Here is a 49,600-nt window from a genome sequence, read left to right as displayed (position 1 = left end):
AAAGAAAATCGTGTTTTCTGACTCTATGATTTGACGTGTATGTTCAAATGTGTTTCTCGATCTGCAATACCTAACAAGTTAAGCATTGCGCGATTCACCATTCTGTCACAGTTTTTCAAAGAACTTGTACAGTGCTCGTTTGCACTATAGTGAGATTCAAAACCAGAATCTTAACTTATATTTTTTAACTTCTTCGTTTCAGAAGCGGATGCAAAGGTAAGAAAACTTCTAGTTACAATCCAAATTAATTTTGAAGTTTTTTTTTCAGTGAGATTTCTTAAAAACCTACACTCTCGATAGCGAGAAGTGCAATTTCAACACCTTCTCAAAACTTCTTTTTCTTACTTTCCTTCCGAAAGCGGATGCAAAGGTAAGAAAACTTTTAACTAACTTCCAAAACAAATTTTCAAAAACTTTTCAGGAGCAAAATCAGATGATTTTGTGGATAACAAATTACTCTAAAGAGCGTCTCCCATTACCTGAATTGTTGTGGCCTTCCGTTTGAAGGGGATGCAAAAGTGTAGGTATTTTTTGGATTATGCAAATGGAATAGTTCAATTATTTACAGAAATAATCCTAAAGTAATCTAACAATCTCATTTCATGTTACTTCAATAAGTGTTAATAATTAAAACTTAGATGTTTCACCATAGTGAGTTAACCAATAACCATCGCTTAGAGTTCTTATTACACCTTAATGTAGCCATTATCACAGATGATTTCTTAGTATGAACACTTATCTTTGCATTCGTAGAATTATTAGCTATAAGGCTTCCGGCCTAATAAATACATAGATTACATTGACAAAATCATAATATGAAAAACTATCTAACAACATTTGACAAACCATTGGACTTCTTAAATAAACTAAGAGTCATATTTTACAGTATGGTGGGGATCACCCCTCCTATCTTTTTATATATTTATCTAGAAAGTCGCAACGGAGAGTTTTCACCTATTTATCCTGAGCTATCTTCTATATTCTATTATATAGTACCTATTGTATGTGTAGTTTTAACTATACTGGCTTATTGGTACTATGAAAAACAAATAAGAGCTGCACGTACATTACCTTCTTTACGAGCAAAGTTGGATGTCATTATTCTTAGTAGCTTCAATAAGTTCCTTATCTTAGAAATAGCAACCTTATTTAATATTCTGATTTACTACCTTTCTGGACAAATTTTCTATGCAGGTGTCTATATCGCTATGATCATCTTCTTTGGTATGAGTAATCCTAGTATATATAGTGTTCTATCAGACTTAAGGCTTCCTAAGCGTGAGGCAGATGTTATGAGAAATAATGGAAACATTTAACACAAAAAAGGCTGGCAAGTTGCCAGCCTTTTTTGTTTACCTATAGTTCTTTTACAATATATAGTGACTTAAATCTCTATTTTTCACCAAACCAGAAAGTCTTTCTCCTACCATTTCCTTAGTCACAACTACCTGAGCATTTGGTCCGATCACATCCGGAATATCAAATAATAAATCATTCAATAAATGGCTCATTACCGTATGCAACCTTCTTGCTCCTATATTTTCCACTTCCTCATTAATCTCAAATGCAATTGAAGCTAACTCATCCAGTGCATCCTCATTGAAAGTAAGATCGACTTCCTCCGCCTTGAAAAGAGCTTCATATTGTTTTGTCAAAGCATTTTTAGGTGCTTTCAATATTCTTCTGAAATCCTCTCTTGTTAAACTGTTCAGTTCAACTCTAATTGGAAAACGCCCTTGTAATTCCGGAATTAAATCCGACGGCTTAGATACATGGAATGCCCCTGCCGCAACAAATAAAATATGATCCGTATGTACTACTCCATACTTTGTAGTCACTGCACTACCTTCTACTACTGGTAGTAAGTCTCTCTGTACACCCTCTCTACTAACATCCGGTCCTTGCTTACTTCCTCCAGCTGCTACTTTATCTATTTCATCAATAAAGATAATTCCAGAGTTCTCTGCCTTATGTACAGCCAACTCTTTCACTTCATCCATATCAATAAGCTTAGAGCTTTCTTCTTCAAGTAGCAATTTACGAGCCTCTGCAATACTTACCTTACGCTTTTTAGTCTTTTTAGGCAGCATACCACTAATCATCTCTTGAATATTCATCATAGAGACTTCATCCATAGCACCTCCGACCATACCAACTCCAGAGTTATTATTTTCTACCGTAATATCAATTTTTCGGTCTTCCAACTCTCCATTACGAAGCTTTTCTCTAAACCTTTCTCTTGTTTTCTCATTTAGCTCATGATCCGGCGAAAGGTACTCTCCTTCTTTCACGGAAGCAGCTCCTTTTAAAGGAGGAATCAAGGCATCTAGAATAACGTCTTCAACAATTTTTTCAGCACGCTCTTTTACATCCTTTTGCTTCGCCTCCTTTACCATGGCTACGGCTTGCTCTACCAAATCTCTCACCATACTCTCTACATCACGTCCCACGTATCCAACTTCCGTAAACTTGGATGCTTCCACTTTAATGAATGGTGCATTAGCGATATTAGCCAATCTTCTGGCTATTTCTGTTTTACCAACCCCTGTTGAACCTATCATCAGAATATTATTTGGCATAATTTCCTGCTGCATATCAGCGTCTGCATTCATTCTACGCCAACGGTTTCTCAAAGCTATTGCTACATTCTTCTTAGCATCTTCTTGTCCGACAATATATTTATCCAGTTCTGCAACAATCTGTCTCGGTGTCAAATAGTTTTCCTTCTCTAGCATTAGTATTATGTTTTAAAGGTGACGTTCTTATTAAATGTATTCATCATAGGTTCATGCTATACCACCTTCATTTAATTTAGTCAATCACTCGTTTTTTCTTTACTAAAAGTGATTTTGTATCGAAAATAATCGAGAAACTATTCGTCCCTCCTACTGAATGATTCCATCCTCTCGCATAGGCTAGATTGAAGCTTTTCACTTTAAGCTTTGTTCCAAAAGCGAATCCGCTTACGCCTCCGAAGTTCTGTAAAACCATCTCTCTGCGGTGTTGTATATTATAGCTTACCCAGACATTGAATATCTTCCCTACTACAAACTCACCACCAAACACCAAATGTCGCGACAATTTGTCAGCAAAACTCGATTCTTCCTGAATTGGATTACCTAATGCGTCAATTTGTCCACTTTCAATCTCTTGTACTTGGTCAAATTGTTGCAAACCCTGATAAGTCAAAGAAACCCTCAATGGAAAACCCTCCGGCTTAAACGTTGTTCCCAATCGAGCATCAAATGGCAACGACACTCCGTCTCCAGGAGTATACCCTGATAGAATAAAACCCGCATTTTCAACCGTTAACCCTACAGTCCAATCATACTCTGGATGGTAGTATACTCCCCCGAAATCTAGTACTAATGCCGAAGCCGAGTATTCAAAAAAGTTATCCTGAGCAAATGTAAGGTTTGCTCCCAAAGCAAACATTCTTATGCTGTGTGCCGAAGAAAGTGTAATTGCATAACTACTCGGCTTATACCCTACCGTAGTGTTGCCTTGAGAAGAGGTTCCCATGATATCCCCATATCCCCAATACTGAAAACCAGCACTCCAAAATCCACTTTTGCCAAAAGATTGGCCATATGCTAAGGTTGTCTGTCCGATATCTGCATAATAATCATAATAATTGAGCGATACTTGTCCCCCACTTTCCTTAGAGAAAAGTGCTGGGTTCATCCAAAACATTTCTCCCCCTCCATTTTGAGAAGATACATTTACTCCTCCTAATGCTTGTTGTCTTGCTGACGCAGGCAGCTCTAAAAAAGTGAATGATTGCTGTCCCGCTGATTGCCCCCAAACTCCTTCCATGAATAAGCCGCTCAACAAAAAAGAAAAAAATAGCGTAAGCTTAGCGTTCATCTGATTTAGTTTTTTGCCTTATATATCAATGTGGAGCTATTCTCCTTATTAACGACATCTCTAAAAACTCTAGCAATGTCTTCCTTTTCTATTCTTTTAATAAGTCCTTCCTCTTCGTTTACCAAGTTGGTATTTCCCAGTACCGCACCATAAGCTAACCCCAAGGCCCTTGGTAAAAGCTCACTCTTACCTGCATTTAATCCAAATGTAACCTGATTCTTCACTTTTTCCATCTGCATATCCGTAAAGGTCGCATCATTTATTTCATTGAGCAGTTCTTCCAATCGAGTATTCGCTTCCTCTGCTTCGACCCCATGTTGCACCCTACCTCCAATACACAACAAGCCAGGATCAAAAGACCCTGTAATATATGCGCTCAATGCACTGAATACCTTCTCCTCTTTCACGAGTTTCTTATACAGTAAAGAAGACTTCCCTCTACCAAGTATATCACTCAACAAGTCCGTTGGATAGTAATCCCTTCCCAAACGGGCATCCATATGCCACACCTTATACAATGCATCTAAAGGTACATCTGCTTCTACTGAAAGTATCTTCGCCTCTTTTTGCTTGGGTTCTTGCGGTAATGAGCGGTTATTTGCCACTCCTGAAGGGATACTTCCAAACCACTTTTCACTTAATCGCTTCACCTGCTCCAAGGTAACATTCCCTGCCACTACCAATACGGCATTAGCAGGACAATAATACTTAAAGAAAAAGGCTTTGACTTCTTCCATTACCGCCTGTTCTACATGCGATATTTCCTTTCCTATAGTAGGCCAACGATAAGGATGCTTTTCGTAAGCCATCTCCCTGATCTTATGCCATGTATCTCCATAAGGTTGGTTAAGGTATCGCTGTTTAAACTCCTCAATCACCACTTTTCTTTGCACCTCCAAAACATTAGGATCAAAAGAAAGGCTTAACATACGATCCGACTCCAGCCAAAAAGCTGTTTCTATATTTACTGAAGGAAGGGAAACATAGTAATTGGTAATATCGGGAGAGGTAAAAGCATTATTTGTTCCTCCTACTTTTTGCAATGGCTCATCATAAGAAGGAATATTCTTAGAGCCACCAAACATCAAATGCTCAAAAAGGTGTGCAAAACCTGTTCGTGTTTCTTCTTCATCCCTGGACCCTACGTCATACATAATGTTTACAACTGCTGAGGGAAAGTTATGGTCTTCATGCACGACTACTCTCAACCCATTATCCAAATAAAACTCCTCAAATCCGATCATATGTTTATAGCTATTTTGTGTAAAGAGTCTGGTGTTGGCAGTCTCTGTTTGTTTTCAAAGTATGGATCAATAATATTAAGTAACAAAATAATATCTTTTCTAATAAAATTTAAGAAGAAAGATGCAGGCTGTTATTGATATTGGCACAAATACTTTTCAACTCCTTATTGGAGAAGTTACCCCTCAGGGAATTCTGGTATATTATAAAGAAGACCGTTTCGTTCGTTTAGGAAAAGGAGGGATTAGCAAAGGAGAAATCACCTCAGAAGCTATTGATAGAGCTATTGATACCCTCCTCTATTTTAGAGGTATTTGCTTAGAAAAAGGAATACACCAAATCACTGCGATTGCCACTAGTGCCTTGAGAAGTGCCGAAAATCAAGTAGAGGTACTTCAGCTTATACAAGAAGCTACCCATATATCCATTGAAGTAATTAATGGAGAGCAAGAGGCCGAGTATATCTATGAAGGTGTAAAGAGTGAAGTCACGATCACTACTCCAACCCTTATCATGGATATAGGGGGTGGGAGTATTGAGTTCATTCACTGCGATCAACAAAAGGTTTTGTGGAAACAAAGCTTTGAAATTGGTGCCCAACGATTATATGACCAGTTTATGCTGGAAGACCCTATTTCCAATGAGCATATTTCTGCTATGAATGATTATTTGAAAGAGCGGCTCAATCCTTTATTACAATACCTAAAAGACGGAAAGCATACTACTTCCTCTCTTATTGGTTCTGCAGGGACTTTTGATACGCTACAGCTGATACAAGAAAAGAAAAGTGGTACACAAGCGTCTACTCCTTTTATTCTTTCTATGGAGGACTATACTTCCTTACACGAACGTTTGATCACCTCACCTAGAAATAAAAGACTGGAAATACCAGGGCTTATTCCTGAGCGGGTAGATATGATTGTTCCTGCCTCTTGCGCCCTTCACTTTATTATGAAAGCACTATCTATTCAAGAAATCGTAATTTCTACAGCTGCATTGAGGGAAGGTATTCTCGTCAAGACATCAAGGCATCTTTAAATTTTAACCTTAATATAAATTGGAAAATGCCCGGAAGGGTATTTTTCATTCTGATGATATAGTATCCTCTGACTTTTAAGAATCTCTACAGTAGGTTGTACAAAAATATAATCTCCCCACTTTAGCTGCTCGCTCCGCTCTGGTTGCCCCTGATGAAAAGTAGGTGGATAGTTATTGACTGGAAATACTGGCTTGAAATTCACAAATCCATTTTTCAGCATATACTTCATGGATTTATTTTCGAGATTCACTCCAAAGTATCCTGTCATAATCAACGGGCGATGCCCTTTATCCACAGACTCCATCACCATTTGTCTTGTACTTAAATAACGGGTCATTGGTGATACACCTCTCATATCCGTATTATATACGACCACTTCTTTTGTTCCATTTTTCTTTTTGAGACGAGCCCAAGTATAAATACGTGAGACAGAATCTTTATACGCTTTGGCTCCCTCCTGCTTGGGATATTCTGATAGCCAAATGGTTTTTCCTTTCACTAATTCCCATTTATTCTTATTGTAAAGAATAGGGGTTGCCATACCTTTTGATGGGTTGGCTTCTTCTGATCGATAAACTAATCCGTAAACATTGAGTAAATTAGCTTCTATAAAAGCCATCTGCTCTACATCTATTCCCTGTAAAGTAATAATATCTAATACCTCTTTTTGCAGCACACTTAAAATCAAATTCTTACGTTCATCCCACCGTCCTATTTCAGGTTGAGCCGCAAGATTGAAATCCATCAATTCCAATACCACTAAATCTTTTTCCTCTTTTTGCTCTGTACAAGCAAAAATACCCAACAAAAGTATCAATAATAGTGTTCTACTTATCATAGCACAGAAACGTAAATGAAGTTTAATGCAGCAACTTGAGGAAAAAAACTTTATTTTCAATAAAATATAAGCATGACTTTTTCTCAATTCATCATTGAAAAAAATAGTCGCATCACCCGAAACATTTATTATGTACAATTAGTTAGCGGAAAAATCACAAAATGTTAGACCAAGGGTAAATCTCCTCGCTTGATTTTTGGGCGATTTACAGCATTACAATCTACCTGAATGTTATTTTTTTGACACTTCTACCCTGATTATTACTATGGAGAATAAAGTTATCATTATCGGAGCGGGATTTTCATCCTTAGCCTCTGCTTGTTTTCTAGCGCAGGCAGGTATGTCCGTTACGGTATTAGAAAAGAACAATACAGCTGGAGGAAGAGCAAGAAGATTAGAAGAACAAGGGTTTACTTTCGATATCGGCCCTACGTTTTATTGGATGCCTGATGTTTTCGAACGTTTTTTCGCCTACTTCGACAAGAAGCCTTCTGACTATTATCAATTGGAACGGTTAGACCCGGGATATGAGGTGTATTTTGACAAAAAGACTTCCTTTAAAGTGAGTGGAGAAGTCGATAAAATTTATGAGTTATTTGAGGAAGTAGAAGCTGGTAGTGCAAAACATTTACAGCAATTTCTGAAGGATGCAAGAAGCAACTACGAGATTGCGATTAATGACTTAGTCTATAAGCCAGGTTTTTCCCTTTCTGAGTTAGTTACTTGGCAGACCGTTACCCGTGTTAATAAATTCTTTGATAACATTTCTAGTAGTATTAAGAGAAAAATCAAGAACAAGCGTCTAGTACAGCTTCTTGAGTTTCCTGTTCTATTTTTGGGAGCAAAGCCTTCTACCACTCCTGCCTTTTATAATTTCATGAATTATGCAGATTTTGAGTTAGGCACCTGGCATCCTAAAGGAGGTATGTATGAAGTCGTGGAGGGCATGAAAAAATTAGCGGAAGACTTAGGCGTTCAATTTTACTTCGATCAGAATGTCGAAAAAATAATTACTGAAAAGGGTAAAGCCAAGGGAGTTGTTGCCAATGGCATCACCTTTGATGCTGATGTTGTACTGAGTGGCGCTGATTATGCTCATACTGAAAGTCTTCTTCCAGTATCGGAACGTATGTATTCCGAGTCTTATTGGAAAAAGAAAACTTTTGCACCTTCCGCTTTATTGTTTTATATAGGATTTAATAAGAAGCTGGAAAATGTTTCTCACCATACGCTTTTCTTTGATACTGATTTCGAAAAGCATGCAGAGTATATCTATGACTTAAAACAATGGCCTGAGTCTCCTCTTTTCTACGGTAGTTTCCCAAGTATTACAGATGATCACTTTGCTCCAGAAGGAAAAGAAGCTGCTACAATTCTCATTCCTATTGCCCCTGGATTAGAAGACAGCGAAGCCCTAAGGGAGAAATATTTCAAAGAGATTATCGAACGTATGGAGAAGTTGACGGGGCAATCTTTACAAGATGACATTGTCTTCCATAAATCTTATTGTATTAACGACTTTGTGGAAGACTATAATGCTTATAAAGGAAATGCCTACGGCTTAGCCAATACATTATTCCAAACGGCTTATTTCCGTCCTAAGATCAAGAGTAAAAAAGTAGACAACTTATACTTCACAGGACAACTTACTGTTCCTGGTCCTGGAGTTCCACCATCCTTGATCTCGGGTAAAATTGTATCAGATCAAATTATCTCAAAACTAAAACCTACTAAACAACATGAAAAAACTGTTTGATGAAGTATCACTCAAAAGCAGTGAGATTGTTACTCGATCTTACAGTACCTCTTTTTCTTTAGCTGTTCGGATGCTTGCTCCTTCCATTAGAGGTGCTATTTATGGTATTTATGGTTTTGTACGGTTTGCTGACGAAATCGTCGATACTTTTCATGACTATCCCAAAGAGCAACTTCTGGATGAGTTTACGGAAGATTACTACACAGCCCTGGAGAGAGGTATTAGTATGAACCCTATTCTTAACTCCTTTATCGCTGTAGTAAAAGAATATAATATACAAGATGAATTGGTCCGTGCCTTCCTAAAAAGTATGCGCATGGACTTACATAAATCAGAGTATAATACACAAAAAGAATACGAAGAGTATATCTATGGTTCTGCAGATGTTGTAGGCTTGATGTGTCTCAAGGTGTTTGTAAACGGTGATGAGCAACGTTACGAAGCTTTAAAGGACTCTGCCATGCGCTTAGGATCTGCCTTCCAAAAAGTCAATTTCCTAAGAGATCTCAAAAATGATGTAGATGTACTCGACCGTACTTATTTTCCTGGAATTGATCTAAAAAACCTTACTCCAGAAAATAAGGCAAAAATTATTCAGGAAATTGAAGAAGACTTCAACGAAGCTCTAAAAGGTATACAGCAGCTCCCTTTAAATGCAAAATTTGGTGTATATACTGCCTATGTCTATTACCGAAGACTTCTAACAAAATTAAGAAACACTCCATCCGAAAAAATCATTACTACTCGGGTGCGCGTATCCAATCCGATGAAACTTGGATTAATTGCCCGATGCTACTGTCAAATTAAATTAAACATGATTTAGTATTTTATTGAATAGGGAAGTTATCGTAAAGATACTTCCTTATTTTTTTGGACAATCTTTGAATAGCCCTTACTTTTTGATCGTGTTCAATCATTTTTAATAGCTGCATTGCTTATGAGTTTTCTTACTGCTGAATGGAAAAAGTTAGCCTTTGCTAATTATATAGTCCCTCCGGAAACCCTTCAAGATCTCGTCCCAGAGGGTACAGAACTTGATTTTTGGGAAGGAAACTGTTACGTAAGTCTTGTGGGATTCATGTTTCAAAACACAAAATTACTTGGCCTGAAAATCCCATTCCATACTAATTTTGAAGAAGTGAACCTCCGCTTTTACGTCAAACGTAAAGAAGGAAATGAATGGAAAAGAGGGGTCGTTTTTATCAAAGAAATTGTTCCTAAAAGAGCCATTACTTTTGTAGCCAATCAAGTCTATAAGGAAAACTATGAGACCATGAAGATGAGTCACCACTGGGAAGCTTCTTCCTCAAAAAGGGAAATCGTCTATCGATGGAAATGTAAGAATCAATGGCAATCCTTTCAGATTATCTCTTCTATAGCTTCTCACGTTATTGAGAAAGGAAGTGAAGAGGAGTTTATTACGGAACATTATTGGGGATATGCACACGCAGGAAAGCAAAAAACAAATGAGTATGAAGTAAAACACCCTCAGTGGGAGCTATACGAAGTACATTCCTGTGATATCAATGTGAATTTTGGATTGGTTTATGGGGAGGCTTTTTCTTTTCTGAATAACGCCCTGCCATCTTCTGTGATGCTTGCGGAAGGCTCAGAGATTAGTGTAGAGTCTAAGAGGAAGATTAAGGAAATAACCAACAGTTGAGGCGGCTCTCGCCGCTGGTTGAGCGCTTCACTGTTGAGTGGAGCTTCGCTCCGTTGAGATTTTATAGTACTGCCTTTTCTCAACAGCCCGAAGGGCTACTCAACAGCGAAGCGCTCAACCAGCGGCGAAAGTCGCCTCAACCCTAGTTCACAGTATTATTCATTATATAATACCTGAAGTACTGTTTGTCCTACAGCCTTCAATGAAGCTTTGTCAATTGTCTCTAGGTTATCCTCATGGGTATGCCAATGCTCAAAAAAGGTATCTGTTCCCGTAGGATCAAGGTGAATAATGTCTGCCATTGGTATTCTTGCTTTTGTATTGACATAATAATGGTCATCAAAAATACCTCCTACTTCCTGATCGATAAAGTACTGTCCGTAGCCTAGCTTCTGTCCTGTTGTCCATATTTTCTTCACTACCTTCGATGCTAACTCCATAGAAGTTCCTTCTTTAGGAAAAACTGCTCCTTTTGCTCCCACCATATCTAATAGAATTCCGTAGTAAGCATGATAGCCTCTTTTATGCTTATTACTAGCCCAATATTCTGAACCCAAGCAATACCTACTATCTCCATCCGTATATTCTTTCTCAAACTCTGGGCGTCCATAGTCTTCAGAGTCAAATAAGATAAAGTCAACACCTACATTCGGCTTCAAGGAATCCGTGTGCATAACCCTTGCTAACTCCAGAATTACACCAACACCACTACCACCATCATTAGCTCCGTCTATAGGCTCTTGTTGTCTTTCCTCTCCCTGGTCAGCGTAAGGGCGCGTATCCCAGTGTGCTGCAACAATAATACGTTTCTTTGCTTCTGGATTAATGGCTCCAATAATATTTCGGGAAGGCAAAACTGCTCCATTATAAGCTGTCGCTTCAAACGCTTGAACCGTCACTTCAGCCCCATACTCTTTCAGTTGCTCAATCAAATAATCTCCACACTCCTGATGTGCCTTGGTATTGGGAACTCTTGGGCCAAACGCCACTTGTTTTTCAATAAAATAGTAAGCAGAATCTTCATTAAAAGATGGTGCTTCAGCCATCTTAACTTCTGCTTTTTTTGATGTATTAGAAGACTCTCCTCCACCATTACATGAGGTAAATAATAATGTAAAAGTGGTTGATAATATCAAAGATGTCAGAAATAGGTGTTTCATAAGAGAAAAGTCAGTCAGATATTCTAAAAAATATAATGGTTCAAAGAAAAAAGTCTTGCCATAGATAGGCAAGACTTTTTATGTTTTATTCTTTTCGAAGAAAGAAATTATAGTTCATCGTAAGCCCAGTCTACTCCTTCTTTCATATCCTTCAATACCACCCCTACTTTTTTCAACTCAGCACGAATTTCGTCTACCTTCTCATAGTTTCTTACTTCTTTGGCTTGCTTGTACTCCTTAATCAAGTACTGCAGCATCACCTCAAAACCATCAGGACGTTCTTCCACCAATCCTAGTACCTCTACGACCATAGTGATAAATAGATTCACCATCTTATTGAATAGCTCCTCTCCTATCGCTGAAGCGGAAAGGTTTCCATTGTGTATAAGGTTGATCTTTTTCAGTAGATTGAACAAAGAGGCAATTGTCACCGCCGTATTGAAATCATCATTCATTCCTCTGAAGATACTATTGATGATGCTTTCAATCTGCTTGATCTGCTTTTCATCTTGCTCTACACCTTCCTCTGGTACATAAGTAAGATGTTTCGCGACCTTCAGTCCATTCATCATTTTGCGGTATCCTTTACGAGCAGCCTTCAATCCCTCATTAGAGAAATCCAAGGTGCTTCTATATTGCGCCTGCAAAATAAAGAAACGCATAGTCATTGGACTATAAGCTGATTCTAACAAATCATGCTTTCCATCAAATAACTCTTCCAACGTAATAAAGTTACCCAACGATTTTCCCATCTTTTGTCCATTGATGGTAATCATATTGTTGTGCATCCAGTATTTTGCCGGAATCTTATGATGACAAGCTGTCGACTGAGCAATTTCTGCCTCATGGTGCGGGAACTTCAAATCCATTCCTCCTCCATGAATATCAAACTGCTCTCCAAGGTACTTGGCGCTCATAGCAGAACACTCCAAGTGCCACCCTGGGAAACCTTCTGACCAAGGTGATGGCCAACGCATAATATGCTGCTCATCGGCCTTCTTCCAAAGTGCAAAGTCTACTCCATTCTTTTTATCTGACTGACCGTCCAATGATCTACTCCCCTCCATCATCTCATCAATTTTTCTACCTGACAAGATACCGTAAGGTTTATCCTCATTGTATTTAAGCACATCAAAGTAAACGGAACCATTCGACTCATAAGCATACCCCTCATCCAATATCTTCTTGATCATTTCTACCTGCTCCACGATATGTCCTGTTGCTCTTGGCTCAATGCTAGGAGGACGCACATTTAGGCGCTTCATATCCTTATGGTAGCGATCAGTATAATATTGAACGACCTCCATAGGTTCCAACTGCTCCAATCGAGCTTTTTTGGCAATTTTATCTTCACCTTCATCGGCGTCATTCACCAAGTGCCCTACATCGGTAATGTTCCTAACATATCTGACTTTGTATCCCAGGTACTCCAAATACCTACAAATTACATCAAACGTAACGGCAGGTCTTGCATGCCCTAAGTGTGCATCACCATAGACCGTCGGTCCACATAAATAAAGTCCCACAAAGGGAGGGTTCAATGGCTCGAAATTCTCCTTCTTTCCCGATAGGGAGTTGTAAACTCTGATTTTCTGTTCCTGCATCATACAGTCATATATATTTAATTAGGAATATTCTCAATCTATAGTCTCTTGCTATACTACTCTTGTGGCGGACGATACCCGGATTGATAAAGAAGTTCCTTGGCATCATCGATCTCCAAGACCTCTTGTAACGATTTTTCTGGGTATTTTTCCATATACTGTTGGATAATTCTCCATCCCAACCATCGCCCTATCCTACCCGGGCATTCAGGACTTATTTCTGGGACAGTAGGAGCCTCTCCACAAAATTTCTTTGAAGTTATCGCTTTCGTATCAAACAACAACTCATTTTCTATAAAATAGGACCATATCAGTTGTTCATTGGCATAAGCTCCCTCTAACTCTTCCGCTGACCACCCCCAAAGTGTCGTATCGGCTACATGAGGTAGTGTTCGTCTTCTAATCTCATGCGCCTTTCCATAAGCCAGCATTTCATTAACTAGCGTACGGTCCTTAAGGTTATAATTAATATACTCCCTACTCAATAAGGTCAACAAAGCTGCCGAGATATAAGAAGGTTGGTAACGCTTATACATGTACAAAGGCAAATGAGGCGGCTGGTAAGAGACACTATCCGAAAAATAATCAATCCCAAGCACGACAAAGTCTCTTCCGTCCACAAAGTCCCCTCCAAACCCAGACATTCCAAAGCCTGAAATCATGGTATAAAGCTCAGGTTCTTTAAAGTCTGGAAAATAGTACTTCATCAACTTAAAGCCCTCTTCTAGTTCCTTTACAATAGGAGTCATATCCTCCAAATCTTTATAGGACTCCTCCAATAGTTTTTCAGTATGCTCATTATTAATAAAGCGCCAGATCATCTCTATCTCCTGCTCTCTCGTAATAGGTCTATGTTGAAAAGCCTGTAGAAAATACAGAGAGTCTACTCTTGGATTCTCTGATAAAAACTGAGCTATCTCCTCCTTACTTTTCAAGGCCATTACCTCTTGTTCCATTCTCCTTACCTTCACCTCCACCTCAATTCCTGATGTATCCGGAACCTGAGGTCCTTCCTTGCACGATTGCAACATCACTAAAGCAGTCAATACCGACAAAATATATCGCATCATAGGTCTATTTTCTAAGCGTCTACTATGGTTTTTATATTTTTCTAAGAGAATATTGATCCAAAGTAAATGAAAAAAGAGACTGTCTCATAACTCTTCCAAAAAGTAAAATCATTCAAGGATATATGCTTATAATGTTGAAGGAGAAAGGATGAAGGAATGAAAACCTTGTCATAAGGTATTTTTTCCTTTATCCTTTCTCCTTTATCCATTTGAAAAATGATTTCACCTATCCGTTATAAGATAGTCTCCTCCTTTTACTATTTATATGTTCTTAAATCTTATCCTATAAGCGCATTCCAAGCTTGAGTCAATCCTTCATTAAGGAAGAATAGTGCCCAAACCGCCACCAATACTCCTAACAGAATAGGAAGAGAGTAACGCAAGATGTATCCGAAGAAAGACGGCATCTCAATACCAGTCTGCTCTGCGATGGACTTTACCATAAAGTTTGGTCCATTACCAATATACGTCATTGCTCCAAAGAATACTGCTGCGATAGATATTGCCTGTAGTTCCAGTACCGAGTTGGCATATCCGCCATTTGCAAAAGATACTACCTCAGCAACACTATTAATATCTGCAGACTTGGAAGCCATGGCCGCTGTCAGGAAGTTCAGGTAAGTAGGTGCATTATCCAGAATCCCTGAAAGTACCCCTGTTCCCCAATACAAAGTATTATGGTTAATCAAGGCAGCTCCTTCTGGAGAAGCAGCAAAGCCTGCTACCAACTCCAATGCTGGCATCATAGTACCAAAGATTCCAATAAAGATAAAGGCTACTTCCCTAATTGGCTCGAAGTTAAAATCATTGCCTTTGATTGCTTTTTCATCCGCTAACTTGAATGACAGGTAAGCTACGGCAAACATGATCAGCTCTCTTACGAAAGAGAATATCGTAGCCCCTTCTGGCATATTACTCGCAAAACCAATAGAGAAATGCTCATGCTCCTGAATAATACCCGGTACCCAATTTAGCTTGGCAGGATCGATAAATACAGCTATGATAACTACAACTAACCAAGCAAAGTTCTTTGCGCCCACAATCTCTATCTTTCCACTACGCTCTTTTGGTTTCTCCATACCAAAAATTGGGTTCTTCTTCGTCAATCCTTTTTTATCATAAAAGTAGAAGATCACCGCAAGCATAGCTATAGCAAATATCCACATTGGCAAACTATGTGATAGGGTCCATTCAAACGGCACCCCTTTCAAGAATCCCAAGAACAATGGAGGATCACCAATCGGTGTCAATGCACCACCTAAGTTACTGACCATAAAGATGAAGAACACAATATGGTAAGGCTGAATACGTTCCTTATTCAAACGAATAAACGGACGAATCAATAGCATAGAGGCCCCTGTTGTACCAATGATATTTGATATTACAGCACCAATCACCAAGATAATCACATTCAACATAGGAGCACTTTTCTTGTCAATCTTAATCATAATCCCCCCAGAGGCGATATACAAAGAAGAGAGCAGTGCTATAAACTGAAAGTACTCAAAGAATGCGTGAATCGGACCATGAGTATTATGCAGGCCAAAAATATAATATCCTACCACTACCGTCGCTAAGATGATCGCTACCTTAGGGTAATGGTGATGCCAGAACTTCTCGTAAAAAAGTGGTCCTGTGGCAATCATGATCAAAAGAGTGGCAAATGGGATAACTAACCAGCTTGGTACGCTACCGTGCCCTCCTGCGACTTCCGTTACTGAGGTAATGGCACTTGTTGCTGCCCAAGAGGCTCCTGTACTGACCATTAAAGCACCTAAGACCATAGTCAGTATGATAAGTTGTTTTTTCATGTCTAGCTTATAATTTGCATTCCAGATTCAGAATGGCTGCGTTAACTTTATGTTAACTTTTTATCAGTAACACAGTTAACCTATAATTCTTTTATCGTCAACACTTGGCTATTATTTGGTAAACACCACAAAATCCCTTAATAAGTCAATTTTTAAGTGTCATGCTCGCAATTATAACACAAAATATAGACTTTCTAAAATAGGTCTCCACCCCCCACACTTATATTCTATTTCAGAAAAAAAAGCCCTCGTAATAGAATCGAAAACCTTTTAGTAAATACGGCCAAATAAAAATAAAGTTATACTTTATATGAAAAAATCAACATAAAGTATAACCCTAAATTATATACTATTAACATTCGTTTGCGAAACACCTCTCTTTAACGCATGTTTAAAAGAAACCTCTGATAATCCTATTTTCGAAACCCTATCTAAAGGTAGCCTACTATAAATGAGTACACTATTCCACACAAGAGATCTGTTGATAAAGCTTTTCCCGAAGAATATCTTCCCTTAAAAGTTCTCCATTACGATCAAAGTAAAGCAGAACATATAATCCCACTTGATTGATAGCTCTCTCAACAAAAAATATAGGGTTGTCTTCACTTCCCATGATCATGATATCTGAAAACTCTTCCAGAATTAATCGTCCTTGTTGATTACTAAGAACCCCATAGCCAGAATTTCGATATGTGATCAATAGTTTTTCTTTAGAAGACGTAACGACCTCTTCATAAGATTCAAACGATTCCGTCAAAAAGTAATGCTTATGAATATGATACAACTTCCAGTATTGATCTGCCTTCACCAAAGCGACTGAGTCATTCCAATAGGTCAATTCCTCAAACTCAAAAGGCACTATGGTCTTACCTTGCTGATCAATAATCCCAAACTTATCTTGTTTAGCGATGTAATAAGGCTCTTTCTCTCCGAAAGGCTGTAATAATACATCGTACTCTGCCGAAATATTCAATGTTCCTTTAACATCAAATAATCCAAACTTCTTATTATTCAATAATGCGTAAGTTCCTTTTTTAGAAGCGGCTACAATGCCATCATAACTAGATGGAATTAGCTTTTTCCCCTGAAGGTTGAAAGCCTCATATTCCCCTCTCATATTTTTGGCTACCACTACTGTTTCATTCAGTATTTTTATTTCCTGATAAATAGGTTTTAATAATACATTCCCATCTTGGTCAGATAGCATAAACCTCTTTTTTCTATTTTTACTAATAATAAAAGGTTGTCGTAGCAATTGATCTTCTGCTTGTCTATATCCAAACACCAGTTGCATTCCTTCATATTGGGTTAATGAAAGTAGTTCCTGTTCTCCAAAGTACCCCCACTTCTCTTTTCCTTTCAAAAGCATCACACCTTCCGCTCCCCAAAAAAAGGCCGAGTCATAAGTTAAAGGAATAAGCTCTTCTGCCTGATCATTCAATAATCCCCACTGTGTTCCCTGCTTAACAACTGTACCTATTGCCCCCACAGAAACCTTTTCATATCGTTTCTCTGATAATAGGTTGCCCTCTTCGTTAAATAATTGGAATACCGTATCCTTTTGAACAAACCAGCCTGCCGAAGTGTATGCTACCTCATTAACCTCTGAAAAGAGTAGCTCACCAGTAGCCTTTAATAAATTGATTTTATCTTCCTTGTAAGCTAAAATGTATTTCTCATCAACCCATTCTATCTCATCATACTCAAAGAAAGGCTCCCATTCTGAAGAATTGAACAGGTCAAAAATACTCAGTAATGCATACTTCCCTTGCTCTTCTAATTGGAGAAGGTACTCGTTGAGCCTACTAACCTTATAGGTTAATGCCCATAACACTCTCTGATCATAATAAGAGCTCAAGAAAGTCGTATTATCTCTCTGCAGTATCACAAGGCCTGTAATTAAAGGAGTAATGACATCATATTGACAAGGGATAACCTCAAACCCTCCTTTATGGAACAGTCCCCAATGCATTCCTTTTCGCACCTTAAGTATTTCCTGATCAAAAGGTTTGATCTCATCAAAAATAAAGGGAAGTGTGACATTCCCCAGCTTGTCTACTGTTCCCCACTTATTCTGTTCATCAGAAATCATAATATAATCCTCTGATACACCTTTGCATCGGGCGTCATCTGAAATCGTCGTAGTCATTGCCGCTACTTTGACTTCACCCTGAGCATTAAAAAAACCATATCGTTTTTTATCCTTATCAAAGAATGGCAAATAACTCTCTCGATCCACTTGTTGCAACAACCTAAAATAAGCTGGTGCATCAGGATATTGCCTCCAGAATAGACTCTTATCCTCATATTTGTACCATAAAGCATACCATCCCTGCTTAGCTAAGCTACTATGAGGATAAGCTCGTACAAAGTTTTTATATGCTTCTTCACTATGGTCATAAACCAGTACCTGCCATAATCGCTGCTCTGCTTCATTGATATAAGGACTATCTGCATATCGCTCAATAAAAGCAGAAAGGCTTACGACAGTGTTGTCCTCGGTTAATGTTTGATAAAGATTAAGATGATAAGCTTCTTGGGCTTTTTTTACCTGTTTTGCTTCAGGGTACTTCTTCAAGAAAGATGCATATGCCTGATACGTATCCTCCAATTGCGCTTTTAGAAAACCAAGACTATCCCGTCTCACAGCAGCAACTTCCTGATACTCGGCTTGAGGGTAATCTAGGTAATACTCCGCATAAGCCTTTTCTGTATTAAGCTGAACGGCAATATCAAACGCAGTATGCTCTATCTTTTCTTTCTGCTTTTCCAATAAGACCAATGAGAAATCTTGCTCATCTATCAGTTCTTGCTTTAACTCTGTAGAAAGTCCTTTCCAAGTCTCTATACCCTTCAAGCTATAATGATAGGCGGAGTCCAAAAAATAATAGGACATATTTCCTGGATACGAATAGTATAATGATAATAAGTAATGGGTTTCTACCGAGGCGCCTTTTTTACGGATCCATTTATCCAATCTTTCCTTACCTTTCTTGTAGTCATGTTTTTCAAAGTACTTAGTCACAGACTCTATACTTTGTGCATGTACACTGATAGAACAAAAGATCGTTAATAAAAAAAACAGACTAAGAAGAGCTCGTTGGATTTTCATTGGTTTTAACTGCTTGAGTAGATGATTGCTTGAGAAGCACATGAAAAGAAAACTTAAAAAAGTGAGTTCCCTTTAGAATTTCTCATAAAACTATGAAATATTGCGTATTAAATTGAACCTTTTCAATTTTCTATACCAATATAGAACGATAGATTTTACGGCATCTTATGTTTTCCTACCATACTTCTTTTTTTATTGCCAAACGATATTTCACCTCACAAAAAGGTACCCTTACCTTATTCAGTAGATTTTTGTGGCTTGTCGTGGCATTATTGACGTTTTCTCGCAAAAGGGTCCGTACAGCTTATCACCAACTACTGGATGCTGTCGTTGAGCAAAACTTTATCCAAATCCTATCTTATATCTCTATGATCGGTATAGGTATATGTACGGCTGCTCTGGTAATAGCCTTATCTTACTTCAATGGAATGGAGCGGTTTACCGTCAATATGTATAACCGTTTTTCTCCCGAATTACTGATTAAACCTAAAGAAGGGAAAGTCTTTACCTATGATGAAAAGCTGAAGGCATTACTCTTACAACAAGAAGGTATTTCTGAGATCACTGAGGTGCTGGAAGATAATGCCCTATTAATTTCAAACGATAAGCAAAAGGTCATCACCATCAAGGGGGTAACAGATAATTATTACCTACAAAATCATCTAGACACCACCATTATCGAAGGATCACACTTACTGGTAAAGAACGGTACCGAAAGAGCCATTCTAGGACTAGGAATAAAACATGAGCTTGGTATTAATATTAATCAATCCTTCGCTCCCTTGCAGATCTGGTACCCTAAAAGACAATACAAAGGGGTCATGACTCCTGAAACAGCTTTTAATCGTAGCACGATTTTACCTGGAGGAGTATTTAGTGCCGAATCTCAAGTAGACGCTACTGTTGTGATTGTACCTATATCCATGACAGAGCATCTACTCAACCACTCAGGGAATCGTTCTTCTCTGGAGATTAAGGTCGCTAAAACATGGTCTGCAGTAGACTTACAAGAAGAACTGCAGGAGGTTCTAGGCAATCAATTTGAAATACTCACACAGAGAGAACAACAAGCGGATATACTTATGGCATTGGAGATCGAAAAGCTATTTGTCTTTATGGCTTTTGCGATTATTCTGGGAATTGCCTCTTTCAATATATTTTTCTGTCTAGCAATGCTGGTCATAGAAAAGAAGCGAGATATCAGTATGCTTTTTTCCATGGGAGCCTCTAAGAATATGATTCGTAGTATTTTCATGATTGAAGGAAGCATCATCGCTTTTTCAGGATCCTCACTAGGATTAAGCTTAGGATTTATGCTCTGTTATTTACAAGATAAATACCATTTATTAGGCTCAGGAGACTACCTCAACCCTATGAACCTCTACCCTGTAGAGATGCGATTAAATGACTTCATACAAATTGGGCTAGTAATTGTAGTCATTACCTTATTGGCTTCCATATTCCCTGCAAAGAATGCAGCAAAAACCATTGGCAGCCCTTATGCGAACTGATTCTTTCTTGTTCATAATGTTTAATTGCTATTGCTTCGCAATTGCGTTCATAGTGTTTAGTTGAATAATGTGCTTTGCATTTAAGTTAAATGAAAAAATCAACTAAACACTATGAACGAGCGAAGCTCAATTAACAGACGCCGTGTAGCGGTATGAACAAATACCACTGCCATAAGATCATTTATAAATTTCTTTCCTGTTATAATTTCTTATTAGGTGACAGACAACTGTTAGGAAATGTTAAATACCTTTTACCTAAGTAAATACGTCTTCGGTTTTGTATGAGGGAGTCCTTATAATTGTGTAAAGTGCAGAGGAAGAAGGGACAGAAAGGATTATTTTTTTGAACAATATACAGTAGTGTAAATTGAAGATATGAGTACTTTGGAAAATTCGGCGAATCTGAGCGTTCTACAAGAAAAAGTAAACGCTACCATTAAAGAAGTGAGTAAAGTGGTTGTTGGTCAGGAGTATATGGTCAATCGCCTACTTATCGGTCTATTTACCAATGGACACGTACTGCTGGAAGGTGTACCTGGTTTGGCAAAAACGCTTACCATTAACACTCTGGCTAAGGTGATTCACTTAGACTTCCACCGTATACAATTTACGCCAGACCTATTGCCTTCGGACCTGATCGGAACCATGATCTACAACCAGAAAAATGGTAATTTCGAAGTCAAAAAAGGGCCTGTATTTGCTAACCTTATCCTTGCCGATGAGGTAAACCGTGCCCCTGCCAAAGTGCAATCAGCACTACTAGAGGCTATGCAGGAAAAGCAGGTAACCATTGGAGAAACTACTTTTCAGCTGGATCGTCCGTTTTTGGTATTAGCAACGCAAAACCCTGTAGAGCAGGAAGGAACTTATCCTTTGCCTGAAGCACAGGTAGACCGTTTCATGTTGAAAGTATACATTGACTACCCTAAGAAAGCAGATGAGCTTGAAGTCATGAGACGTATGTCCAACCAGAACTTTGACGACAACGTTCAACAGTTACTAACTAAAGAAGAGGTTTACCAAGTCAGAGATGCCATCAATAATGTGAGCATATCTGCTAGTCTTGAAGAGTATATTATTGATATCATCTTTGCTACCAGAGATCCTAAAGCCTATGGTCTTGACAAACTGTCTGAGTATATTCAGTTTGGTGCGTCTCCTAGAGCAAGTATCAACCTACATAGAGCTGCCAAAGCCTTAGCGTTCTTCCATGGTAGAGATTATGTATTACCAGAGGATATCAAGGAAATCGCTTATGATGTATTGAATCATAGAATCTTGCTAAACTATGAGGCTGAAGCGGATGACATTACAACTAAAGATGTTATCAATAGCATTTTGAATAAGATCAGTGTTCAGAAGTAAGTAATAAGAATATCATATCCATAAATAGAAAAATGAAGAGGGAGCTGAGCTCCCTTTTTTAATATGCTTAGGTTATCGAGAACATCCCTTGAATTATCGTAACTTTGAGCAATCAAGAAGGACTACCCCTATGTCCTCATTATTAGTAAAACACCAGATGTAAAGCAGCATCGCAATCACTTATGGAAGAAAATAAAACAGCACTATATATCGTTCCTACCCCTATTGGCAACCTAGAGGATATTACGTTGAGAGCTATCAGGGTATTACAAGAAGTTGATGTTATCTTGGCTGAGGATACCCGTAATACGGGACATTTGCTCAAGCATCTTGAAATACAAAAGCCTCTTCTTAGTCACCATGCCTTTAATGAACATAAAACCAGTCAAAACTTGATTGGACGTATGAAAAAAGGAGAAACCATGGCATTGGTTTCTGATGCAGGTACTCCTGCAATCTCAGATCCCGGCTTTTTTCTGGTTCGTGCTTGTGTAGAGGAAGGTGTTAAAGTAGAAACCCTGCCTGGTGCTACTGCTTTTGTTCCCGCACTCGTTAATTCCGGACTTCCTGCGGACCGCTTTGTCTTTGAAGGGTTCTTACCTCACAAAAAGGGAAGACAAACAAAAATTACGGAGCTGGCTGAAGAAGATCGTACGATGATATTCTATGAATCTCCTCATCGCCTACTAAAGACCCTACAGCAACTCGCTGAGTATTGGGGAGAAGACAGAAAAGCCTGTGTCAGCCGAGAAATCACAAAACTATACGAGGAAAATGCCAGAGGGACACTCCAGGAACTCATTGAGCATTTTACCGCTAAAGGTGTCAAAGGAGAAATTGTGTTGATTGTGGAAGGAAAAGCACCAGAAAAAAAGAAAAAGAAAAAATACGGAGAGGAGTAAGATTATAGATTTTGAGATCTGATTAAACGATTTACTAGACCATTTTACTGATGAACAAGCTTTTTACAACCCTTGATCGCCACAGGAGACTCTTACCTCTTCTGGCTATCCTTGGAGGAGCCCTTTTAGGCCTCGGCTGGCACCCTCCTTTAACTTTTCTTGTTTTTATAGGATTGGTTCCTCTTTTATTGATTGAGGAATATCTCTATAAAGCCAATTACAAAAGACCATTTCTATCGCTATTCAGCTTATCATTTCTTTTTTTGGTAAGCTGGAATGTTACTTCCTATTGGTGGTTGTGGAATGCCTCCTCATGGACTACTCTGGCTGCCTGGGGAGCTAATGCAGCCTTACAGAGTTTGCCTATCATGGCTTTCCATATCAGTAAACGTGCATCCAAAAACCAGTTGGGATATCTTCCTTTTGTACTTTACTGGATCGCCTTTGAATATGTTCACTTACACTGGGACCTTTCCTGGCCTTGGCTCAACTTGGGAAATGCCTTTGGATTTACCCCTTCATGGATACAGTGGTATGAGTACACAGGTGCTTTTGGTGGTACCTTGTGGATACTAATCGTCAATATCCTCGTATTCTATCTCATCAAAGGGCGAAAGTACTGGGTCGCTACAGGCAGTACCTTATTCATCCCACTATTAGTTTCTTTACTCCTATGGAATACCTATGAGGAAAAAGGAGAGACTATTGAAGTATTAGCGGTTCAACCTAATGTTGATTGTTATACCGAAAAGTTCCAATACAACGCCAGAACTGGAGGACGTAACCAAGCGACTCACATTCCTTATCAGCAACAGGTAAAAACACTCATTGAGCTATCCAAAGAACATATGACAGATAGCACCCGTTTTGTATTCTGGCCAGAAACTGCCTTGCATAACAATATCTTTGAGCACAAACCTTTAAAGGATTGGGCGGTACAAGAAGCCATTGCTTTTAATAAAGAATACCCTAATAGTGTATTGGTATCAGGAGTGGATACTTATCGTCTCTACGGACAAGAAGAAGCTACAGAAACCGCTCGCTTCCGAAAAAGTGTAGGATACTATGATGTCTTCAACGCTGCCATGTTTTTGGGAGAGGATAATCAACCTACTTTTTACCATAAGTCCCAATTGGTAATTGGTGTAGAAACCCTTCCCTGGCCGGAAGTTTTCAAGCCTTTAATGCTTAATATGGGAGGTGCTTTTGGAGGTTTAGGAAGACAGCAAGAACGTGTGGCTTTCAAGAATCAAGAAGGTATAGGTGTTGCCCCTATTATCTGTTATGAATCCGTATATGGAGAATATGTCACAGATTATGTACAAAAAGGAGCCAACTTCCTAAGTATTATCACCAATGATGGTTGGTGGAATAATACGCCTGGACACCGACAGCATTTGGCGTTTGCCTCCCTTAGAGCTATAGAAACACGTAGAAGTATTGCCCGCTCTGCCAATACTGGTATTTCTTGTATGATTAATCAAAAAGGTGAGATTATAACTCCTTTGGCTTACGGCCTACAAGGAGCCGTCAAAGGAAACGTGTCCTTGAATAAGGAACTCACGGCCTATGTTAAAATGGGCGACTATATTGGTAAACTGTCCGCTTTGATTGGCGTACTGTTGTTTATCTCGTTTTTAGTAAAAAAACGTATTAGTTTTATTCCTACCAAGAAAAAAGAAGGGGTAACCTCTTAAAACTTGTTTGGCATATAAAAAGTAAGGGCGACCTTTTTGGTCGCCCTTACTTTTTATATGCCAAAGAGCTTCTGAAAGATATTCTTATCCTTTTTAGGGCGCCCATCCCCTATCACAGCCTTTGTCCTATCAAATGATGAAAGAATGGAGTGAATGTCTTTTCTAAAAAAAACATACACTGACAAAGGCATTTGTCTCTTGAACACCCCCAAACTCACTTGAATCATAAACTCACTATCCCTGTGCTCTTGCTCCAACACCGATTGTTGTTTATCCACAGTCCATACTTCTAAGCTAGGAACATGTCCAAAAATATTACACTGTAGTAAGTTCGCAACTTTAGTGACCATCGCTGCGATGGCAATATTATCCATCTCCAAGAGCATTCCTTCCCTCAAATCCGGTTGCCCTTTCATATGATCTGGCAGTAGGGCATCACACAACTCTTCTTTGTATTCTTCTTTTAATAAAATATAGGTTTGTATCTGAATGTCTCCCACTACTTCCGTATTCAATACAGTAATTTCTTCAGTAGGAATATCCCATGAAATCCCCTCTCTATCTGTTTTTATAAAGCGCTGCTTAGCGACAAATACCTCATCGTTCAACAACTGCCCTATGGCTTTTCCCATATGTTCTACCATTACGATGGAGACCTCTTGTAATACTTGCTCTTCCAGGGATAAGGTTTCCTCTATATTCATATCATAGTCTGGGTTAACGGTATTGAATTAAGATACTAGTGATCTGATTATTAAGTTTGTCTATACCTCTTAAAACAGTGTCTTTCGTGATTAGTGACTAGTATGGATGTCTAGTAAAATGACTTACTAATCACGTATTAAATAATCACAGCACTATTGGACTGAACACCAAGTAAACTTATAGTTAAGTGCTACTTTTAAGGGGTTTAAGGAAGAAGGATAAAGGATTACTATCCACAGGTTCCTATTCCTTTATCCTTCTTCCTTCCTCCTTTATCCATTTAGATGCAGTCTCTTTATTTCTATCGGAAAACTTAGTGTTTAGACATCTAGACTACTGCTGTCATCTTCAACTTAGGTTTCAACAAGAAATCTGTGATATCTGGAATATCCAATACCAGGCATACATTTCCACTACCGAGAATAGTCGCTCCACTGACAAAAGGAACAGTATCCAACGGTTTACTCAGTGGTTTTTCAATAATCTCTTTCTGCTGCAAGAGTTTGTCTACTACTAGTCCAACAAAGGTATCCTCTACCGCCACTACAATCACATTTAGCGAAATCACTTCGGTGGATTGATCAAAACTCTGATGCATCAGTTTTTTGTGATAGAGTTGCTCTTTCTTCTCACAACTGAATAAATCATCCAGAAATATCACTGGAATTGTTCGATCCTGATATAAGGTCATCAAGCCATTCGCCACTTTATAAATCTGCTTGCGCTCTACGGAAGTCACTGCCTCTGTATAGGATAGCGGAATGGCAAATTCAGCATCATTTACAATAAACAACAAGGCATTTTTCACTGCCATTGAAGAGGGCAGTAAGAGTGTAAACTTTGTACCTTTTCCTAGTTCAGAATGAATGAATACCTTCCCACCAATCGATTCCACCCCTTTCTTGACCACATCCATTCCTACTCCCCTGCCTGAAACTGCCGTTACTTTATCGGCACTGGAAAATCCCGGTTCAAAAATATACTTGATCACATCCTTATCCGAGAGCATGCCTACATACTCTGGAGGATCTAATTGCTTCTCTATAGCCTTCCGACGAATCACTTCTGGATTAATCCCTTTTCCATTATCCTCTACATCAATTGCGACATATTCTTTCTCATTTCTAGCTCGAAGGGTAATTCTAGCAGTTTCTTGTTTACCACTTTTCTGACGATCCACCTCATCCTCTATCCCGTGACTAACAGCATTCCTAACCAAATGAATCATAGAATCACTGATTGTCTGCAATACATTTCGATCAATCTCTATATCCGTTCCTTCCAATACCAACTCCACTTCTTTGTGCTCCAAGGCCGCCACATCACGTACAATACGATGGAACTTATGGAATAATACATCAATCTGTACCAGCCTAACCCCCATCACCGAATACTGTAAGTCAGAGGTAATTCGATAAAGACGTGTAAACTCATTTCGTCCCAAGCGATTGCTATTGGTAATAATTCTATCCTTCTCAATCGCTAACTCACTCACCAAGTTCATCAAAACATCCAACTTATCGATAGGTACCTGAATCCTATCCGATAAAGCCATATTATGATTTGTACCTGAATCCTGAGGCAAGGAGGCCGTCGGATGAGCTTCTTTCTTCACTTCCTTGGAAGGGCTTGAAATCTTCTTCTCCTCAACCTTGGGAGGTTTTTCTTCTTGTTTTACATCTGTGATCTCCTCTTTTCGCTTTTCATCCTTTTCTTCTTTTTGAGAAGCCACATTAGTCTCTTCTTTGGTCGTTGTTGTAGGAATAAACTTATGTGGGTTATTATTCTTCTCAAGAATAACCTTAAGACGTACCTGCAGTCCCCTATAAGAAACTTTTTGTCCCGTACGGATTCCTTCTAACAACTCCCCTATCTTATCAATTGCCTTAAAGAGTGTATCACAAAGAGAAGAAGTCATCGTCATTTCTTCTTTCTTCAGGACACTGAAAATATCCTCCAAAAGATGCGATAACTTACCAATAGCATCAAATCCCATCGCCGCCGCATTGGCTTTTAGGGTATGTGTAATCCTAAAAATTGCTTCTATGACTTCTCGATCCTTATGATTTTTCTCTAAGCGAGTAATCAAGGTATTGAGTTCATCATACTGGTCAGATGCCTCGGCAAGGAATAGCTCTCTTAACTGTTCATCTTTATCGCTCATTCTTAGTTTTGCTTCAGTATGGCTCCAACTATATCCTGTATATCCTTCTCATTGAAAGGCTTTACTAAATACCCGTCAACACCGAGCTCTTTTCCTTGTTTTATTACTGCTTCTTGGCCTACCGCACTCACCATGACAATCTTGGACGATATTTCCTCTTCCTGACGAAGAAACTTTAAGATATCCAACCCTAACATATCTGGAAGAATATTATCCAAGGTGATAACGTCTGGCTCCAGTTCCAAGGCCAGGTCAATCGCCTGTTCTCCATTGGAGGCTTGTCCTACAATTTCATAGCCAGCATTTTCCAGATAGTTTTTAATCGTCATACGCATGACGGCAGAATCATCTACAATCAACACTCGTTTGCTCATAACTGTATGGGGTTAAATGGTAATTAGATTATTAGCTTACGGCTATCTCATCTTTCGTCAATAGATGAGCTGCATCAATCAAGATGATCAAACGACCTCCCAACTTTACAATGCCTTTGACATAACTTTTCCCTTCTACCTGTTCTGTAAATACGGAGTTCGTGTATTCTATCTCATCATCGGCTACTGAAAGAGTATTAGGAACCTCTTGAACTAGAATAGCCATATTATAATCAGCACTTTCCACGACCAGGCAATAGCTTTCGGAATCTTTGACAGAGGCATTCAATCCAAACTTATCTTCCAGGTCTACAATCGATAAAATTTGCCCACGGATATTGGCCAACCCCCGAATATAAGAAGGAGTCAAAGGAACTTTGGATATATGGGGCGTAACGACCACTTCTTTAATTTGATCAATAAAAAGGGCATACTCCTCTCCCCCCAATTTAAAAACGATAATCTGATTATTACGGATCTTGTTCTCTTTCTGTTGGCCTTCCTGGCCTTGATGCTTTGGGTCTTTTTGTTCCATGGTGTTTAGGGTTAATGTTGTGATCGTCTATGATAAAGTACTGGAAGTGTTGAACACTTCCAGTAGCGTTATTTACAACTTAAACTTACCCAAACCATCTTTCAATTGATCTGCAATTGCCGATAATGCCTCACTTGTTTTACCCATGTCGGTCACAGAAGAACTCATACTTCCCATTACCTCTCCCACTCGTCGGGTACCTTCTGATGAAGTCTCCGCCACAGCAACAATCTTCTCTATGTTCTTAGCAATAATATCAACCGATTTCTGCTGTTTATTGGAAGCTAACAATACCTCCTTAGACAGTCCAAGCGTCTCTTCATTGGAAGTAATAATTCTGTTAAATACCTCCGACACATCTTTGGTGGCTGTATTACCATGTGCTACCGTATTCGTCATCTGCTCAATGGCCTTGGTAGCCATACTAACATCTTTGTGCACGTCCTTAATTACTTTTTCAATATTGACGGCAGACATTCTAGAATCTTCGGCTAGTTTTCTAATTTCTTCCGCTACTACTGCGAAACCTCTACCGGCATCTCCCGCTCTAGCGGCCTCAATGGCTGCATTCAAGGCCAAAAGGTTGGTTTGTGCCGCAATATTCGTAATTACGTTCAGTGTTCTGGAAATTTCTTCTGATCGTTCCGTTAGCTCGCCAATCGTCCCTGAAGTTGATTGCGCAGAGGAAGAGATTTCATTGATATTATCAATCAGGCGATTCAACAAGGTTTTTCCATCCTGACAATACTCCAAACCATTTTCCGCTGATTTATTAATGACCTGAGCTTTATCTTCCATAGAAAGTGCAGAACTCAGGATACTATCAACCATTCTGGAGGAATCATCCGTCAAGCCTACTTGCTTTTGTACCCCTGCAGATATTTCCTCTACCACTTTGTAAACATCCATGGTATTACGGTCCATATCACCGTGTTTGTTTAGGGTATCCTTCGCTAGCGTTGCAATCAAGTCGGAACGGTCATTGATTACCGTTAATAGAGTATTCAAGTTTCTGATCGCTTTGTTAAGTGCCTCAGTCATTCCTTTTACGTCTCCTTGTGCACTACCGTAGAAGTAATCCACCAAACTTCCTTCCGATAGTTTATCAATCACCTGACTCAGTTCAATGATCGGAGATGAAATGGAATCCAGTAGTAGGTTTACCCCATTCATCAATTCTCTCCAGGCACCCTCCGCATTATCCAATATCAAAGTTGCTGAAAGGTCTCCTTCCCTACCCGCTTTCTGTACTACATAATTGACTTGCTCAATCACCTCCTTCATATTATCCCTCATCTTCCGGTTATTCTCGATCATATGAGCGAGGTCCTCTCTTAGTTCAATACTTCCCGTATCGATTTCTGCTTCAAAGTTACCCTTAGACAACTCTTCCAAGAAATCTGATAGTTTATTGAAAGCTACTTTAAAACCTGTAATATCATCCGCATACTTTACAACTTTCAGGAAGCGTCCTTCATCATCCATGATTGGAGTATACACTGCTCTTAACCATATATCCTGCCCTTCTTTATTTTTCCTCTTCATTTCTCCAACAACGGAATCACCACCCAATATTTCCGCCCAAAAATCATTATAGGCTTCACTTTCTGCATATTCCTGTTCACAAAGCATCGCGTGAGGTTGCCCCATAAGTTCTTCTCTACTATACCCCGTCACCTTCAAAAACTTATCGTTTGCCTCAAGCATATTGCGATCTTTATCAAACTCTACAATCAACTGAGTAGCATCAATCGCTTTCAGTTTTCCTCTGTTTTCTGCATTTCTACGCTTTCTTTCTGTAACGTCTGTTGCCAGTTTTACAACCTTAATGACATTCCCATCCATATCTCGGATCGGATTATATGTAGCATGTATGAAGAGTTCTTCCCCATCCTTAGCTTTCCGCTTAAAATCCCCCTTTTGGTAGACTCCTTCTCTCAACTCATTCCAGAAGTCTTCATAAGCTCCTGTTTCTATAAAATCGGAAAAACACAAGATACTATGATGCATACCTATCAACTCCTCTTTAGAATACCCTACTATCTCGCAAAAAGCATCATTCACTTTTTCTATTTGTCCCGATACTGAAAACTCAACTACTGCTTGCGATTGATCCAATGCAGCCAACTTACCTCTGTTCTCTGCATTTCTTAAGCGTCTTTCTGTAATATCCTGTACGTAAACAATTACTGTTTCTACCTCTCCATTGTAGTCTTTCACCGGATTATAGCTTCCTTCCAACCATACCTCTCTTCCGTCCTTAGATAACCGTTTAAAGTCAGCAACCATATACTCACCTTTTCTCAATTGATTCCATAATGTCTCCTCCTTAATTCGATCTTCTTCTTTATCCGGAACCAAATAAGTATGCAACAAACCAATACTCTCTTTTTGAGAATACCCTAATACCTTCTCAAAATTCTCATTAACCCGAGTCAACTCCCCTTCAAGATTCATCTCATACATCACATTGGCTACGTTGATAGCATCATTAATCGACTCTAGACTGGACTTTTGCTTAAATAAGTCGGTCATATCAAAACGTACCCCTATATACTTAAAAGGCTTGCCATCCAAACCTAGTACTGGTGCAATGGAAGACTGTACCCAATAAAAATCTCCATCTTTTGTCCGATTCTTATAAGTCGCCTTAAATACCTCACCTCTCTGTATGGTATTCCACATCTCAGCAAACACCTCCTTAGGAGTTTCCGGGTGTCTCAAGATATTATGTGGTTGTCCCAGCAGCTCCTCTTCTGTATAGCCAGAAATCTCACAAAGCTGATCATTTACCTTCGTAATGGTACCATGTAGATCAGACTCCGATACAATAGCTACGTTGTCAATACAGTTCATTACGGCATCTAGCATATTTTTAGTCTCAAATGCCTCAGAGCTGGCAGCATCATCATTACCCAAAAGCATCACCTTGGATAGCTTTCCGTCATAATTGATGATTGGAACAAAGAGTCCGTTGAACCAAAAGGTTTCTCCATTCTTATGTTTTGCCATCCAAAAGCCATCAGCACCTGCACCTTCCAGTAACTTTTCCAAGGAGAATGCCCGATCACCTTTCATAAACTCCTCATCAAACAAATCCAGAATAGATAATCCCTTCTCCATTACTTCTTCCATCGTCCACCCCCAATAATCCGTTCCTCTAGCATTAATATCTGCGATCTTTCCATCTAGACCTATTTCGATGTTTCCTACCGTGTTTTTTGTAGCTTCCAACAAGCTTTGTCCTTCCCAGGCTACTTTCATCTCCTCAGAAACATCGGCTGCATATAATGCCACCCTAACTAAGCTTCCATCTTTTCCCAAGATTGGTACATAAGTCATATTCAACCACACCACTTCTCCTCCCGGAAACTGCTTGGTTAATGATTCCGTTCCCGCTTTTCCCTGTCTCAGCTTATCCCATAATGCATCATATTTCTCCAGGGTATCTGCTGTATAAAGCTCTCGCTCATTCATGCCAATCAACTCATCTACCTGCTCAAAAGACAGACGCAAAAAAGACACAAAAAGGTTATTGGCCTTCATAATTTCTCCCTCTGCGCTCAACTCTACTATTCCAAAATTTTGATCCATCACCGCATCAGCCATCTGTTGCTCCTCATAGCTCTGCTTAACCTCATCATTGGCTACGGAAAGCCCTGCCCCTACAAAAGTTACTTTATCTAAAGTGCCTCCCTCATCCATTACCGCCTTAAACTTTCCTTCTGCAACAAATGTATTTGTCATAGAGGTCTTCAAGGTAAATCGCCCTTTATAAGAAGCCCCCTTCTGCACCAGTTCCCATACCTCATTAAACTCTGAGCTTCCTGAATCCAAAGACATTAATTCACTAATAGGCAAACCAATTAAATCTTTTTCCTGTACACCAAGAAGCTTTGTCAATACTGTATTTGCATGGGTGATCACCCCGTATGTATCTGCATCCAAAACCAGTAGCAATTCGTTCATCAGTGCTACCTGTTCCTGTAGGTGATTCAGTTGGGTTTCTTTCATAGGTTTGTTTATAAAGAGGTTAATATAAAATAGGTTCTCATGGATTCAATCATATGCACTTCCTGTACTTTCCCTCTTCAGAAAAGGGAGAAGTCACTTTGTGAATTTAAATTTATTAACACCTTTTCATCAAGTTGGTGTAATAAATTGAAGAGGATAACAAAGAATATACTTGCATACATTCCCTATCCTAACTGATCCTTTAAGGGGTTATTGTTTTTCGTTTTTTAATAATGATGGGCAGTAGGTGTACTTTTTATTACCATAGTGGCTAAGTTTTTATAAGCAATCGTTACTGCTGAAGATGGAGCATATTGCACTACACTTTGCCCAAATGAAGGGGATTCCACTACACGAACATCTACTCCAATAGAAGGGAACAATGGAAAGCCAAAATTATCCTTTAAAAAATCTAGTACTTCAGAAGTAACATTTCTTCGCATATCCACCATGACTGGCAGTACCCCCAATACCTTAAGTGTACTGTTGTGTATCTCCTTTACATTAAAAATTGTTTCTGCCATCTTCGATAGCCCATGTAAGCTTAATACCTCCAATTCCAACGGAATAAGTACCTGATTGGATGCTACCAAGGCATTAATAGTCAACATGGATAGCGTGGGTCCACAGTCCATCAGGATATAATCATATTCAGACACAACGCTATCCAAAGATTTCTTTAAATGGTATTCCCTGGATTCACTTTGTAACAAGTATTCTTCTACATTACTTAAGGAGTGATCTGCTGGAGAGAGGGTCATATTTTCCCTTTTCAAGAAGCGGTCTGATAAAGCCTTATTTCCTTCAAAGACTTCTAATATAGGAGAGGTAGCATGGTGATGTGCTCCCAAATGAAACGTCAGACTAGCTTGAGGGTCGAGGTCGAGTAGTAATACTTTATAGCCTTCTTGGGCAAGGGCAGCTCCTAGATTAACGACAGTTGTGGTTTTTCCTGTTCCTCCTTTTTGGTTGGCTACAGCAATAATTTGGGTAGTCGTATTGTGGTTCATACAATTACTTTTTGGGTTATAGAGCAGTAGAGAACAATCTAAAAAATTTATTCAGATACTGTAGTTTATCATGGTTAATTATCTATGAGTAAAAAAGCCTACTGAACTGCTTCTAGAGTGGGTTAATTTTCAATGATCAATTTTCAATTTTTAATTAAAATGAATCACTCAAAAAGACTGCTGAACTAGTTTTAGAGTGTATTTTTTATTGAAAATTAATCATTGATCATTGAAAATTATAAAAACTATAGCATACCTCTGACCTATTTTAAGAGCTCAGAGTTTTCTGCTTATACTAAATTAACCGTGATAAAGTCTACTAATTGTCCTTCATTATCGTAACGCTAAATTGATCACAATAATATAGCCAAAAAGATAAAGAAAAAGGGGGAACGATCGTTCCCCCTTTTTGATATATGCTATGTTGGATCTAGCTATTAAATCAGTGCATCTCCAGTCATCTCTTCCGGTTTCTCAACACCCATCAATTTCAAGATCGTAGGTGCTACATCTCCTAGTTTTCCATCTTTAATGGTACCATCAAATTCTTTGTCCACTAAAATACATGGAACCAAGTTAGTGGTATGCGCTGTGTGTGGCGTACCGTCAGGGTTTACCATGATATCTGAGTTTCCGTGGTCAGCAATCACAATTACTGAATAGTCATTTTCAACCGCTGTTGTAATCACCGCTTCAGCACAGTGATCTACTGTCTCACAAGCCTTAACTGCAGCTTCAAATACACCTGTATGTCCTACCATGTCCGGGTTGGCAAAGTTCAAGCAAACAAAGTCAGGCCATTGAGCTTTTAGTTCAGGAATAATCGCATCCTTAATATCATTCGCACTCATCTCTGGCTGCAAATCATAGGTTGCTACCTTTGGCGATGGACAAAGAAGACGTTTCTCTCCTTCAAACTCTTTCTCTCTACCACCGGAGAAGAAGAACGTTACGTGAGGGTATTTCTCTGTCTCTGCAATACGGATTTGTCTCTTACCTGCACCTTCCAGCACCTCTCCTAAGGTCTTCGTTAAGTTCTCCTTATGGAACAATACTTTTACTCCCTTAAATGTATCATCATACTTGGTCATCGTCAGGTAGTAAAGATCCAGCTTATGCATATTCTGCTCGTGGAAGTCCTTTTGTGTCAACGCTTGCGTAATCTCACGACCACGGTCTGTTCTGAAGTTGAAGCATAATACCACATCTCCTTCCTCAATTTTTGCTACCGGTGCACCATTCTCCGTACATACGATTGGCTCGATAAACTCATCCGTTACTCCATTTTCATAGGAAGCTTGCATTGCAGCTACTGCATCTTCTGTAGCAGTTCCTTCTGCATTTACCATTACATCATAAGCCTTCTTCACACGCTCCCAACGGTTGTCTCTGTCCATGGCAAAGTATCTACCTACCACAGAAGCTAACTTACCCGTTGTTGCTCCCATATGATCCACTACTTCCTGTAAGAATTTTTTTCCTGACTTAGGATCACAGTCACGACCATCCGTGAATGCGTGAACAAATACATTCTCATCCAATCCTGCTTCCTTAGCAGCGGAAAGCAATCCTTTCAGGTGATTGACGTGAGAGTGTACTCCTCCATCAGATACCAGTCCGATAAAGTGTACTTTTTTATCATTTGCTTTTGCGTAATCAAAAGCTTCTTTCAATTCTGCTGTTTCTGCTAACGACCCATCTTCTACCGCATTGTTAATTCTTACCAACATTTGGTAGACAATACGTCCTGCTCCTAGGTTCATATGCCCTACCTCAGAGTTCCCCATTTGTCCTTCAGGCAAACCTACCTTCAAACCTGAAGCTTCTAGTCTAGAGTGTTTATATTTCTCGTATAGTCCATCTACAAAAGGAGTGTTGGCTTTATCAATGGCTGAAACGGTTTTGTCTAAAGCGATTCCCCAACCGTCTAGGATCATTAGGATGACTTTCTTATTCATTATCAGTGGTTTTTTAAAAATATTTGATATTGTTAGCGATGCTAAAGGTATTCTAGTTAAGAAGGTCTCACAATGATTTTAATCACATAAAATCAAGGAATTATCTTATTATACCTTAGATCGATTCATAAAATTTATTTTTGTCTCCGAATTGCCATTTAGGGCTTGTTTCTAATTGGTTAACAAGTTTCAACCCAAAATAATCAACAAATATAAGATGGAAATTTATCTAATCAGACATACGACCCCCGATATTCCTGAAGGGGTTTGCTATGGACAAACGGATGTAGGTGTCAAAGATTCTTTTAATCAAGAAGTTAAACGTCTACAAGAGGTTCTTCCAACCACCTTCAATCGTATTTATCATAGCCCACTGCAACGTTGTCGACTATTGGCAGAGGCTTTTGATGGGCAAGATGTAGTTGTCGATGAGCGACTAAAAGAATGGAACTTTGGGGCCTGGGAAATGCAACCCTGGAATAGTATTCCCAAGGAACTATTAACGCCTTTTATGGAAGATTTTGTAAATCTATCTCCTCCCAATGGAGAGTCTTTCCTGCTTTTTCATGATAGAGTCAATACCTTTCTGGAACAATTGCCTTACCAAGAAGATACAAAAGTAGGAATCTTTACCCACGGAGGAGTGATACGGTCTATGCTGTGTAATATCATGGAAGTTCCTTTACACAAAGCTTTTCACTGGCATATTGACTTTGGACATTATTGTAAGCTACAATACGTCAATATGGATCGAATTAATCTTACTTGTTTTAATGGATAAATATAGAATTTCAGGTTAATCCTGTTGCTGTCTACGGAATTATATATCGTTTATCGCTTATTGGTTATCGTTTATAAACAATAAGCGATAAACATACCGTAACAGCTTCAATCTTAACTACGATAGTACTGCTTGTAGTAAACTATAAACTAACCAGATGACAGCGACTAATACGAATGCCAACCCTGCAATCAAGCCCACTGCTAATAGAATTATTCCTCTTTTGGTCCTTCGTTGCTCTTCAGGATGTACGTCTATATAGTCTTTTAGTAAATCATAGTTTCTTCGGTTTGATCGATAGGCCACATCAAATATATCACCCACCACAGGGATACTACCTCCCACATAATCGACTAAAACATTCCCTGCCATTTGGGTCAATACTTTTGCACTTGCGCCATTTTTAGCGGCAACGATCAACATATAAGAAGAGATAATTAAGGTTAAGGTATCCCCTGCGATTGGAAGTAACCCCAATAAAGGGTCTAATCCTATTCTAATATTAGTTCCTGGAATACGAATAACATCATCTAGTACATAAGCCAGGCGATCTAATAGCTTAAGTGAGGATTTGGAGGTAGAACGATCAGTAATCTTTGCCATAACAACTAAAAACACATTGGATTATCAATTGGAAATCATTGTATAATATCAAGAAAGCATCTTTGTTATACAAACATTATTTCAAGTTGTGTGTCATCCACCATATATAGCCTAGCACTTTTTTTATTCCCTTGTTCTTCACAAATTTGTACTTCGTGAAAGCTTTTTTCATTTATCAATACTATGCTAACAACACATCAACTGTCTTATCAATATACAAAAGGAAATACGATTGCGTTTCCCGATCTCTCCATCGTTGAAGGAGAGCATTTTTTGATCTTAGGACAATCCGGTTGCGGAAAAACAACATTGCTACATCTGTTATCCGGGCTACTCAGAACACAAAAAGGAGCAATTACGATAGACGGGACCAACCTCAGTGAGCTATCATCTAAATCTTTAGATACGTTCAGAGGACAATATATCGGTGTTATTTTCCAGAAGCCTCATTTCGTCAAATCACTGAGCGTAGAGGAACATTTACTTACCGCACAATATCTTGCACAAAAGCCACAGGATAGACAAAAAATTAAATCCCTTTTAGCTCCCCTGAATTTACTTTCTAAAAAAGATAAAAAGATCTCACAGCTTTCCGAAGGAGAGAAACAACGGGTATCAGTCGCCATGGCTCTCGTCAATGAGCCTAAACTAATTCTTGCTGATGAACCTACTGCTAGTCTAGACGACTACCATGCACAAGAAGTGGCTGACATGCTTGAAGAATATGCATCCAAAGCTAATGCAACTCTTATCATAGTGACACACGATCAACGATTAAAGAAACAGTTTCCAAAATATTTGGAGCTATCTTAAGCCATACCATTCAAAATGAACTTATTTAAACTTAGTTGGAGAAACCTAATCGCCTCTCCTTGGAGTACCACCCTTAACCTGATTCTTTTCAGTTTTGGGATCAGTATTATCTCCTTACTCCTGACCGTCAGTGATCAAATCAAAACGACACTGGAGAAAAATCAAGCCAATATCAGCTTGGTAGTCGGTGCCAAAGGAAGTCCTTTACAACTTATCCTATCCAGTATTTACCATATTGATACGCCTACAGGAAATATTGCTTTGGAAGAATTACAAAGGCTAGAAAAGCATCCATTAATCTCTAGCGTGATTCCTCTTTCTATTGGAGATAACTTCGAAGGCTTTCGTATTGTCGGTACAGATACACGATACCCTGCACTATTTGAAGCTACGTTACGTCAAGGCACATTATGGAAATCTCCCATGGAGGTTGTCTTAGGGAGTACCGTAGCTAAAAAACTACATTTAGCAATTGGTGATGAGTTTCAAGGGGCTCACGGAACGGAAGAAGATGGAGCGCTTCACGAAGAACAAGCATTTAAAGTGGTTGGTATACTAACGTACAGTGGTACTGTGGTTGATCAACTAATTCTTACTGACAAAGCCTCTATTTGGCATTTGCACGAAGAGGAACATCATACTCACAATGAAAAACATTCTCATGAGGAGAACACTAAAGAAGTCACAGCAGGCTTAGTACAATACAAAAGTCCTATGGCAGGCATTATGCTTCCAAGGGCTATCAACAAAAATACCAATATGCAGGCTGCTTCCCCTACCTATGAAACGGCCAGACTATTGGAATTACTCGGAGTAGGTTTTGGAGCGATCAAGACCTTAGCAGTTATTATTATAGTTATTTCTGGTTTAAGTATTTTTATCTCTCTTTATAACTCTCTTAAAGAAAGAAAGTACGAAATTGCCTACTTAAGAGTACTGGGCGCAAAAAAACAAACACTGTTTGGGTTAATTTTACTGGAAGGAATTATTGTCGCTCTGATAGGGTATATCCTGGGTATTACCCTCAGTCATCTGGGAATGTATATTCTTGGTTTTTACTTGGAGGAAGCCTGGAAGTTCAATTTTTCAACCTTCTATCTAATGAAAGAGGAGTTTATCCTTTTAGGAATTGCCTTGGCTGTCGGTATAGGTGCTGCTCTGCTTCCTGCATGGCAAGCTTACCGTATTGATATTTCTACCACACTCTCAGAATAAACAACACCACAAGAAAACTAAAGAAACATAGCTATGACAAAGAAACTTCATACATTATTATTATTAAGCATATTCTATTGTATCAATGCCTTTGCACAAAGCAACCCCACTCCTCTTCCCATCACCTGGAAAGACCTTAGCAAGATTGAGTGGAACAATTACTTTGACGAATTACTGGCCATGAATGTAGAGGAAGGTAATTTTGATGAAAGTATCCATCAGCTAGAAGGGCAAATACTAGAAATCGAAGGATATATTATTCCTGTAGATACCGATGCCAATACCATGGTACTTTCCCAGTTTCCTTATGCCAACTGTTTTTTCTGCAGTGGTACCGTAGGACCTGAGACAATTATTAGGCTAACGATGAAGAAGGATCTCGAGTTACTCAATAAAAAGGTAAGGGTGAAAGGTAAATTCAATTTACACGATAAAGCTTTTGACCGTCTGTACTATCAGCTGGAGGAAGCAGAAGTTACAGAGGTGATTAAATAAAAATACCCCTTTCAAGGGGTTTACAATGGTAAGATAAAAGGAGAAAGGATGAAGAACAATACCCTATACAAGGTATATATTCCTTCATCCTTTCTCCTTTTTTATCTATATCTAAGAAATGAAAGAGAATCTCTTTTCATCCACTGACTCAAGCAACTCTACACACCCCTCTTCTACATAAATACAAATTGTAAAGATGGGTAGCAATTAAGCCAAAAGAAGCCATCCAAGCCGTTACTTCTATCCATTGCATAGTAAAGGCAGTATACTTAATCAATGTGGCCACCATAAATAAGAAGAGAAAAACCCACAATAACAGTTTAACCCCTCCATGATGAGTAGATTTACTTGCCCAAACTACTGCTAAAGCGGTAAGGGCCAACATGAATACATCAACCATTCCCCAAAAATCTAAATGATGTTCATGTACTCCTTGATGATGCTCATGCATTCCTGGAACCAGAGAGCTAAAAAGCATTAATCCTGAAGTCCCTATACAATGGATTAGGCATATAGTAGATCCCGTAATTCCAATGTAATCTGCATATTTTTGACGTATTCTATTAATCATTAGGCTGTACTTAAGTGGCAAAAACCTCCCATATATCCTCAAAAGAGGTATTGGTAATGTGCTCCCATTAAAAATCGAACACTCTAAGTAATGCAAAGATGACTATTCCTAGATGTTTTTGCAACACTATTGCAAAAACTTTAATCATCTTAACGTTCACTACAGCAAGACAGATCCTCCTCTCGTAAGTGGTAGATATCCTCCAATAAGTCACATACAATCACTAACATCTAAGAAAAAAAGCATTAGTTTTGCAGTCGACTAAGGAGTACAACACTTTTTCGTGAAATTCTCCTATTTACTCGAACTTCTTAAGCATTAATATGTTAAGTTTTAGAAGTAATTAATCTAAATAAGAATTACAGATGAATGATGTTCTAACGATAAAGCAAGATTTTCCTATTCTACACCAAGATGTCAATGGGCACCCATTGGTTTATTTGGATAATGCGGCAACGACCCAAAAACCAAATATGGTAATTGATGCATTAGATAAATACTATAAAACCGTTAACTCTAATGTACACAGGGGTGCACATGCACTGGCGGATCAAGCAACCAAAGACTTTGAAGCAACCAGAGAAAAAATACGTCAGTTTTTGAACGCTGCCCATCAGGAAGAAATCATCTTTACCAGAGGAACAACCGAAGCGATTAACCTTGTTTCTAAAACATTTGGAAAGAAGTTTATTGGAGCAGGCGATGAGATCATTATTTCTACGATGGAGCACCACTCCAATATTGTTCCATGGCAAATGCTGTGTGAGGAAAACGGAGCGATTCTAAAAGTTATTCCTATCAATGATAAAGGAGAAATCATTTATGAGGAATTCTTAAACCTTCTTTCTGATAAAACAAAAATGGTTTCCATTGTACATGCATCCAATGCATTAGGAACTGTTAATCCTGTTGAACGTATCATTGAAGATGCTCATAAGGTAGACGCTAAAGTTTTAATTGATGGTGCTCAATCTAGTCCACACCTTACAGTAGATGTACAAAAGATGGACTGTGACTTCTATGTATTCTCTGCGCACAAAGTATACGGACCTACAGGTATCGGAGCTCTTTACGGCAAAAAAGAACTTCTAGAGGCTATGCCCCCCTTCCATGGTGGTGGTGAGATGATCAAAGAAGTTACCTTTGAAAAAACTACCTATAATGAGCTTCCATATAAATTTGAGGCAGGTACTCCCAACATTGGAGATACTATCGCATTTGGAGCTGCCATTGACTTTGTCAACCAAGTTGGTAAGTCATTTATTGCAGAACAAGAAAATAAACTACTCGCCTATGCTACAGAGAAGTTAAGCAAAATTGAACGTGTACGTCTTATCGGTACAGCAGATCACAAAGTCAGTGTTGTTTCCTTTATTATTGAGGGGATTCACCCTTACGATGTAGGAATGATGTTGGATGCCAGAGGTATCGCTGTTCGTACTGGTCATCACTGTACACAGCCATTGATGCAACGTTTTGGGCTTGAGGGAACTGTAAGAGCATCATTTGCTGTTTATAATACTTTGGAAGACGTAGATAAACTAGTGGAAGGAATTAAGCGTATTATCCAAATGTTTGGATAGTCTAATAGAACAAACAACTTAAGCAGACTTCATTCTATGACAATTAACGAGATACAAGATCAGATCATTGACGATTTCTCTATACTAGGAGGCGATAGAGAGAGTACTATTTTCTATATCATGGAGCTGGGACAACAGCTAGCACCTATCTCAGAGGAAGGTATGGTAGATGATAATCTCATTAAAGGATGCCAATCCAAAGTGTGGTTAACCACAGACTTTGAGGATGGAAAAATTATCTATAAAGCAGATAGTAATACAGATATTACCAAAGGGCTGATTAGCTTACTCATTAGAGTTCTTTCCAATAAGACTCCTCAGGAAATTATTGATGCTGAGCTCTACTTTATGGACAAAATTGGTATGGGAGGTGTAATTGGTTCACAAAGATCGAACGGTTTTGCCGCTATGATCAAACAAATGAAGCTCTTTGCAGTTGCTTATAGTGCTAAGCAAAATATATAAAGGGGTAAAAAGACGAAGACAGATATTATTATGAGTCAGGAAAGCGAACTAAAAGAACGAATTGTCGGAGCTATAAAAACAGTATATGATCCAGAGATTCCTGTGGATATTTATGAGCTCGGTTTGATTTATGATATTAATATCATTCCTCCTCTAAACAAGGTTCATATTCTAATGACGTTGACATCTCCGGCTTGTCCTTCAGCAGAAGAACTTCCCGGCGAGGCAAAACTAGCGGTAGAACGTATAGAAGAGGTCAGTGAAGTAGAAGTGGAATTAACCTTTGATCCTCCTTATACTCAAGAAATGATGTCTGAATCTGCTAAACTTGAATTAGGCTTTATGTAATAAAGCCTATGATAAGGTATATCAAGAAAATTCATCACCTACAGTGGGTGAGTTTATATAGTTACAGAATTATTCATAGTATTTAATTTATAAAAGTATGTATCCAGAGCATTTAACAGCTCCAATGAAAGAGGAGTTGGTAGCAGACGGCTTCCAAGATCTTAAAACTGCAGACGAAGTTTCATCTCTTTTGGAAAACGAGAAAGGAACTGTATTAGTAGTAGTAAACTCAGTATGTGGTTGTGCAGCAGGAACAGCTAGACCAGGAGTAAGACTAGCGGTAAAACAATCATCTAAAAAACCAGATGTTTTATCAACAGTTTTTGCAGGTGTTGACCAAGAGGCTACTGCTAAAGCTAGAGAATTTATGCTTCCATATCCTCCATCATCTCCATCAATTGCGTTATTCAAAGACGGAGAATTGGTACACTTTGTAGAAAGACACCATATTGAGGGTCGTTCTGCTGATATGATTGCTAGTCACTTAGTTGCAGTATTCGAAGAGATCTGCTAAAAAACGACAATACATAAAAAAGAGAGCACTCTAAGAGTGCTCTCTTTTTTTTATCCTTCTACTCCACCCGATACTACCTTAAAGGTAATTCGACGATTTTTCTTTCTACCTTCGTCAGTATCATTCGGTGCTATAGGCTTTTCCTCTCCATAAGATTTTACTCTTAATCGGTCTCTCTCAATACCTTTATACACAATTTGTGAAGCAATAATATCAGCTCTCTTTTCTCCCAATATCATATTGTAGCGAGCACTACCAACACTATCCGTATGTCCTCCTACTTCTAATGTGACACTTGGATACTTATCCATCATTGCTACGATCAAGTCAATCGCATTCTTTGTGTCATCATCCAACTGGTTACTCGCAGTCGCAAAGGTGATTGCGTATGGGATTTCCACTTCTTGCCCATTCATTGGTACTGGTATGGCTACTAACTTCTTCTTCTCTCGATTCAAGGCGTTTAAGACCATATTATAATCGAGTTGTCCATTATAATTGTCTTTAAATCGAAGGACATATTCTACCCTGGAGTTCTTCAACTTTCCTAGTTTAGTTGCATTATCTGCTATCGGGAACTCTTGTCCAAAACCATATCCCTTTCCAATGGCATCTCCCTCTTTCACTCCAAAGAACTCTAACTCTCGAATAATAGCGTCTGCTTTAGCCTGTGTTTCCAACTTAGCGACAATAGGTGCTTTTTCTTCTTCTGGTGCTTGGTGTACTACTAGTTCTACCACAAAGTCATCTTCATTCTTTATAAATTCTGAAAGGACTTTCAACTCATTTGATGAATTAGCCGTAAGATCGTTATATTCTGTAAAAAAGGTATTGCTCAATTCTTCTGACTGATAATCTCCTTTTCTTTTCAGTTCAAAACTTTCATCTACATTCAAGAACCCTGTTTGTTCACTCACATTCAAGGCATAAGATTTGAAGAGATAGTTATCCTTGGTGATAAATACAGCATAACTCTCTCCTGGGTTCAATAAGAACGTAAAACGACCATTATTAGGGTTAGTACTTTTCTCACTTACCAACTTCATGGTAGACTTAGACACCACAGAAATCATAGCTTCTAAAGGCTCCTTGGTCATGATATCCGATACATCCCCTCTAAAGACAATCAACTCTTCGGCCGTATGGTAAGGGTCATTCACCATATAAATATCCTGCCCACCTCTACTATCTGAACGAATAGACGAAAAGTACCCTCTGTTGCCATCAGCAGAAACTGTATAAAAGATATCATCATAAGCTGTGTTAATAGGATATCCAATATTTTTAGCCTGTGACCATTCTTGTGTTTCTTCATTCCACTCTGAGGAGAAAATATCAAATCCTCCCATTCCATGATGCCCTTTGGAACTGAAATAAAGGATATTTCCATTAGGATGAATAAATGGACTCTCTTCATCATAAGGAGTATTGATTTGTGATCCCAGGTTTTCTGGTACAGCCCATTTTCCATTAGGCAACTTTCTCACCACATAGATATCACGTTCTCCCTGAGCCATGTCATCGGGGCGGTTACTTACGAAATACATCGCTTTTCCATCTGCCGTAATAGTCGCATGGGTTTCCCAATAAGGCGTATTGATAATTCCTTCTAAAGGCTGAGGTACTGACCACTTTCCTTTATCAAAATTACTCACATAAATATCCCCTGATAACTCTCTTTCACTATCCTCACTTTTATAGATAAAGAGTTTACTGGCATCTGGAGACATTCCTATAGCTGCATCATGACCATCCGTATTGATTTTTGAACCAATGTTTTTAGGTGTTTGCCATACACCAAGGTCATTCTTCTCAGCAATATAAATATCTTCATAAGGAAGGTCATATAATGGATCCATTTCCTCACCCATACTATCCTTACGTCTAGACGTAAAGATCAAGATACTCTCATCCGCAGAAATTACTGGAGCTATTTCAGGTCTATCCGTATTTATACTATCCCCTAGATTATAAATCGTCACCTCCAAGGAATCACTCATCAAAACAGAACCATACTGACATTGATTAATCAGCTGCTCTACTTCTCGAATTTCATCCTGTGCGTTACTAGGACTTAACCTACCTTGATATTTTTGGTAGTAGTATAAAGCCGAATCCATTTGATGTTGATAATGAAAAGCCATTCCTAAGTAATAGTCAATCATCACCTTGGCATCCTCTGCATCCCGCCCTTTTCTCAAGTGTACCAATGCTTTTCCTTTATCTTCTGTAGAAGAGTTGAGATAGGCGACTCCCATAAAATAGTGTAAATCCCTACTTGTAGGCACCAACGTTAGCCCCTCTCTCAAGAGTTCTGCTGCAAAGTGATATTCCTTTACACGAATATACTCTTTTGCCCAAGAGACATAACGTTTAGCCGTACGATATGAGCGTTTATCAAGACCGCCATAAGGATCTTGTGCAAAAGAAAAGACCGTCGGAAAAAATAAACAGACCAATAAAAATTGTAAAGCTTTTCGCTTCATAAATGCAACTGTTAATAACCAAACACTCCTACTAAAAAGTACCTTCTAGTATTAAAAATGTCTTACTAAAAAATATTATATAAGTGTGTAATAATACAAAATAATCACCGCTTTATGAAAGAAACTCCTTGATATACATGTTGTAATAGTAAAAACACCTTACCTTGATTACCAATAGAACTTCCTTAATTTTTTGAATATGAAAAATTAAAATAATTCTTAGAATCTTCTTGTTCACAGGGTATTTCCGTATTTTTACCGAACATTTATCCTAAACAATTTTTTTCTTAAGCATACAACGTGTTTAAGAATCTCTAAATAATGAATCATGGCAGTATTACCATATAAAGAAAATAATAGTGGGAAGAAGCAGCAAGTCGCTACAATGTTTAATAACATTTCTTCCAAATATGACTTGCTTAACCGTATGCTTAGTGTGGGTATAGACATTATCTGGAGAAAAAATGCCATTCAAAAGCTAAAGAAATCTTCTCCTCAAACCATCCTTGATGTCGCTACGGGAACAGGAGATTTGGCGATTGAAGCAATGAGTTTGTCTCCAAAAAAGATTGTGGGTGTTGATATCTCTGAAGGAATGTTATCTTTTGGACGCAAAAAAATTGCTCAGAAAAAATTAGATAACGTTATTTCTCTTGAGCTAGGAGATTCTGAAAACCTTCAATTTGAAGATAATACTTTTGATGCTGCCATGTGTGCTTTTGGTGTTCGTAACTTTGAAAACCTCGAAAAAGGACTAAGTGAAATTTTTAGAGTTCTGAAACCAGGCGGCACACTAGTTGTACTAGAATTCTCACAGCCTGAAATATTCCCGTTTAAGCAGATTTATCATTTTTACTTCAACAATATTCTTCCCCTTATTGGTAAGGTCATTTCTAAAGACCAGGCTGCTTATACGTATCTACCAGAATCTGTTGAAGCTTTTCCTTATGGAGAACAGTTTAATAATGTTTTAAGAAAAATTGGTTATCAATCCGTCAAATGCGATCCACAAACTTTTGGAATAAGCTCGATTTATACAGCACAAAAATAATTCTCTCAATGGCTATTCTTATGGGAATAGCCATTACTCAACCTTTATGGGCTCAGCAAGCTACTACTCGTAACTTAATTCATTTTGATGAAAAGAAAGTACATTATGGATTTCAACTAGGCCTCTTTCAAGGAGGTTTAAAAACAGTTCCTTCAGATTCTTTTTATCAGCAAGATACTTTTTATAAAATTCAATCTGAAAGTAAAACGGGGTTCTCTCTAGGGGTGATTTTGAACTTTGCACTACCTCCTGAGCTGCTTGATTTCCGTTTTACACCTGCTGTATCTTTTTACGAACACTCTATTAATTTTTATAATCAGCAAGACAGTAGTGTCATCAACAAGTCTCAAGAAGTTACTAGCTTGGACTTTCCTTTGCTGTTAAAATATAAATCCCAACGTCGACATAATCATCGCGTTTATGTCATTGGCGGATTTACCCCTGGCATACAGGTTAGTGGAAAACATGCCGACTCCAATTCTGATGAACAAGTACCTATCAGTAGCTTTAATTTGGAAGCTAGTATAGGAATTGGAATGAACCTTTATCTTCAAATGTTCAACCTAGCGCCAGAAGTAAGGTTCTCACATAACCTAAATAATATGTTTTCAGACAACTATAGTCAAGAAAACATATATGCTCCTAACTTAAAACGAATTATGCCTTATAGAATAGCTTTTATTCTAAACTTTGAAGGATAAGAGCAATCTTATTAAACTCGTTGAAAAAGAAAGGATGAAGGAATACTCTCCTTCATCCTTTCTACTTTTAATAGTAATTTCAACTCGCCAATATAAAAGAGCCAGTCTTTTTTCAATTGCGATATGAAGATTCTATTCCTGAACATCTTCCTCCGATAATACCTTTATTCCTTCTGTCGTAATTTCATTGCTCAAATTCAAACTACGATCCGCTATTCTCACTCTAAACTGTAATGAATCCCCCTCTGTAATCGGAGAGTTCCATACTTGTTGCTCATTATCAACAAACAATGTTAAGGTATACGTTAACTCTCCTTGCAGTGGACGTGCTCTATCAGAATTATTCAATAAAGGATAACGACCATTAAAATCTTGTCCATCCAAAAAGGCTACTTCCTGATAAATACTATCTTCTCCTTTCTTAAAGACTTTAATGAAATAATTATAATAAAACTCATTGGGGATGGTGTCTCCGGTCACTTCATCAACAATGTATTCAGCATATAAGCCTCCCACATCTTCATTTGATAGCCCCAGGTCTCCATCTCCATCTTCAAACTCTACGGTGATAAAAACAGAATCAATGGAAGGACCTCCTGCTGCCCTTGCAATACTCTTGAACTTAATATGGGGCTCTAACGCAAATTCAGGCTCACCAATACAGGCAACACCTCCTATTGCTGACAATAAGATTAATAAGGCATTAATATATTTCATTATTCTCATTTTTATCTATGAACCAAGGTTTTAGTACATGGTAGAATGTAACCATTTTTTATGTGTAATTCCAATCAGAAACGGATCTTCTACACTTCTTTTGTATTTATACTAGAAAAGTCCCTAACTTGCTAACTCACTAAATGAATAACATAAACATGGAGTTTGCACAATCTGTTAAAGATACTCTTCTATCTGGACAATCATTTGATTTTGAGTCTTTAGCACTGGAAGTATTTCGCTATCAGGCGAAGCAAAACCCTATATATAAAGAGTATCTTTCTTACCTTAAGAAGAGTCCTTCATCAATACGAAGAATCGAAGAAATTCCTTTTTTACCGATCGACTTTTTTAAAGGACATCAAATCTTATGTAAAGGCTGTAAACCTCAAGTAATTTTTCAAAGTAGTGGTACCACTGGTACAGAAAGAAGTAAGCACTTTGTTTGTGACCCCTACTTTTATCAAGAATTATCTAAAAAAACCTTCGAGTCTTTCTATGGCCCCATTCAGGATTTACATATTCTTGCTCTATTACCTAACTATTTAGAAAAAGGAGATTCTTCTTTAGTCTTTATGGTAGATCATTTTATAAAAGCGGCCCAAGCACCTTCTGGTTTCTTTTTAGATGAAATTAATAAACTAATATTATTACTCCAAGAATTGAAAAATGAGGGGAAAAAAGTCTTATTAATTGGTGTGACTTTTGCGCTCCTAGATCTAGCTGAGCATTATTCTATAGACCTCTCTGGTATTACGATCATGGAGACTGGTGGTATGAAAGGGCGTCGTAAAGAAATGCTTAGAAGTGAAGTTCATCAAATCCTTCAATATTCATTCAATTCTAACGTTATTCACTCAGAATACGGAATGACTGAATTACTTTCACAAGCTTACTCTCAAGAAAAGGAGATCTTTACAGGTCCTAACTCATTAAGAATTCTATTCAGAGAAATTAATGATCCATTCTCTATCGAACAACAAAAGAGAAATGGAGGGATGAATATTGTAGACTTGGCGAATATTGACTCATGCTCCTTTATTGAAACAAAAGATATTGGTGGCAAAGGAGTAAATCAATATGATTTTAAAGTCTTAGGAAGGTTTGATAATAGTGATGTGCGAGGTTGTAACCTTTTGGTTCAAACGACATAATAGATATCATTCAGTTAAATACTAAATCAATTTTCTCACTAATAATCTACATAATATTATGAAAGTAAAGCTTTTTATTCTGGCATTAGGAATTGCATCTATGTTTGCTTCTTGCCGTACATACAAAACTTGCCCTACTTATTCAAAAGCAAACAATAACACTGTAAATACTCTTGCTTTAAGATAGCTTAAAGTAATACTCAGTGAATAAAAAAGAGCACTCTTTAAGTACTTTATTATAATAGGAGACCTTTCTGTGGTTATCTATATTTTTTAATAGAGTCTCCTCTTCAAGACTTATTTGGAATACTCATTTAGGAAAATAGCACCTATCTAAGTTAGTATCTCAAATAAGTCTATTCTTATAGAGAATAAAAAAAGCCTTATCCAACATCTCGTGCTGAATAAGGCTCTATACTTAATTACTAATTGAAAATTAATAATTAATCATTATAAGGAGTGGCAATGACCTACTCTCCCGGGTGTTATCCCAGTACCATCGGCGCTGTAAGGCTTAACTGCTCTGTTCGGAATGGGAAGAGGTGTTCACTTACGCTATCATCACCATCAATACTTTTAATTTTTAATGAAGAATTATTAATTGATAATTAAAAATTAATAATTGAATCATTAAAAATTTAATTGACATTTACTGCAAAAAGAGTCATCCACTGCAAACATGCAGTCACAAACGAAAGCTACGGGG

At 38.3% G+C, this 49,600-nt stretch carries 40 protein-coding genes and 1 rRNA gene; 20 read left to right on the top strand and 21 right to left on the bottom strand.

From position 1 onward, the window contains the following. Positions 1–815: 815 nt before the first annotated feature. Positions 816–1,316, top strand: a complete 501-nt coding sequence (locus tag ABD985_RS17445) for a hypothetical protein (RefSeq protein ID WP_345373977.1) — start codon at positions 816–818, stop codon at positions 1,314–1,316. Positions 1,317–1,367: 51 nt separating this feature from the next. Here ABD985_RS17445 and hslU read toward each other — a convergent pair whose 3' ends face one another. The 3 genes from hslU to ABD985_RS17430 all read right to left on the bottom strand — a co-directional run bounded on the left by hslU (position 1,368) and on the right by ABD985_RS17430 (position 5,111). Beyond that, a complete protein-coding gene (hslU, locus tag ABD985_RS17440; RefSeq protein WP_345373975.1) occupies positions 1,368–2,735 on the bottom strand; it encodes an ATP-dependent protease ATPase subunit HslU in 1,368 nt (455 codons plus the stop codon). 76 nt (positions 2,736–2,811) lie between these two features. Then, positions 2,812–3,867 (bottom strand): type IX secretion system protein PorQ, encoded by a 1,056-nt coding sequence (gene porQ, locus ABD985_RS17435; RefSeq protein WP_345373974.1) that lies wholly within the window; start codon positions 3,865–3,867, stop codon positions 2,812–2,814. Between the two features lie 5 nt (positions 3,868–3,872). Beyond that, entirely contained in the window at positions 3,873–5,111 is a 1,239-nt protein-coding gene (locus tag ABD985_RS17430) for a M16 family metallopeptidase (RefSeq protein ID WP_345373973.1), read from the bottom strand. Positions 5,112–5,232: 121 nt separating this feature from the next. Here ABD985_RS17430 and ABD985_RS17425 point away from each other — a divergent pair, with 121 nt between their 5' ends. Then, positions 5,233–6,147, top strand: a complete 915-nt coding sequence (locus ABD985_RS17425) for a Ppx/GppA phosphatase family protein (RefSeq protein ID WP_345373972.1) — start codon at positions 5,233–5,235, stop codon at positions 6,145–6,147. Here the strand turns inward: ABD985_RS17425 and ABD985_RS17420 are convergent. Then, positions 6,144–6,986 (bottom strand): exonuclease/endonuclease/phosphatase family protein, encoded by an 843-nt coding sequence (locus tag ABD985_RS17420; protein ID WP_345373971.1) that lies wholly within the window; start codon positions 6,984–6,986, stop codon positions 6,144–6,146. The genes ABD985_RS17425 and ABD985_RS17420 overlap by 4 nt on opposite strands. A gap of 265 nt (positions 6,987–7,251) precedes the next feature. Between ABD985_RS17420 and ABD985_RS17415 the strand changes: the two genes are divergently transcribed. From ABD985_RS17415 to ABD985_RS17405, 3 genes are all read left to right on the top strand, one after another. After that, positions 7,252–8,742: a phytoene desaturase family protein gene (locus tag ABD985_RS17415; RefSeq protein WP_345373970.1), complete on the top strand. Its 1,491-nt coding sequence runs from the start codon at positions 7,252–7,254 to the stop codon at positions 8,740–8,742. Continuing rightward, positions 8,726–9,565: a phytoene/squalene synthase family protein gene (locus ABD985_RS17410; protein ID WP_345373969.1), complete on the top strand. Its 840-nt coding sequence runs from the start codon at positions 8,726–8,728 to the stop codon at positions 9,563–9,565. Before ABD985_RS17415 ends, ABD985_RS17410 begins: the two co-directional genes overlap by 17 nt. 114 nt (positions 9,566–9,679) lie before the next feature. Next, positions 9,680–10,405 (top strand): YqjF family protein, encoded by a 726-nt coding sequence (locus ABD985_RS17405; RefSeq protein ID WP_345373968.1) that lies wholly within the window; start codon positions 9,680–9,682, stop codon positions 10,403–10,405. Between the two features lie 155 nt (positions 10,406–10,560). Here ABD985_RS17405 and ABD985_RS17400 read toward each other — a convergent pair whose 3' ends face one another. From ABD985_RS17400 to ABD985_RS17380, 5 genes are all read right to left on the bottom strand, one after another. Next, entirely contained in the window at positions 10,561–11,565 is a 1,005-nt protein-coding gene (locus tag ABD985_RS17400) for a M28 family peptidase (protein WP_345373967.1), read from the bottom strand. A gap of 107 nt (positions 11,566–11,672) precedes the next feature. Beyond that, positions 11,673–13,169 carry a cysteine--tRNA ligase gene (gene cysS / locus ABD985_RS17395; RefSeq protein WP_345373979.1) on the bottom strand — a complete coding sequence of 499 codons (1,497 nt, stop codon included), beginning with the start codon at positions 13,167–13,169 and terminating at the stop codon, positions 11,673–11,675. Positions 13,170–13,225: 56 nt separating this feature from the next. Beyond that, positions 13,226–14,239, bottom strand: a complete 1,014-nt coding sequence (locus tag ABD985_RS17390; protein ID WP_345373966.1) for a gliding motility protein GldB-related protein — start codon at positions 14,237–14,239, stop codon at positions 13,226–13,228. A 278-nt stretch (positions 14,240–14,517) separates the two neighbouring features. Next, positions 14,518–16,050: a sodium:proton antiporter gene (locus ABD985_RS17385; RefSeq protein WP_345373965.1), complete on the bottom strand. Its 1,533-nt coding sequence runs from the start codon at positions 16,048–16,050 to the stop codon at positions 14,518–14,520. A gap of 460 nt (positions 16,051–16,510) precedes the next feature. Beyond that, positions 16,511–19,162: a WG repeat-containing protein gene (locus tag ABD985_RS17380; RefSeq protein ID WP_345373964.1), complete on the bottom strand. Its 2,652-nt coding sequence runs from the start codon at positions 19,160–19,162 to the stop codon at positions 16,511–16,513. 167 nt (positions 19,163–19,329) lie between these two features. Between ABD985_RS17380 and ABD985_RS17375 the strand changes: the two genes are divergently transcribed. The 4 genes from ABD985_RS17375 to lnt all read left to right on the top strand — a co-directional run bounded on the left by ABD985_RS17375 (position 19,330) and on the right by lnt (position 24,637). Then, on the top strand, positions 19,330–20,673 hold the full coding sequence (locus tag ABD985_RS17375; RefSeq protein WP_345373963.1) for an FtsX-like permease family protein: 1,344 nt from the start codon (positions 19,330–19,332) through the stop codon (positions 20,671–20,673). 375 nt (positions 20,674–21,048) lie between these two features. Then, a complete protein-coding gene (locus tag ABD985_RS17370; protein WP_345373962.1) occupies positions 21,049–22,038 on the top strand; it encodes an AAA family ATPase in 990 nt (329 codons plus the stop codon). A gap of 182 nt (positions 22,039–22,220) precedes the next feature. After that, positions 22,221–22,940: a 16S rRNA (cytidine(1402)-2'-O)-methyltransferase gene (gene rsmI / locus ABD985_RS17365; RefSeq protein WP_345373961.1), complete on the top strand. Its 720-nt coding sequence runs from the start codon at positions 22,221–22,223 to the stop codon at positions 22,938–22,940. Positions 22,941–22,990: 50 nt separating this feature from the next. After that, positions 22,991–24,637, top strand: coding sequence for an apolipoprotein N-acyltransferase (gene lnt / locus ABD985_RS17360; RefSeq protein ID WP_345373960.1), 1,647 nt, complete (start codon positions 22,991–22,993; stop codon positions 24,635–24,637). Between the two features lie 53 nt (positions 24,638–24,690). Here the strand turns inward: lnt and ABD985_RS17355 are convergent, their stop codons facing one another. From ABD985_RS17355 to gpmI, 7 genes are all read right to left on the bottom strand, one after another. Beyond that, complete coding sequence (locus tag ABD985_RS17355) at positions 24,691–25,341, bottom strand: hypothetical protein (protein WP_345373959.1); 651 nt, start codon at positions 25,339–25,341, stop codon at positions 24,691–24,693. Positions 25,342–25,670: 329 nt separating this feature from the next. Beyond that, on the bottom strand, positions 25,671–27,506 hold the full coding sequence (locus ABD985_RS17350) for a chemotaxis protein CheA (protein ID WP_345373957.1): 1,836 nt from the start codon (positions 27,504–27,506) through the stop codon (positions 25,671–25,673). Between the two features lie 2 nt (positions 27,507–27,508). Next, the gene (locus ABD985_RS17345; protein ID WP_345373955.1) at positions 27,509–27,880 is read right to left on the bottom strand and encodes a response regulator; all 372 of its coding nucleotides are present in this window, start codon (positions 27,878–27,880) and stop codon (positions 27,509–27,511) included. Positions 27,881–27,911: 31 nt separating this feature from the next. Then, positions 27,912–28,415, bottom strand: coding sequence for a chemotaxis protein CheW (locus tag ABD985_RS17340; protein ID WP_345373954.1), 504 nt, complete (start codon positions 28,413–28,415; stop codon positions 27,912–27,914). 72 nt (positions 28,416–28,487) lie between these two features. Beyond that, on the bottom strand, positions 28,488–32,429 hold the full coding sequence (locus ABD985_RS17335; protein ID WP_345373952.1) for a methyl-accepting chemotaxis protein: 3,942 nt from the start codon (positions 32,427–32,429) through the stop codon (positions 28,488–28,490). A gap of 227 nt (positions 32,430–32,656) precedes the next feature. Then, the gene (locus tag ABD985_RS17330; RefSeq protein WP_345373951.1) at positions 32,657–33,439 is read right to left on the bottom strand and encodes a ParA family protein; all 783 of its coding nucleotides are present in this window, start codon (positions 33,437–33,439) and stop codon (positions 32,657–32,659) included. Between the two features lie 437 nt (positions 33,440–33,876). After that, positions 33,877–35,397, bottom strand: coding sequence for a 2,3-bisphosphoglycerate-independent phosphoglycerate mutase (gene gpmI / locus ABD985_RS17325; RefSeq protein WP_345373950.1), 1,521 nt, complete (start codon positions 35,395–35,397; stop codon positions 33,877–33,879). 217 nt (positions 35,398–35,614) lie between these two features. Between gpmI and cobC the strand changes: the two genes are divergently transcribed. Next, positions 35,615–36,178, top strand: a complete 564-nt coding sequence (gene cobC, locus ABD985_RS17320; protein WP_345373948.1) for an alpha-ribazole phosphatase — start codon at positions 35,615–35,617, stop codon at positions 36,176–36,178. Between the two features lie 117 nt (positions 36,179–36,295). Here the strand turns inward: cobC and ABD985_RS17315 are convergent, their stop codons facing one another. Beyond that, positions 36,296–36,781, bottom strand: a complete 486-nt coding sequence (locus ABD985_RS17315) for a DUF4112 domain-containing protein (RefSeq protein ID WP_345373947.1) — start codon at positions 36,779–36,781, stop codon at positions 36,296–36,298. Positions 36,782–36,964: 183 nt separating this feature from the next. On the opposite strand from ABD985_RS17315, the gene ABD985_RS17310 reads away from it, so the two are divergent. The 3 genes from ABD985_RS17310 to ABD985_RS17300 are packed head-to-tail and all read left to right on the top strand — an operon-like array spanning position 36,965 to position 39,304. Continuing rightward, the gene (locus ABD985_RS17310) at positions 36,965–37,594 is read left to right on the top strand and encodes an ABC transporter ATP-binding protein (RefSeq protein WP_345373945.1); all 630 of its coding nucleotides are present in this window, start codon (positions 36,965–36,967) and stop codon (positions 37,592–37,594) included. A 15-nt stretch (positions 37,595–37,609) separates the two neighbouring features. Then, positions 37,610–38,809: an ABC transporter permease gene (locus ABD985_RS17305; RefSeq protein ID WP_345373944.1), complete on the top strand. Its 1,200-nt coding sequence runs from the start codon at positions 37,610–37,612 to the stop codon at positions 38,807–38,809. 33 nt (positions 38,810–38,842) lie between these two features. After that, entirely contained in the window at positions 38,843–39,304 is a 462-nt protein-coding gene (locus ABD985_RS17300) for a hypothetical protein (protein ID WP_345373942.1), read from the top strand. 148 nt (positions 39,305–39,452) lie between these two features. Here ABD985_RS17300 and ABD985_RS17295 read toward each other — a convergent pair whose 3' ends face one another. Further along, complete coding sequence (locus tag ABD985_RS17295) at positions 39,453–39,875, bottom strand: MerC domain-containing protein (RefSeq protein WP_345373941.1); 423 nt, start codon at positions 39,873–39,875, stop codon at positions 39,453–39,455. A 365-nt stretch (positions 39,876–40,240) separates the two neighbouring features. Between ABD985_RS17295 and ABD985_RS17290 the strand changes: the two genes are divergently transcribed. The 4 genes from ABD985_RS17290 to ABD985_RS17275 all read left to right on the top strand — a co-directional run bounded on the left by ABD985_RS17290 (position 40,241) and on the right by ABD985_RS17275 (position 42,785). Continuing rightward, a complete protein-coding gene (locus ABD985_RS17290) occupies positions 40,241–41,458 on the top strand; it encodes a SufS family cysteine desulfurase (RefSeq protein WP_345373939.1) in 1,218 nt (405 codons plus the stop codon). Positions 41,459–41,494: 36 nt separating this feature from the next. Next, complete coding sequence (locus tag ABD985_RS17285; RefSeq protein WP_345373938.1) at positions 41,495–41,923, top strand: SufE family protein; 429 nt, start codon at positions 41,495–41,497, stop codon at positions 41,921–41,923. Positions 41,924–41,953: 30 nt separating this feature from the next. Continuing rightward, positions 41,954–42,271, top strand: a complete 318-nt coding sequence (locus ABD985_RS17280; protein WP_345373936.1) for an iron-sulfur cluster assembly protein — start codon at positions 41,954–41,956, stop codon at positions 42,269–42,271. Positions 42,272–42,368: 97 nt separating this feature from the next. Then, positions 42,369–42,785: a BrxA/BrxB family bacilliredoxin gene (locus ABD985_RS17275; RefSeq protein WP_345373934.1), complete on the top strand. Its 417-nt coding sequence runs from the start codon at positions 42,369–42,371 to the stop codon at positions 42,783–42,785. 50 nt (positions 42,786–42,835) lie between these two features. On the opposite strand, the gene ABD985_RS17270 is transcribed toward ABD985_RS17275, so the two are convergent. Further along, on the bottom strand, positions 42,836–45,271 hold the full coding sequence (locus ABD985_RS17270; protein ID WP_345373932.1) for an OmpA family protein: 2,436 nt from the start codon (positions 45,269–45,271) through the stop codon (positions 42,836–42,838). Between the two features lie 328 nt (positions 45,272–45,599). On the opposite strand from ABD985_RS17270, the gene ubiE reads away from it, so the two are divergent. Then, a complete protein-coding gene (gene ubiE, locus ABD985_RS17265) occupies positions 45,600–46,322 on the top strand; it encodes a bifunctional demethylmenaquinone methyltransferase/2-methoxy-6-polyprenyl-1,4-benzoquinol methylase UbiE (RefSeq protein ID WP_345373930.1) in 723 nt (240 codons plus the stop codon). Between the two features lie 8 nt (positions 46,323–46,330). Then, complete coding sequence (gene porT, locus ABD985_RS17260) at positions 46,331–47,023, top strand: type IX secretion/gliding motility protein PorT/SprT (protein ID WP_345373928.1); 693 nt, start codon at positions 46,331–46,333, stop codon at positions 47,021–47,023. 132 nt (positions 47,024–47,155) lie between these two features. On the opposite strand, the gene ABD985_RS17255 is transcribed toward porT, so the two are convergent. Continuing rightward, positions 47,156–47,740 carry a hypothetical protein gene (locus ABD985_RS17255; protein WP_345373926.1) on the bottom strand — a complete coding sequence of 195 codons (585 nt, stop codon included), beginning with the start codon at positions 47,738–47,740 and terminating at the stop codon, positions 47,156–47,158. 158 nt (positions 47,741–47,898) lie between these two features. On the opposite strand from ABD985_RS17255, the gene ABD985_RS17250 reads away from it, so the two are divergent. Further along, positions 47,899–48,894 carry an acyl transferase gene (locus ABD985_RS17250; RefSeq protein ID WP_345373924.1) on the top strand — a complete coding sequence of 332 codons (996 nt, stop codon included), beginning with the start codon at positions 47,899–47,901 and terminating at the stop codon, positions 48,892–48,894. 457 nt (positions 48,895–49,351) lie between these two features. On the opposite strand, the gene rrf is transcribed toward ABD985_RS17250, so the two are convergent. Then, positions 49,352–49,463: ribosomal RNA gene (rrf, locus tag ABD985_RS17245) — 5S ribosomal RNA — on the bottom strand. Positions 49,464–49,600: the final 137 nt, after the last annotated feature.

It is taken from the genome of Algivirga pacifica, from assembly GCF_039543525.1.
In the GTDB taxonomy this organism is placed as follows: Bacteria; Bacteroidota; Bacteroidia; order Cytophagales; family Flammeovirgaceae; genus Algivirga; species Algivirga pacifica.
Note: the sequence above shows the minus strand (reverse complement) of the source record. Positions and strands in the feature narration are given on the sequence as shown.

Bases quoted from the DNA above. Each gene is read 5' to 3' on its own strand.
- ABD985_RS17445 (WP_345373977.1), top strand. From the start codon at position 816: ATGAAAAACTATCTAACAACATTTGACAAACCATTGGACTTCTTAAAT.
- hslU (WP_345373975.1), bottom strand. From the start codon at position 2,735: ATGCTAGAGAAGGAAAACTATTTGACACCGAGACAGATTGTTGCAGAA.
- porQ (WP_345373974.1), bottom strand. From the start codon at position 3,867: ATGAACGCTAAGCTTACGCTATTTTTTTCTTTTTTGTTGAGCGGCTTA.
- ABD985_RS17430 (WP_345373973.1), bottom strand. From the start codon at position 5,111: ATGATCGGATTTGAGGAGTTTTATTTGGATAATGGGTTGAGAGTAGTC.
- ABD985_RS17425 (WP_345373972.1), top strand. From the start codon at position 5,233: ATGCAGGCTGTTATTGATATTGGCACAAATACTTTTCAACTCCTTATT.
- ABD985_RS17420 (WP_345373971.1), bottom strand. From the start codon at position 6,986: ATGATAAGTAGAACACTATTATTGATACTTTTGTTGGGTATTTTTGCT.
- ABD985_RS17415 (WP_345373970.1), top strand. From the start codon at position 7,252: ATGGAGAATAAAGTTATCATTATCGGAGCGGGATTTTCATCCTTAGCC.
- ABD985_RS17410 (WP_345373969.1), top strand. From the start codon at position 8,726: ATGAAAAAACTGTTTGATGAAGTATCACTCAAAAGCAGTGAGATTGTT.
- ABD985_RS17405 (WP_345373968.1), top strand. From the start codon at position 9,680: ATGAGTTTTCTTACTGCTGAATGGAAAAAGTTAGCCTTTGCTAATTAT.
- ABD985_RS17400 (WP_345373967.1), bottom strand. From the start codon at position 11,565: ATGAAACACCTATTTCTGACATCTTTGATATTATCAACCACTTTTACA.
- cysS (WP_345373979.1), bottom strand. From the start codon at position 13,169: ATGCAGGAACAGAAAATCAGAGTTTACAACTCCCTATCGGGAAAGAAG.
- ABD985_RS17390 (WP_345373966.1), bottom strand. From the start codon at position 14,239: ATGATGCGATATATTTTGTCGGTATTGACTGCTTTAGTGATGTTGCAA.
- ABD985_RS17385 (WP_345373965.1), bottom strand. From the start codon at position 16,050: ATGAAAAAACAACTTATCATACTGACTATGGTCTTAGGTGCTTTAATG.
- ABD985_RS17380 (WP_345373964.1), bottom strand. From the start codon at position 19,162: ATGAAAATCCAACGAGCTCTTCTTAGTCTGTTTTTTTTATTAACGATC.
- ABD985_RS17375 (WP_345373963.1), top strand. From the start codon at position 19,330: ATGTTTTCCTACCATACTTCTTTTTTTATTGCCAAACGATATTTCACC.
- ABD985_RS17370 (WP_345373962.1), top strand. From the start codon at position 21,049: ATGAGTACTTTGGAAAATTCGGCGAATCTGAGCGTTCTACAAGAAAAA.
- rsmI (WP_345373961.1), top strand. From the start codon at position 22,221: ATGGAAGAAAATAAAACAGCACTATATATCGTTCCTACCCCTATTGGC.
- lnt (WP_345373960.1), top strand. From the start codon at position 22,991: ATGAACAAGCTTTTTACAACCCTTGATCGCCACAGGAGACTCTTACCT.
- ABD985_RS17355 (WP_345373959.1), bottom strand. From the start codon at position 25,341: ATGAATATAGAGGAAACCTTATCCCTGGAAGAGCAAGTATTACAAGAG.
- ABD985_RS17350 (WP_345373957.1), bottom strand. From the start codon at position 27,506: ATGAGCGATAAAGATGAACAGTTAAGAGAGCTATTCCTTGCCGAGGCA.
- ABD985_RS17345 (WP_345373955.1), bottom strand. From the start codon at position 27,880: ATGAGCAAACGAGTGTTGATTGTAGATGATTCTGCCGTCATGCGTATG.
- ABD985_RS17340 (WP_345373954.1), bottom strand. From the start codon at position 28,415: ATGGAACAAAAAGACCCAAAGCATCAAGGCCAGGAAGGCCAACAGAAA.
- ABD985_RS17335 (WP_345373952.1), bottom strand. From the start codon at position 32,429: ATGAAAGAAACCCAACTGAATCACCTACAGGAACAGGTAGCACTGATG.
- ABD985_RS17330 (WP_345373951.1), bottom strand. From the start codon at position 33,439: ATGAACCACAATACGACTACCCAAATTATTGCTGTAGCCAACCAAAAA.
- gpmI (WP_345373950.1), bottom strand. From the start codon at position 35,397: ATGAATAAGAAAGTCATCCTAATGATCCTAGACGGTTGGGGAATCGCT.
- cobC (WP_345373948.1), top strand. From the start codon at position 35,615: ATGGAAATTTATCTAATCAGACATACGACCCCCGATATTCCTGAAGGG.
- ABD985_RS17315 (WP_345373947.1), bottom strand. From the start codon at position 36,781: ATGGCAAAGATTACTGATCGTTCTACCTCCAAATCCTCACTTAAGCTA.
- ABD985_RS17310 (WP_345373945.1), top strand. From the start codon at position 36,965: ATGCTAACAACACATCAACTGTCTTATCAATATACAAAAGGAAATACG.
- ABD985_RS17305 (WP_345373944.1), top strand. From the start codon at position 37,610: ATGAACTTATTTAAACTTAGTTGGAGAAACCTAATCGCCTCTCCTTGG.
- ABD985_RS17300 (WP_345373942.1), top strand. From the start codon at position 38,843: ATGACAAAGAAACTTCATACATTATTATTATTAAGCATATTCTATTGT.
- ABD985_RS17295 (WP_345373941.1), bottom strand. From the start codon at position 39,875: ATGATTAATAGAATACGTCAAAAATATGCAGATTACATTGGAATTACG.
- ABD985_RS17290 (WP_345373939.1), top strand. From the start codon at position 40,241: ATGAATGATGTTCTAACGATAAAGCAAGATTTTCCTATTCTACACCAA.
- ABD985_RS17285 (WP_345373938.1), top strand. From the start codon at position 41,495: ATGACAATTAACGAGATACAAGATCAGATCATTGACGATTTCTCTATA.
- ABD985_RS17280 (WP_345373936.1), top strand. From the start codon at position 41,954: ATGAGTCAGGAAAGCGAACTAAAAGAACGAATTGTCGGAGCTATAAAA.
- ABD985_RS17275 (WP_345373934.1), top strand. From the start codon at position 42,369: ATGTATCCAGAGCATTTAACAGCTCCAATGAAAGAGGAGTTGGTAGCA.
- ABD985_RS17270 (WP_345373932.1), bottom strand. From the start codon at position 45,271: ATGAAGCGAAAAGCTTTACAATTTTTATTGGTCTGTTTATTTTTTCCG.
- ubiE (WP_345373930.1), top strand. From the start codon at position 45,600: ATGGCAGTATTACCATATAAAGAAAATAATAGTGGGAAGAAGCAGCAA.
- porT (WP_345373928.1), top strand. From the start codon at position 46,331: ATGGCTATTCTTATGGGAATAGCCATTACTCAACCTTTATGGGCTCAG.
- ABD985_RS17255 (WP_345373926.1), bottom strand. From the start codon at position 47,740: ATGAAATATATTAATGCCTTATTAATCTTATTGTCAGCAATAGGAGGT.
- ABD985_RS17250 (WP_345373924.1), top strand. From the start codon at position 47,899: ATGGAGTTTGCACAATCTGTTAAAGATACTCTTCTATCTGGACAATCA.